The sequence below is a fragment of the Actinomadura sp. NAK00032 genome, from assembly GCF_013364275.1.
Lineage (GTDB): Bacteria > Actinomycetota > Actinomycetes > Streptosporangiales > Streptosporangiaceae > Spirillospora.
The window spans coordinates 7,643,539-7,698,989 of the sequence record NZ_CP054932.1 but is presented as its reverse complement, the minus strand read 5'-3'; the positions used below and the strand labels follow the sequence as shown (position 1 = coordinate 7,698,989).

The 55,451-nt window shown below is 71.0% G+C and carries 55 protein-coding genes (1 of these 55 running past the window's edge); 37 read left to right on the top strand and 18 right to left on the bottom strand.

Going from position 1 to position 55,451, the window contains the following annotated elements:
- Nucleotides 1-241: 241 nt before the first annotated feature.
- From HUT06_RS35210 to HUT06_RS35180, 7 genes are all read left to right on the top strand, one after another.
- Complete coding sequence (locus tag HUT06_RS35210; protein ID WP_176199664.1) at nt 242-619, top strand: hypothetical protein; 378 nt, start codon at nt 242-244, stop codon at nt 617-619.
- Entirely contained in the window at nt 616-2,166 is a 1,551-nt protein-coding gene (locus HUT06_RS35205) for a hypothetical protein (RefSeq protein ID WP_176199663.1), read from the top strand. The genes HUT06_RS35210 and HUT06_RS35205 overlap by 4 nt, the downstream gene beginning before the upstream one ends.
- Before the next feature lie 118 nt (nt 2,167-2,284).
- Nucleotides 2,285-3,199 (top strand): polyprenyl synthetase family protein, encoded by a 915-nt coding sequence (locus tag HUT06_RS35200; RefSeq protein WP_254715550.1) that lies wholly within the window; start codon nt 2,285-2,287, stop codon nt 3,197-3,199.
- Between the two features lie 724 nt (nt 3,200-3,923).
- Complete coding sequence (locus tag HUT06_RS35195; RefSeq protein WP_176199661.1) at nt 3,924-5,243, top strand: hypothetical protein; 1,320 nt, start codon at nt 3,924-3,926, stop codon at nt 5,241-5,243.
- A 62-nt stretch (nt 5,244-5,305) separates the two neighbouring features.
- Entirely contained in the window at nt 5,306-5,926 is a 621-nt protein-coding gene (locus HUT06_RS35190) for a hypothetical protein (protein ID WP_176199660.1), read from the top strand.
- A gap of 243 nt (nt 5,927-6,169) precedes the next feature.
- Nucleotides 6,170-6,910, top strand: a complete 741-nt coding sequence (locus tag HUT06_RS35185) for a hypothetical protein (RefSeq protein WP_176199659.1) — start codon at nt 6,170-6,172, stop codon at nt 6,908-6,910.
- 64 nt (nt 6,911-6,974) lie between these two features.
- Entirely contained in the window at nt 6,975-8,360 is a 1,386-nt protein-coding gene (locus tag HUT06_RS35180) for a hypothetical protein (RefSeq protein ID WP_176199658.1), read from the top strand.
- Nucleotides 8,361-8,373: 13 nt separating this feature from the next.
- Here HUT06_RS35180 and HUT06_RS35175 read toward each other — a convergent pair whose 3' ends face one another.
- Together HUT06_RS35175 and HUT06_RS35170 are read right to left on the bottom strand one after the other, a co-directional pair.
- Nucleotides 8,374-8,892 (bottom strand): ATP-binding protein, encoded by a 519-nt coding sequence (locus tag HUT06_RS35175; protein WP_176199657.1) that lies wholly within the window; start codon nt 8,890-8,892, stop codon nt 8,374-8,376.
- The gene (locus tag HUT06_RS35170) at nt 8,889-9,170 is read right to left on the bottom strand and encodes a hypothetical protein (RefSeq protein ID WP_176199656.1); all 282 of its coding nucleotides are present in this window, start codon (nt 9,168-9,170) and stop codon (nt 8,889-8,891) included. The genes HUT06_RS35175 and HUT06_RS35170 overlap by 4 nt, the downstream gene beginning before the upstream one ends.
- A 192-nt stretch (nt 9,171-9,362) precedes the next feature.
- Here HUT06_RS35170 and HUT06_RS35165 point away from each other — a divergent pair, with 192 nt between their 5' ends.
- The 7 genes from HUT06_RS35165 (at nt 9,363) to HUT06_RS35135 (ending at nt 17,026) form a co-directional block, all read left to right on the top strand.
- Nucleotides 9,363-10,226 (top strand): helix-turn-helix transcriptional regulator, encoded by an 864-nt coding sequence (locus tag HUT06_RS35165; protein ID WP_302931861.1) that lies wholly within the window; start codon nt 9,363-9,365, stop codon nt 10,224-10,226.
- A 29-nt stretch (nt 10,227-10,255) separates the two neighbouring features.
- Nucleotides 10,256-10,609 carry a DUF397 domain-containing protein gene (locus HUT06_RS35160; RefSeq protein ID WP_176199654.1) on the top strand — a complete coding sequence of 118 codons (354 nt, stop codon included), beginning with the start codon at nt 10,256-10,258 and terminating at the stop codon, nt 10,607-10,609.
- Between the two features lie 165 nt (nt 10,610-10,774).
- Nucleotides 10,775-11,083, top strand: a complete 309-nt coding sequence (locus HUT06_RS35155; RefSeq protein ID WP_176199653.1) for a DUF397 domain-containing protein — start codon at nt 10,775-10,777, stop codon at nt 11,081-11,083.
- A 1,353-nt stretch (nt 11,084-12,436) separates the two neighbouring features.
- Nucleotides 12,437-13,627, top strand: a complete 1,191-nt coding sequence (locus tag HUT06_RS35150; protein ID WP_176199652.1) for a helix-turn-helix domain-containing protein — start codon at nt 12,437-12,439, stop codon at nt 13,625-13,627.
- A 256-nt stretch (nt 13,628-13,883) separates the two neighbouring features.
- Complete coding sequence (locus HUT06_RS35145; RefSeq protein WP_176199651.1) at nt 13,884-15,176, top strand: helix-turn-helix domain-containing protein; 1,293 nt, start codon at nt 13,884-13,886, stop codon at nt 15,174-15,176.
- Between the two features lie 106 nt (nt 15,177-15,282).
- Nucleotides 15,283-16,467 (top strand): hypothetical protein, encoded by a 1,185-nt coding sequence (locus HUT06_RS35140; protein WP_176199650.1) that lies wholly within the window; start codon nt 15,283-15,285, stop codon nt 16,465-16,467.
- A complete protein-coding gene (locus HUT06_RS35135) occupies nt 16,451-17,026 on the top strand; it encodes a hypothetical protein (protein WP_176199649.1) in 576 nt (191 codons plus the stop codon). Before HUT06_RS35140 ends, HUT06_RS35135 begins: the two co-directional genes overlap by 17 nt.
- Here the strand turns inward: HUT06_RS35135 and HUT06_RS35130 are convergent.
- The 3 genes from HUT06_RS35130 to HUT06_RS35120 all read right to left on the bottom strand — a co-directional run bounded on the left by HUT06_RS35130 (nt 16,983) and on the right by HUT06_RS35120 (nt 19,215).
- On the bottom strand, nt 16,983-17,648 hold the full coding sequence (locus tag HUT06_RS35130; protein ID WP_176199648.1) for a TetR/AcrR family transcriptional regulator: 666 nt from the start codon (nt 17,646-17,648) through the stop codon (nt 16,983-16,985). The genes HUT06_RS35135 and HUT06_RS35130 overlap by 44 nt on opposite strands.
- A gap of 49 nt (nt 17,649-17,697) precedes the next feature.
- On the bottom strand, nt 17,698-18,534 hold the full coding sequence (locus HUT06_RS35125; protein ID WP_176199647.1) for a lytic transglycosylase domain-containing protein: 837 nt from the start codon (nt 18,532-18,534) through the stop codon (nt 17,698-17,700).
- A 123-nt stretch (nt 18,535-18,657) separates the two neighbouring features.
- Nucleotides 18,658-19,215, bottom strand: coding sequence for a MarR family winged helix-turn-helix transcriptional regulator (locus HUT06_RS35120; RefSeq protein ID WP_254715548.1), 558 nt, complete (start codon nt 19,213-19,215; stop codon nt 18,658-18,660).
- Between the two features lie 286 nt (nt 19,216-19,501).
- Here HUT06_RS35120 and HUT06_RS35115 point away from each other — a divergent pair, with 286 nt between their 5' ends.
- From HUT06_RS35115 to HUT06_RS35070, 10 genes are all read left to right on the top strand, one after another.
- The gene (locus HUT06_RS35115) at nt 19,502-20,305 is read left to right on the top strand and encodes an ABC transporter permease (protein WP_138634989.1); all 804 of its coding nucleotides are present in this window, start codon (nt 19,502-19,504) and stop codon (nt 20,303-20,305) included.
- A complete protein-coding gene (locus tag HUT06_RS35110; RefSeq protein WP_089326540.1) occupies nt 20,305-21,159 on the top strand; it encodes an ABC transporter permease in 855 nt (284 codons plus the stop codon). The genes HUT06_RS35115 and HUT06_RS35110 overlap by 1 nt, the downstream gene beginning before the upstream one ends.
- Nucleotides 21,156-22,262 (top strand): MlaD family protein, encoded by a 1,107-nt coding sequence (locus tag HUT06_RS35105; RefSeq protein ID WP_176199646.1) that lies wholly within the window; start codon nt 21,156-21,158, stop codon nt 22,260-22,262. Before HUT06_RS35110 ends, HUT06_RS35105 begins: the two co-directional genes overlap by 4 nt.
- Nucleotides 22,259-23,338 (top strand): MlaD family protein, encoded by a 1,080-nt coding sequence (locus HUT06_RS35100; protein ID WP_254715547.1) that lies wholly within the window; start codon nt 22,259-22,261, stop codon nt 23,336-23,338. Before HUT06_RS35105 ends, HUT06_RS35100 begins: the two co-directional genes overlap by 4 nt.
- Nucleotides 23,338-24,357 (top strand): MCE family protein, encoded by a 1,020-nt coding sequence (locus HUT06_RS35095; protein ID WP_176199645.1) that lies wholly within the window; start codon nt 23,338-23,340, stop codon nt 24,355-24,357. Before HUT06_RS35100 ends, HUT06_RS35095 begins: the two co-directional genes overlap by 1 nt.
- On the top strand, nt 24,357-25,382 hold the full coding sequence (locus HUT06_RS35090) for an MCE family protein (RefSeq protein ID WP_176199644.1): 1,026 nt from the start codon (nt 24,357-24,359) through the stop codon (nt 25,380-25,382). Before HUT06_RS35095 ends, HUT06_RS35090 begins: the two co-directional genes overlap by 1 nt.
- Nucleotides 25,382-26,485, top strand: a complete 1,104-nt coding sequence (locus HUT06_RS35085) for an MlaD family protein (RefSeq protein WP_176199643.1) — start codon at nt 25,382-25,384, stop codon at nt 26,483-26,485. The genes HUT06_RS35090 and HUT06_RS35085 overlap by 1 nt, the downstream gene beginning before the upstream one ends.
- On the top strand, nt 26,482-27,777 hold the full coding sequence (locus tag HUT06_RS35080; protein ID WP_176199642.1) for an MCE family protein: 1,296 nt from the start codon (nt 26,482-26,484) through the stop codon (nt 27,775-27,777). The genes HUT06_RS35085 and HUT06_RS35080 overlap by 4 nt, the downstream gene beginning before the upstream one ends.
- 24 nt (nt 27,778-27,801) lie before the next feature.
- Nucleotides 27,802-28,812, top strand: coding sequence for a hypothetical protein (locus tag HUT06_RS45385; protein WP_176199641.1), 1,011 nt, complete (start codon nt 27,802-27,804; stop codon nt 28,810-28,812).
- A gap of 82 nt (nt 28,813-28,894) precedes the next feature.
- The gene (locus HUT06_RS35070) at nt 28,895-29,392 is read left to right on the top strand and encodes a MarR family winged helix-turn-helix transcriptional regulator (RefSeq protein ID WP_176199640.1); all 498 of its coding nucleotides are present in this window, start codon (nt 28,895-28,897) and stop codon (nt 29,390-29,392) included.
- Between the two features lie 11 nt (nt 29,393-29,403).
- Here HUT06_RS35070 and rpsD read toward each other — a convergent pair whose 3' ends face one another.
- Nucleotides 29,404-30,009 (bottom strand): 30S ribosomal protein S4, encoded by a 606-nt coding sequence (gene rpsD / locus HUT06_RS35065; protein ID WP_176199639.1) that lies wholly within the window; start codon nt 30,007-30,009, stop codon nt 29,404-29,406.
- A gap of 67 nt (nt 30,010-30,076) precedes the next feature.
- On the opposite strand from rpsD, the gene HUT06_RS35060 reads away from it, so the two are divergent.
- Together HUT06_RS35060 and HUT06_RS35055 are read left to right on the top strand one after the other, a co-directional pair.
- On the top strand, nt 30,077-30,844 hold the full coding sequence (locus tag HUT06_RS35060) for a DUF2470 domain-containing protein (RefSeq protein WP_254715546.1): 768 nt from the start codon (nt 30,077-30,079) through the stop codon (nt 30,842-30,844).
- Between the two features lie 318 nt (nt 30,845-31,162).
- On the top strand, nt 31,163-32,347 hold the full coding sequence (locus tag HUT06_RS35055) for a PLP-dependent aspartate aminotransferase family protein (RefSeq protein ID WP_176199638.1): 1,185 nt from the start codon (nt 31,163-31,165) through the stop codon (nt 32,345-32,347).
- 29 nt (nt 32,348-32,376) lie between these two features.
- Here the strand turns inward: HUT06_RS35055 and HUT06_RS35050 are convergent, their stop codons facing one another.
- Nucleotides 32,377-33,540 (bottom strand): DUF5925 domain-containing protein, encoded by a 1,164-nt coding sequence (locus HUT06_RS35050; protein WP_254715545.1) that lies wholly within the window; start codon nt 33,538-33,540, stop codon nt 32,377-32,379.
- 66 nt (nt 33,541-33,606) lie between these two features.
- Nucleotides 33,607-34,371, bottom strand: coding sequence for a 1-acyl-sn-glycerol-3-phosphate acyltransferase (locus HUT06_RS35045; RefSeq protein ID WP_176199637.1), 765 nt, complete (start codon nt 34,369-34,371; stop codon nt 33,607-33,609).
- Nucleotides 34,372-34,506: 135 nt separating this feature from the next.
- Between HUT06_RS35045 and HUT06_RS35040 the strand changes: the two genes are divergently transcribed.
- Nucleotides 34,507-35,367, top strand: coding sequence for a hypothetical protein (locus HUT06_RS35040; RefSeq protein WP_176199636.1), 861 nt, complete (start codon nt 34,507-34,509; stop codon nt 35,365-35,367).
- Between the two features lie 176 nt (nt 35,368-35,543).
- Here the strand turns inward: HUT06_RS35040 and HUT06_RS35035 are convergent, their stop codons facing one another.
- A complete protein-coding gene (locus HUT06_RS35035) occupies nt 35,544-36,221 on the bottom strand; it encodes a uracil-DNA glycosylase (RefSeq protein WP_176199635.1) in 678 nt (225 codons plus the stop codon).
- Between the two features lie 258 nt (nt 36,222-36,479).
- On the opposite strand from HUT06_RS35035, the gene HUT06_RS35030 reads away from it, so the two are divergent.
- A complete protein-coding gene (locus tag HUT06_RS35030; protein ID WP_176199634.1) occupies nt 36,480-37,925 on the top strand; it encodes a wax ester/triacylglycerol synthase family O-acyltransferase in 1,446 nt (481 codons plus the stop codon).
- Here HUT06_RS35030 and HUT06_RS35025 read toward each other — a convergent pair.
- Nucleotides 37,912-38,931, bottom strand: coding sequence for a transcriptional regulator (locus HUT06_RS35025; RefSeq protein ID WP_176199633.1), 1,020 nt, complete (start codon nt 38,929-38,931; stop codon nt 37,912-37,914). The two genes, HUT06_RS35030 and HUT06_RS35025, sit on opposite strands and share 14 nt — an antisense overlap.
- Nucleotides 38,932-38,941: 10 nt before the next feature.
- On the bottom strand, nt 38,942-39,862 hold the full coding sequence (locus tag HUT06_RS35020) for an NAD(P)/FAD-dependent oxidoreductase (RefSeq protein WP_176199632.1): 921 nt from the start codon (nt 39,860-39,862) through the stop codon (nt 38,942-38,944).
- Nucleotides 39,863-39,925: 63 nt separating this feature from the next.
- Between HUT06_RS35020 and HUT06_RS35015 the strand changes: the two genes are divergently transcribed.
- Together HUT06_RS35015 and HUT06_RS35010 are read left to right on the top strand one after the other, a co-directional pair.
- Nucleotides 39,926-40,498 (top strand): helix-turn-helix domain-containing protein, encoded by a 573-nt coding sequence (locus tag HUT06_RS35015; RefSeq protein WP_176199631.1) that lies wholly within the window; start codon nt 39,926-39,928, stop codon nt 40,496-40,498.
- Between the two features lie 70 nt (nt 40,499-40,568).
- Complete coding sequence (locus HUT06_RS35010; RefSeq protein WP_176199630.1) at nt 40,569-41,831, top strand: nitrate/nitrite transporter; 1,263 nt, start codon at nt 40,569-40,571, stop codon at nt 41,829-41,831.
- On the opposite strand, the gene ddaH is transcribed toward HUT06_RS35010, so the two are convergent.
- Nucleotides 41,828-42,667, bottom strand: a complete 840-nt coding sequence (gene ddaH / locus HUT06_RS35005) for a dimethylargininase (RefSeq protein ID WP_254715544.1) — start codon at nt 42,665-42,667, stop codon at nt 41,828-41,830. The two genes, HUT06_RS35010 and ddaH, sit on opposite strands and share 4 nt — an antisense overlap.
- A gap of 246 nt (nt 42,668-42,913) precedes the next feature.
- On the opposite strand from ddaH, the gene HUT06_RS35000 reads away from it, so the two are divergent.
- A complete protein-coding gene (locus tag HUT06_RS35000) occupies nt 42,914-43,288 on the top strand; it encodes a winged helix-turn-helix domain-containing protein (RefSeq protein ID WP_368406997.1) in 375 nt (124 codons plus the stop codon).
- Between the two features lie 519 nt (nt 43,289-43,807).
- Here HUT06_RS35000 and HUT06_RS34995 read toward each other — a convergent pair.
- Complete coding sequence (locus tag HUT06_RS34995; RefSeq protein WP_176199629.1) at nt 43,808-44,296, bottom strand: hypothetical protein; 489 nt, start codon at nt 44,294-44,296, stop codon at nt 43,808-43,810.
- 674 nt (nt 44,297-44,970) lie between these two features.
- Here HUT06_RS34995 and HUT06_RS34990 point away from each other — a divergent pair.
- Nucleotides 44,971-46,212 (top strand): IS256 family transposase, encoded by a 1,242-nt coding sequence (locus HUT06_RS34990; RefSeq protein ID WP_176199628.1) that lies wholly within the window; start codon nt 44,971-44,973, stop codon nt 46,210-46,212.
- 83 nt (nt 46,213-46,295) lie between these two features.
- Here HUT06_RS34990 and HUT06_RS34985 read toward each other — a convergent pair whose 3' ends face one another.
- Together HUT06_RS34985 and HUT06_RS34980 are read right to left on the bottom strand one after the other, a co-directional pair.
- Nucleotides 46,296-47,543: an HNH endonuclease signature motif containing protein gene (locus HUT06_RS34985; RefSeq protein WP_176199627.1), complete on the bottom strand. Its 1,248-nt coding sequence runs from the start codon at nt 47,541-47,543 to the stop codon at nt 46,296-46,298.
- A 648-nt stretch (nt 47,544-48,191) separates the two neighbouring features.
- A complete protein-coding gene (locus HUT06_RS34980) occupies nt 48,192-48,500 on the bottom strand; it encodes a hypothetical protein (RefSeq protein WP_176199626.1) in 309 nt (102 codons plus the stop codon).
- Between the two features lie 284 nt (nt 48,501-48,784).
- Between HUT06_RS34980 and HUT06_RS34975 the strand changes: the two genes are divergently transcribed.
- Complete coding sequence (locus HUT06_RS34975) at nt 48,785-49,390, top strand: DedA family protein (protein ID WP_176199625.1); 606 nt, start codon at nt 48,785-48,787, stop codon at nt 49,388-49,390.
- Here HUT06_RS34975 and HUT06_RS34970 read toward each other — a convergent pair.
- The gene (locus tag HUT06_RS34970) at nt 49,387-49,980 is read right to left on the bottom strand and encodes a TetR/AcrR family transcriptional regulator (RefSeq protein WP_176199624.1); all 594 of its coding nucleotides are present in this window, start codon (nt 49,978-49,980) and stop codon (nt 49,387-49,389) included. The two genes, HUT06_RS34975 and HUT06_RS34970, sit on opposite strands and share 4 nt — an antisense overlap.
- 93 nt (nt 49,981-50,073) lie before the next feature.
- On the opposite strand from HUT06_RS34970, the gene HUT06_RS34965 reads away from it, so the two are divergent.
- A complete protein-coding gene (locus HUT06_RS34965; RefSeq protein ID WP_176199623.1) occupies nt 50,074-50,511 on the top strand; it encodes a VOC family protein in 438 nt (145 codons plus the stop codon).
- Nucleotide 50,512: 1 nt separating this feature from the next.
- Here HUT06_RS34965 and HUT06_RS34960 read toward each other — a convergent pair whose 3' ends face one another.
- Nucleotides 50,513-52,027: a helix-turn-helix domain-containing protein gene (locus tag HUT06_RS34960; RefSeq protein WP_176199622.1), complete on the bottom strand. Its 1,515-nt coding sequence runs from the start codon at nt 52,025-52,027 to the stop codon at nt 50,513-50,515.
- Between the two features lie 121 nt (nt 52,028-52,148).
- On the opposite strand from HUT06_RS34960, the gene HUT06_RS34955 reads away from it, so the two are divergent.
- From HUT06_RS34955 to HUT06_RS34945, 3 genes are all read left to right on the top strand, one after another.
- The gene (locus tag HUT06_RS34955; protein WP_176199621.1) at nt 52,149-53,402 is read left to right on the top strand and encodes an FAD-binding oxidoreductase; all 1,254 of its coding nucleotides are present in this window, start codon (nt 52,149-52,151) and stop codon (nt 53,400-53,402) included.
- 85 nt (nt 53,403-53,487) lie between these two features.
- Entirely contained in the window at nt 53,488-54,399 is a 912-nt protein-coding gene (locus tag HUT06_RS34950; protein WP_176199620.1) for a DUF2637 domain-containing protein, read from the top strand.
- Between the two features lie 53 nt (nt 54,400-54,452).
- Nucleotides 54,453-55,061: a hemerythrin domain-containing protein gene (locus HUT06_RS34945; protein WP_176199619.1), complete on the top strand. Its 609-nt coding sequence runs from the start codon at nt 54,453-54,455 to the stop codon at nt 55,059-55,061.
- Here HUT06_RS34945 and HUT06_RS34940 read toward each other — a convergent pair.
- A protein-coding gene (locus HUT06_RS34940; RefSeq protein ID WP_176199618.1) for a serine/threonine-protein kinase crosses the window boundary here: on the bottom strand, nt 55,058-55,451 show its final stretch. Its footprint extends 1,064 nt past the window's final position; 394 of the gene's 1,458 nt are visible here — the last part of the coding sequence; its start codon lies off the right edge, out of view; the stop codon is at nt 55,058-55,060. The genes HUT06_RS34945 and HUT06_RS34940 overlap by 4 nt on opposite strands.

The following is a 55,451-nucleotide window of genomic DNA, read 5'->3' as shown; positions in this document are numbered from 1 at the left end:
ATTCGCGGCCTCCCATCACCTGACACCCCGCAGGAAGGAAACGGCCGACGTGTCAGAACAGGAAACGGCGCGATATCCGGTCCTCTCCCGGCGAAGGGCGATCGGCGCCGCGGGCGCCGGCGTGGTGCTCGGCGGAGCGCTCGCCCCGGCCGCTGCTGCGAGCCCGACCACGAGCCCGCAGGCAGGACTGACTGCTCGGCAGCGGGCCGTTGTGCTTCGGGTGGCCAGGGCCGGGGCGAACGTGCCGGTCAGATTTCCGAGTTTCGGAGAGGCGGGAACCGCTGAGGCCCGCGCGACGGCGGCTCGGCTGGACGCGGCCCTCGCACGGCTGGACCCCCGCCGGGCCGAGCGGGTCGCCGCGGCGGCTGACGCGCTGGCCGGACGCAGCGCGGCCCAGCGGGGGCGGGCACGGCTGCTCGCCGCCCTGGGACGTCTCGCCGACGATCCGGAGCACGCCGACGGCGCGCGCATGCTCGCCGCGCTCGCCATCGCGACCATCTCCCGGCATTTCGACCCGAACAGCGACTACCCCGCTTCGCTGTGGATCGGCGGGCTGCGCCACCTCAGCCGGCGGGGCAGGCCCGCTCACCCGATCCCGCACCTGGAGGCCCGGCGATGAAGTTCAGGCCGGACACCCAGGCGGCCCTCGAACGCGGCCGGGACGAGATCATCGAGCGTTACCTGCGGAGCGGCGACCCCAACATCGTCGGAGTCGGGATCAGCTTCCGGGTACGCGGCGGCAAGCGCACCGACGAACCGGTCGTCATGGTCCTCGTAGAGAAGAAGCGCCCGGCGGCGCTCGTCTCACTGCGGCGGCTGCTTCCCGAGAACGTCGAGATCGATGGCGTCCGATGGGGCATCGACGTGGTCGAGTCCGGTCCCGCGCCGTCGGTCGGCGTCGCCCAGAGTCCCGTCGCGCCGACGCTGGTGGCTGGGCCGATCAGCGAGGAGATGCGGCCGCCCCGGCAGGGATGCAGCATCTCCAACCAGGTCGCGGGTGACGGCACCGGCACCTACGGCGCGACCGTCGTCGACCTCACCGACAACACCAACGGCCTGCTGACCTGCAACCACGTGATCGGACGGATGAACGCGGGCCAGCCGGGCGAGGCGATCATCCAGCCCGGCTTCGCCGACACCTCCAACCGGAACGCGATCGCGACGCTGAAACGCCTGATCCCGATCGACCCGGTGACCGGCACCGACACCGACGCCGCCCTCGCTCAACTCGCCGGTGGCGTCGGAGCGACCGATCTGGTCGCCCGCGACCTGATGACGCCGATCGGACCGAGCCACCCGGCGGTCGGCCTCATCGTCGCCGGAAACCAGACCGGCGGCTGCTACATGACGGTCATGGACACCGTCTTGACCGGGTTGAACGTCAAACTGCTCGGCGCTACGTCCAGTTCGGCCGCGACCAAGGCCCCGCAGGTCGGCATGCACCTGGAAAAGGTCGGCCGTACCACCGCCTACTCGTCCTCCACCGTGATGAGCATCGGGAACACGGTGCGTGTCGACACCCGGAGCCCGCTCGGCGTCGTCGAGTATCGGAACCTGATCTACGCGCCGAGGTTCTGCCTCGCCGGGGACTCGGGCTCTGTGGCTTGCGAGGGCGGCGACGGGAAGACGTTCGTCGAGGTCCCGGACTCGCCCTGCCCCTTCCTCACCGAAGTCGGCACCTACTACGACCTCGACCTCGTCAGTGAGAACGACCTCGCGGACCAGGCCAGGGACGAGTTCTTCGCCCAGAGCGTCACCGGGAACCTGCTGATCCAGGCGACCTACCTCAACGCCGAGGTCGTGAAGAATCGGGTCGCCGACAAGACCGCGACCGAGGACGAGCTCTACTACGCGCAGGAGTTCCACCAGCGCAGCCGCGACTTCGTCGCCGAGGTCATCGCCGACCCGACGTCGACGGCGACGGTCACGCAGGCCCAGTTGGACGACACGACGTTCATCGTCGACGGCCTGACGCAGACGCTGATGACTCCCGAGGAGGCCGATGCCGCCTGGGTGCTGAACGACGAGGTGCTGTCCCAGACCCTCGGGATGAACCGCACCCAGATGATCGCCTACATGAACGATCAGGCCGTCGCCAAGAAGGTCTACGACACGATCGCGGCCGTGCCCACCATGGAACTGCATCCGCAGATCCCGCTCGACTGAGCGGAACGCCGTGGCATCTCTCGGCAAGCCAGGAGAGAGGGGCGTGCCGGCCGCCGGGCATGAGGCCGGCGCGCTCCTCCGGCCGCACTCCGCCGGTCGTACCGGCTATCCGGAACGGGTGGCCGGTCGGCTGACGGAACTCGCGCGGAGTCTTCCGCCCGCCGTCCGCCCGTCGGCCCTGGGACTCGTCCGGCGGCCCGGCAAACGCCTCCGGTCGACTCTGCTGGCCGCCTGCGCCGCATTCGGCGACCCCGACCCGAACCGGCTCGTCCGGCTGGGCGCGGTCGTCGAGCTGCTGCACATGGCGTCGCTCCTGCACGACGACGTGATCGACCGGGCCGCGACGCGGCGCGGTGCCCCGGCCGCCCACACGGTGATCGGCGCGGAGCCGGCCTCGCTCGCCGGGCTGGCCTGCTTCGCGCTCGCGGGCACCGAGGCCGCCGTCCTCGGCGACGGCGTCAGCCGGGCCGTGGCCGACACCGCGGCGGCGCTCGCCGCGGGCGAGATGCTCGACGTCGAGCGGGCCTTCGACGTCGAACTGTCGCTCGCCGACTACCTCGAACTCGTCCAGCGCAAGACCGGCGACCTGTTCCGGCTGACCTGCCTGCTCGGGGCCGCCGAAGCGGGCGTGCCCGCGAAACACGCCGGACGTCTGGCGCGGATCGGCACCGCCCACGGCGCGGCGTTCCAGATCCTGGACGACTGCCTCGACTTCGACCCGGCCGCCGGCGCCGCCGGGAAGCCGACCGGCAACGACCACCTGCTCGGGTTGTTCGGCGCCCCGATCGTCCTCGCTCTCCCGCAGGACGAGACCGGCGACCTCGCCCGCCTGCTGCTCCGCCCCGAACTCGATACCGCCGAGCTGGCGCGGATCCGCGCGCTGGTCATCGACCTCGGCGGGCTCGCCGCCGCGAAGGAGACCGCCCGCGACCTTCACCGGCAGACCATGGACGCCCTCACGGAACTGCCCGCCGGGAACGCCAGAGACCGGTTGGCGGACGTCGTCCGGCTCCCCCGGTGGGCCGAGTCGTGAGCGGCATGAGCGCGGTGGACGTGCTGGTCGTCGGGGCGGGCGTGGCGGGAGCCGTCACGGCGATCGCGCTGCGACGCAGGGGCGTCGGCACGCTCCTCGTCGGCCCGAACCGTGCCGCCGACGAGCCGGAGTACGACGTCCTGCTGAGTGGCCCCGCCATCGCGGGCCTGTCCTCCATCGGCGCGCTCGACCTCATCGCCCTCGAAGAGATCGGCGGAGTCGTGCTCCAGTGCGGGGAGGGCAGGCCACGCCCGTTCCCGGCGATGGGCAGTGCGGTCAGCACCGCGGAAAGGCTTCGCACGGGCCTCATCGAAGCGGTAGTGAACGCGGGCGCCACGCACGTGCGCGGGCGGGTCCTGCGGATCGACCGCACAGATGATGGGCGGCACCGGGCGGTCGTCCAGCCGGACGACGGCGCCCCGCGGGACGTCACCGCTCGGCACGTCGTCATCGCACACGGCGTCACCGGCGACGCGACCGGTGTCGCCGCCGTCCGGCGGTACTCAGGCGTGTCGCTGCGGTCGAAGGCCGTCACCATGCTCGCCGCGCCCTCGACCATCGACCCGCGCGAGCATCCGACGTACATCTGGGCCCTGCCGAGTGCCGCCGGTGATGCCGGGACGTGCACGGTCGGTGCCGCACGGCTGGGCGAGATCCGTCCCGAGGACGCGGGAGAGTTCCTCGACCGGGCGTGGCGAGAACTCTCCGGTGCAGACTCCGCGCTATGGGGCGGGACGCCGTGCGGCTCGACCGTCTCCGGTCCGCTCACAGCGGATTCACCCCGGACAACGCGGTCGTCGACGGGCGCCTCCGGGTGGGCGACGCGGCCGGGCTGGTCAACCCGTTCACCGGCGAGGGCCTCGGATACGCGGTCGAGAGCGGAGTGGCCGCCGCGCGCTGCATCACCGCCAATCTCCACGACCCCGAGCGCGCCGGGAAGGACTACCGGCGGCGCCTCGCCGCCTCCTACGTCGGCTACTTCGAGACGGCGCGGCACGCGGCCCGGCGCTACCACCTGACGTGGCGGGTCCTCGCGTCCACCGCCGACAGCGACCGCCCGTTCTTCGCGAAGGCGCGCCGAGCAGTGCTCTTCCCCGACGGCCTCGCCGGGCTGACGGCGGCCGAGCGGATGCTGCTGCCGGACGCGGAGGCGGCATCGCTGAAACCGTTCCTGGTCGCCTGCGACGAGGTCGCGGTGAGCGCGGTGCGCCGCGACTGGCCGTTCCTCGCCCGGCTGGTCGTCACGGCGGAGACGGCGTCCCACCAGCGGCTCCGCCCGGCCGTCCCGTTCTTCGCCGCGCTCGGGGCGGGAGGCCGCCCGCCCGACGTCGCGTGGGCGACCGTCGGCGCGGCGATCGAACTCGCCACGCTCGGCGCGCTGGCCTTCCTCGGGCCTTCCGCGCCCGCCCGGCGGGACGGCGGCCGGGCGGTCGACTGGGGGACCACCTCGGTGATCCTCGCCGGGGACTTCCTGCTCGCCCAGGCCGCACGGCTCGTCGCCACGTACGCCCCGGAGATCTCGTGGTCGTTCGCCGACTGGCTCTCCGACCTGACGGCGCTGCGCCTCGAACGCGTCACCGGACCTCCCGGCCCGGCGAACGTACCGGCGACCGCGCTGTTCGCCGCCCTGCTGGAGTTTCCCGCCCGGATCGGCGGCCAACTCGGCGGGGCCGCGCCACCGGTGGTGGACGCTTTGCGTGATTACGGGCGGCAATGCGGGCACGCGTTCCTGCACACCGAGGACGTGCTGGCACTCAGCGGCCGGACCGGACGGCTCGACTCAACCCTGGCGGCCATGCTCGAAGGCCGCATCTCAGCGATCACGGACCACCTCGCCGCCGACCAGGAGATCACGGCCGACCTGCTGAACCGAGACACCGGACTACGACTCCGCGCGATCAAAGCGGCGACCGCGGAGAGCGAGGCGGCGGAGCAGCGCGCCCTCACCGCCGCGGAGGCGGTGCCCGATCCCCGCGCGGCACGGATGCTCCGGGAGTTCGTCACCACCCTCACTCGGACGGACGGAGGTGAAAAGTCCCGCTGACAGCATCGACCGCATCATTCAGCCACCGCATAGGAGTTGTCATGCGTACTCTCTCGAACCGAGTGCTTCTGCTCTTCGCCTCCGCCGTACTCGCGGTATTCCAGTTCGGTGCGGTCGCCGCATCGGCCGACGAGTCCACCTGGACCGTAACCGACGGCGGGCGTACCAACGCCTATGGCAGCTTCGCGGCCCAGGATATGACGACCGGCGCGAGTGTGAGCTGTGGCAGTTCCGACATGATCGTGCGCTTTCGCGACGGAACGGGACTCAGCGGAAACGGCCTCATCATGATCACGTACGGGAACCTCGGCAACTGCAACGGGTCCGGGGTGCCGGTCGAGATCCACCCACGCGGTCTGCCGTGGAAGATGAACGCCACCTCCTATGATGCGCAGACCGGGACGACAACGGGCACGCTGACCAGCGACGACGCCGCCGGCATCAGCGTGGTGGCGAGCGCCGACTCCGTCGGGTGCGAGGTGGCGGCCGGCGGGCCCGGAACCGCCAAGGGGGAGATCCAGGCCACCTATGAGAACCCGACGGGGCAGCTCGTCTTCTCTGACACCAACCTGGTCATCACATCCGTCGGTCTGGGCTGCGGCGGGTTGCTCAACGTGGGTGACCCGATAATGCTCTACAGCCAATACTCCGTCTGGCCCGTTCCGACAATTACGAACCCGTAGAAGTGCCCCGTCCTTTCACGTGCTGGACGAGCGGCATTCGGGCACCGGCAGGCTCGGTCCGGCTGCCGGTGCCGGAATATCGGCGCCCGTTATCGTCGCACCTTGACCGGACGTGGAGGGAGCGGGATGGTGTCGAGGGGGGAGTGCGGACACGGACATCGTCCGAGACGCGGCGGAGTCGGCCGTGGCCGCCGGTTCTCGATGCTGCTGCGACCGACGCGGCCGGCCCGGGGAGTGCTGCTCATGAGTCCCGATGACATCCCCGACGAACTCCCTGAGGGTGCGTACATCGCTCGGCAGACCTGGCGCAGCAATCTGCCGATCGTGGTCATCCTCGGCGCCGTGGACGCGTTCGTGCTCTACCAGGCCATCCGGAATCCCGGGCTCGGGGCCAGCATCGCACTCACCGGGTTCGGCGGGATGACCGCGATAGTCGGCTTTTTCGTGGCGAGGTCGGTGCGTCGCGGGGAGGTTTCGTTCGCGGTGGACGCGCGCAGCGTCTACTTCGGCTACACCGCCGAAGACGCTGAGCCGGAGCTGATTCCGTGGTCATGGATCGACTGCGTCGTGACCTTCGACCGGATCGTGCGTAGCGGCAGGCAGAGAACACGCCATCGCTATGTGGGGGTCGAGCTCAACGCCGCCGGCGTCACCGCCCGGATGAGCTGTTTGCCCAGGCCGCCGGAACTGTCTCCGCCGACCGTCGCGGAGGAGCAGTTCAAGGAGGCCGTCTTCGGTCCCTGGATGCGCCGCATGGGCGCCGAGCCGTCGCTGGCATCGCAAAGGATCCAGGGCTGGCGGCTGGACGGGGAAAGCCTGGCCGAGGCGGTCGTGCGCTACTCGCCCGATACGCCCATCGCGGAGCGGCCCACGCGCCGAGATCCTGGCATCGCGGGCGTCGCGGCCGCGGCCTGGGAGATGGGCAAGAACCTCAAACGGCTCTCTGAACAGGACGACTACAGGAACGACGACGACCGCCAGTGACGATGCCGCCGGAGTCGACAACTCAGCCTCGCCCAGCGGACGATGAGGAACCCGTAGGAGTGGCATGGCAACCGCAGCCTTGAGGGACCGGATCCCGTTCGAGACCAGCCGCCCGTGGGTCATCGGGGCCGTGCTCCTGTGCGCGGTCGGGACGCTCGGGGCGGTCGCCAATTCCGCACGCCCCAGGGGTGACGTCGGTCGGGCGGCCGGGTTCGCGGACGTCCTGCGCATCAACCCGGGTGTGGTGTCGGCCGAGCAGGCCGCCGTGGTCGCGGTGGTGACGGTCGCCGGGTTCGCGGCGATGTGGTGGTCGCTGCGCCGGAGCTGGCCGTGGCTGCTGGTCGCGGGGGTGGTGCTAACGCTCCCCACCGAGTTCGTGTACGTCGTGGCCCGGAACGAGATGCACACCGGCGCGGCCTGGTTCTACTACGGCTCGGTCACGGCCGGAGCGCAGCTGGTGTTGTTAGGGACGCTGGCCGCCGGGCTCCGGCTCGTCCACATCGGGGCGCCCGGCGCGGGCGCGATCCTGATCGGGGCGGGAGTCGGCGCGCAGGTCTTCGGCGCGTCCACTGACGTGTGGATCGCGCACATCGCGATCCTACGGCCCGGCGGCTACCCGCTCGACTTCGCCGAGGCCATCCAAATCCTGCTTCATCTGGCGTTCCTGGCCACCGCGATCGGCGGCGCGCTCTTGGCGCTGGGCCTGTACTACCGCTACGACAAACGGTCCGAGCTGGCCGCACCGTCCGACGACGCCGAGCCCGCGATGGGCGTCCGAACGGCGATCGCGGGCTCAGCGGCGGTCATCGCTTTCATCCCGGCCGCCGGCATGGAGACGATCAAGGGCGGCTTCGGCGTCGCCGCGTGCTGGCTGCTGCTGGGAGCGGGCCTCGTGGCCGCTGCGCTGGCGGGACTTCGCGCGGCGGCCGGTACCGTCGTCGCCTCGGCCGTCGTCATCGGGATCTCCGGTCCGGCGAGCGCGCTGATCCAGGGGCGGTATCCGAGCTACGTCGGAATGTGGTTCATGGTGGCCTTCGGCGTCGTGGTGGGCGCCGCCGCCGCGTTCCCGTCCTGGCGCCACTGGGCCGCCCTCACCGGATGCGCCTCGTGTGCCGCCGTCCTCGCCGTGACCATGCTTTTCCGTCCGGACGGCATCACGGTCCTCATGCTCGCCCTGCTCTCCGCCACTGTCACTGTCGCGATCGCTTCGCTCGGTGTCTGGCTGACCCAGGACGGCCTTTCCCCGGCCGTCCTGGGCCCGTTGATGTTCGCGACCGTCATCGGTGCCTGCGGCCTGCTCGGCGACTGGCAGGGAACCGGCCGCCGGGGACCGAACGCGGAGCTGTTCCGCGAACCCGGCCACCTCTGGCTCTACACCGTCCTCTTGCTTCTGGCGGGCCTCGCCGTCGTCGCCCTCGACCGCTGGCGACCACGTCCCACCGAAGACTGACGCGCCTTCGCCGTCAGCGATCGCCGGTATGCGCGGAGGTGTTCGCCTTGAGCGACGTCCCGTCGTGCGTGCCGTCTCGCGGACGCGGCGGAGTCGGAGCGCCCTCGAACGCCTTGGCGCGGCCGTCCTCGCGGTTCTCGGGACGTGCCGTATGCGGCACCTCGAACCACACACGCAGCCGACCGTCGTCGAGCTGCTCGAACCCCCACGACTTGGCGAGCATCGACAGGATGGGCAGGCCGCGCCCGTGCTCGCCGTGCGGATCGTCCCGGTGATGCGGGACGGTGTTGCCGCCCTCATCCGTGACCTCGATCCGGATGTTGGCCGTGTCCACGTAGGCGTCCACCTCCACGAGGTGGCCCGTCCCGTGGACGATCGCGTTCGTCAGCGTCTCCGACAGCAGCAGGATGCTGTCATCGCAGGCGCTGTGCGTCGCGCCGAGCAGCGGTTCGAGCCGCCCGAGCAGCCACCGCCGTCCGTTGGCCACGTTCTTTCGCGCGGACGGGATGACGCACGTCCCCAAGTGCTTCATCGGGCCCGCACCGCCCACGCGACCCGGGCCGCGGCCTCGGCCACGTCCCCGGTGATGCTCCACTGGTCGCCGAAGGCGTAGAGCCATCGTCCCCGGTGGTCGACCGCCGCGACCCCGAGCCACTTGCGCGGCCAGGCCCGCTCCGGCACCCACAGCACCGCCTCACCCCGCGACGGGTGGACGAGCATGGAGGTGCACTGCTGACGTTCTCCCAGCTTGAGACAGAGATCAGCCAGGAGGCCGAACCGCACCGCGTGCGGCCGCTGATCCGCTGACATCGTCGGACGCCCCTTCTCCAGGCACGCGAACGACCACGATTCACCCGACTTTCTTGTGTGATCGTCCATACACCGTGCGTAATTTTCGCTACGGTCAGAGCATGAAGCGGACGGCCTGAGTTTGTAAACCCATAGAAGTGAACTCGCTCAAAGAATCATGGTCCGCTCGATGGGCATATACGAAGTGGAGGTATGAACGTGGCAAGTCGGACGAGTCCCACGGTCCGCAGGCGGCGCCTCGCGTCTGAAATGCGGAGACTGCGCAGAGAGTCGGGAAAGACCCGCGAAGAGGCGGCCAGGTTCGCGGACATCGCCCCCGCCACGGTCAGCCGCATCGAGGCCGCCGTCCACGCGCCGAAGGTCGCCGACATCATGGCGCTCTGCAAGTTCTACAGCCTGGACGACGAACGCACCGAGGTTCTCATCACCCTCGCCCGTCAGAGCCGCCAACGCGGCTGGTGGCACCAGTACTCCGGTTCGATACCCGACTGGTTCGAGGTCTACGTCGGCCTCGAAGAGGAAGCGTCGGAGATCCTCACATACGAGTCTGAGCACGTACCGGGGCTGTTCCAAACTGATGACTACATCAGGGCACTGCTCAACGCCGGGCTCCGAACGTTGCCCGACGAAGAGGTAAACCGTCGAGTTGATCTGCGACTGAAAAGACAAGAACGCCTCATCGGCAAGGACGCTCCCAAAGTCTGGGCTGTCCTCAACGAAGCAGTGATCCGACGGCAGGTCGGTGGCCGGGAGACGATGCGTGATCAGCTTCAGCGACTCTGCGAGTTGGCGAAGCTCGACCACATCAACATCGTGATCCTCCCTTTCTCGGCGGGTGCACACCCCGCCATGGAAGGCTCTTGCCACGTCTTGCGGTTCCCGGAACCCGCCGATCCTGATGTCGCATATGTCCAATATCGACTGGGAAGTATCTACCTGGAAGATCCATCGGAGGTTGAGGAGTACATCAACCTCTTCGACCACCTGCGGTCCCGCGCAGTAGGGCCAGACGAGTCTCTTCAGCTGATCGCTAAGGTGGCGAACGAAGTCTCTTAGGAAACGCTAGACAGGAGTCTGGGGTCACCATGAGGTACTCAGATGTGCGGTGGCGCAAGAGTAGTCGCAGTGGCGAGCAGGGCAACTGTGTGGAGGTTGGGGCCTGGTGCAAGAGCACGCGCAGCACTGACCAAGGGCACTGTGTTGAAGTCGGTGTACACCCAGTGGATACCGGCAGTGGAGGGGGCTCCGTACGAGTTAGCCCGTGGAAGGCGAGCAGTCACAGCACTCAGCAAGGTAACTGTGTTGAGGTGGCCTCAGAGCGGGCGGTAGTGCTGGCGCGGGACTCCAAGGATCCGGACGGGCCGGTACTCGGCTTTGGTGCCGACGCCTGGGCTGCGTTCCTCAACACCGTGAAGAGCGGGCGCCTCGACCTTGCTTGACGCCATCCCGCGTCCCGTCCAATCCAGGCAGTAGCCGCTGGCCGCTACAGTCACGCCTGAGCACTGTCCTGGACGTCATTACGGCGTCCAGGACAGCTCTACCTCCCCACATGGGTACCGCGACTCAGCCGCACACTGTGCCGTAGAACCAGGTGGGGAGGCGCTATGGACAACAGCAACATCGTCTGGCGCAAAAGCAGCCGCAGCACTGATGAGGGCAACTGCCTCGAAGTGGCCCGCTGGCGCACAAGCAGCTACAGCGCACAAGAGGGTGAATGTGTCGAGGTCGGGGCGTGGCTGAAGAGTAGCCGCAGCACAGGCAATGGCGGCAACTGTGTGGAGGTTGCGGCGGAGGCGGCGGTGGTGCTGGCGCGGGACTCCAAGGATCCGGACGGGCCCGTGTTGGGGTTCGGGGCCGGCGCTTGGGCCGCCTTCCTCGACATCGTCAAGAGCGGGCGCCTTGACCTGTCCTGACGTGCGCCGCGCGTCACGCCCTCTCGGCAGATTCGCCTTGGCCGCTGCCGCCGCTCGCAAGCACCGTCCCGGACATGATCACGAGGTGGGCCGACGCCTCTCCCCGCCCCCAGCGCGCTGCCGCACGCCCGCCGACGGGGCCGGTGGTTCGTTGACTTGCGGCGTGTTGTCCTTATGGGCGGCCGTTTAAGGGCAACACGCCGCAAGTCAACGATGCGGTGTGGGGGATGTGCGCCTCCGGGACGTGGGTGTTTGTTCTTGGGGCGTGGCTTGTTGTCCGCGGCTCGGTTGGCTTGCCATTTGGCGGCGAAGGCGCGGGCGAACAGGTTGATGGTGGGTGGGGGCGGTGGACGTCCAGGCGGGGGACTGCGAGGGTCAGTGTTCCGCTTCTGTTGGGGTGGGGCCGGCTTTCAGGAGTCAGGGGATGAGCGCCGCCATTTCGAGGAATGCGGCGTCCCGGCCGGTGAACGTCCAGTTCGCTACGTGGGTGGTGTTGTCGTCGCGCCGAGCGGGGCGTTGGCGGGGGGCGGGTCGGTGTGGAGCAGTGTGTTGCTGGCCAGTGCGGATATGTCGCCCATCTACTCCCAGCGGTGCTTGACCCGCTTGCGTTCCAGCACGTGGGGGAGCGTGCGGGCGGCCAGGTCTGGTGAGCTGGGTGTAGTCGGCGTGCCGGGCCTGGACGTGTTCGAAGGGCAAGTTGAGCCAGCTGTTCGCCTCTGCCGTCCAGGGGAGGCTAGGGGTGTCGTCGGTGGCGCGGGGTTGATCGCGGCCTTCCAGTGCAGCGACCGAACCTCCGGGCCGTCGTCGGTGTCGGGGTGCGGGCTTGGGGGCGGGCTTGGAGAGCAACCGGTCGTCCGGAGTGTGGGCGGTCGCGGTGATGGCGGCGTGGTTGGGTGCGGGTGCGGGCTCGGCGCGGTGGACGGGGCCGGGGTGCGGCTCGATCGAGCGGCCGTGGCGGTGTCAGGTGTGGCGGGGCTCGCGGCCGTTCGCCATTCCAGCACGCGGACGGCTGTCCGGCGCGGCCTTCATGATCGGCAGGTCTGCGTGGACCCGGTTCTTGATCATGTCACGCGCCGGTAGCCGTTACGTGGCGTAATGACGGAATTGTGCCTAAAGATCCCACTGGGGTGGGGGCGGGGTCGTCCGCCCGGATGGGGTCGCGGGGGCGCCGGGGCCGTGCGGGTGCGCTTCGGATTGTCTCCGGGTGATCAATGAATAGGGTCGTTTTTGTTGCCGGGTGAGTGTTCCCGGCATTCGGGGTCTGAAGATCTTTCTTTAATGGTGTGCGGCGGGTGCGGGGTGGGTTACCTTTTATTTGGGGCAATTCCTTTGACCTCGTGAAGGGGAGAGCGGATGACGAAGACCCTCGCTGGGGGAGGGGGTCGTCCTGGGGCGCTGCCGCCGCAGGTCATCGCGATTCTGAGCGCCGAGCTGCCCACGCTCGCCGGGGAGATCATCGAGGAGATCCGGCGGTCGGTCCCGGAGTACTCGCGGCAGGACGGGCCGACGACTCCGGCCGGTTTCCGGGTCACCGTCGAGCAGGCCATGACCGCCTTTCTCGACCAGGTCTCCGGTGGCAGCGGCGCCCACGAGCGCCGCGACGAACTGTGCCGGGAACTCGGCCGCGGCGTGGCCTACCAGGGGCGCACCCTCGACTCGCTCCAGGCCGCCTACCGGGTCGGCGTTCAGGTCGCGTGGCGGCGGGTCGCGGCCGTCGCGCGGGAGCGGCGGCTGCCCGCCGAGGTCATGTCCCGGCTGGCCGAGGCCCTCTTCGCCTACATCGACGAGCTGGCCTCCCTGTCGGTCGAGGGCTATCTGGAGGTTCGCTCGTCCGCTGATGAGCCGCCCGGCGACCATCGGCTGCTGCGGATGGTGCTCGGGCCGGGAGCGGCGACCGGCGCGCTCGCCGGGGCCGCCGCCGCGTCCGGGTGGGACGTCCCCGACACCGTGGCGATGGTCGCGCTGCCGGCCGGGGCGCGCTGCTTCCGGGAGGCGATGGACGCCGACGTGCTGGTGAACCTCGCGGACGCCGAACCCCACCTGCTGATCCCCGGCGGATACGGGCCCGAGCGCGGGGCGATGCTGGGCCGCGCGCTGCCCGAACGCCGGTTCGCGGTGGGCCTCACCGTCCCGCTGGGGGAGGCCGCCGACTCGCTGCGGTGGGCGCGGCGGGCCCTCGCCCTCGTGGACGCGGGGCTGCTGGAGGACGGCGGGCCGACGTTGTGCGAACGTCATCTGCTGGAGCTGTGGCTGCTGTCGGACGGTCCGCTGCTCGACCAGCTCGCCCGGCGTGAATTGGCCGCACTGTCCCATCTGCCGCGGACGCGGCGTATGCGCATGACCGAAACCCTCGGGGCATGGCTGGAGGCACAGGGGAACGCGGTGGAGGCGGCCCGCCGGCTCCGGCTGCACCCGCAGACCGTCCGCTACCGGATGCGCCAGATCAGTGCGACATTCGACCGGCAGCTCACCGATCCGGCGGCGCGTTTCGTGCTCGACGCGGTGCTGCGCGCCCACCGGCTACGGGAGCGGGGCGCCCCGTGAAATGAGCGCGTCCCAATTGGACGCTGAATGTGGCCATGAGGCCACACACTGCTGATTTTACGTTTCATTTACCTTGACGCGCCCTATTTGATCTAAGTTCAATGTGCTTCAGCTCACTGATTGCGGGGGGTGTGCAGGGGTCCCCCGCTCGGCGCGCCCTCGGTGTTACGCCATACGGTCGACCGTCCGGACGGCCGGGTGCCCCCGCCCGGCGCCATGCCCCGGTCCGCGACGTCGGCGACTTGGAGGTGTGCCCATGGCACAGCAGACGTTGACGCGGGGGACGGTGAAGCGCCGGACGCGGCTGCCCCGTCGGCTCGCCCTGCTGATGCGCCCGGAACTGCCCAGCCTCGCCCAGGAGATCATCGACGAGGTGCGCCGGTCGATCCCCGAGTACGGGCGACCCCTCAAGGGCCCCTACGTGGAGGCCCTGCGGATCGGCGTCGAACGCGCGCTGACCGACTTCGTCGACCGGGTGGCCAACCCGCTCGCCCCGCGCGAGCGCCACCACGAGACCTACCGCCGCCTCGGCCGGTTCGAGGCGCAGGAGGGCCGGACGCTCGACACGCTTCAGGCCGCGCTGCGCATCGGCGCCCAGGTCGCGTGGCGCCGCATCATGAAGGTCGGGCCGCGCCGCCGGGTGTCGCCCGAGGTCATGGCCCAGCTCGCCGACGCCCTGTTCGCCTACATCGACGAACTCGCCGCGCTCGCGCTGGAGGGCTACATGGACGCCCGCCCGGACGGCGAGGTCGAGGCGCACCGGCGGCGTTTACTGGAACTCCTGCTGCGGCCCGCCGCGTCCCCGCGCGTCCTGACCGAGGCCGCCGAAAAGGCCGGGTGGACGATCCCTGACGAGGTGACCGTCGTCGTGGCCCCGCCCGGTGCCCGGTACGTGCGGGCCGCCCTCGACGAGGACGTCCTCGCCGACCTCACCGCGACCCAGCCGTTCCTCGTCATCCCAGGTAAGGCCACCTCTGAGCGGCGACGGTCCCTGCTGCGCGTCCTGCCGGACGGGCAGCTCGTCATCGGCCTCACGGTGCCGCCCACGGGCGTCGTCGACTCGCTGCGCTGGGCGCGGTGCGCCCTCGGCCTGGTGGAGGAGGGCGTCCTCGGGGACACGCCCGTCACCGACTGCGAGGACCACCTCATCACCCTGTGGCTGCTGTCCGACCAGGCGCTCATCGACCAGCTCGCGGCCCGGCACCTCGGCGACATGGACGACCTCACCTGCCGGCAGCGCGACCGCCTGCTGGAGACGCTGCGCGCCTGGCTGACGACCCGCGGCAGCGCCAACGACATCGCGGCGGAGCTCGGCATCCACCCGCAGACCGTCCGCTACCGGATGCGGCAGGTCGAGAGCACGCTCGGCGACCGGCTCACCGACTCCGACGCGCGCTTCGCGATCGAGGCGGTGCTGCGCGCCATGCGGCTGCGCGAGCGCGCCGGCGCGGCGGCGGGAGCGGCCTCCGGGCGCGACGGCGGCGGCCCGCGGAAACCCTCACCCGATGATAATCGGCCAATTACGGATCGGCGGAATATGAGCAGCTGAAACGGACCTTGACGTGCGGGGTTGATGAGACGAATCGGCGCGTGCTTCCATCCAATTCAGCGCAATTTCGGCTGGATGGTCGCGACGCGGTGGAGGTGCGTTCGGGGTGCGTTCACGATCGGCAGTCTCGGTCCTGGCCGGACTCGGCGCGGTGACGCTCATCGGCACGGTGGGCGTCCACCCCGTGTACGCGGACGAGACGACCCCGTCGCCCGAGACGACGGTGACCGACACGCCGTCCGACCCGCCGCCGGCAACGGAGACCCCGACCGACCCGCCCGCCACCGAGACGCCCACCGACCCGCCGACGTCCGACCCGCCCACGGATCCGCCGACGTCCGACCCGCCGACCGATCCGCCGACGTCGGAACCGCCGCCGACCGACCCGCCCACGGATCCGCCGACGAGTCCGCCCCCCACGACGACGCCCACCGACCCGCCGACGACGCCGCCGCCCGGGCCGGGCAAGCCGAAGACGCCGGTGCTGTCGCTCGGGCTGACGGTGTCGCAGGCGACGATGAAGCCCGGCGGCTCGATCACCGCGACCGTGCGGATCTCGTCGGCGTACGCGACCGCGACCGGTGTCGCGCTGCGGATGTCGGCCTCGGGCGCGTCGGTCAGCCCCGGCTCGCAGTCGCTCGGCAGCGTCGGCTCCGGCGGGGCCTCCGCGATCGCGACCGTGCGGGCGCCGTCCTCCGCCAAGCCCGGCGTCATCACGCTGCGCGCGTCGGTGTCGGCGGCCAAGGCGCGGAGCGTGTCGCGCACCTACAAGCTGGTCATCACCTCGGCCTCGGGCGCGCTGCCGCCCGGGATCAGCGCGGGGACGCTGCCGCCCGGCGTGCCGCCGCTGACGCCGTCCGGGTTCAACCCGCTCGCCGGGATGAAGGGGCCGCAGGTGGCGCTGCCGCCGATCGTGCCCGCCAACGCGCCGCAGATCGCGCCGGCGTCCGGGCCGCTCGTCCCGGTGTCGAACCTGCGCACGATCCCCGCCGACCCGTTCACCTACGAGGAGTTGGCCGCGCTCCAGGCGGGCTTCGTCGCCGCGCTCGGCGCCGGGGTGATCCTGCTTCTGATGCGGCTGCGGCTGATCCGCCGCAATGACGCCCGCGCCCAGCGGGTGATGCGCCGCAGGCTCCGCGCCGCCCGCCGGCACCTCGCGGGCAAGCGGCCCACCGCGGCGCGGCTGCGCACCCTTCCGCCGCAGCCCGCCCGCGCGCGGCCGGTCCGCCCGCTCCAGCCGGTCCCGCCGATCCGGCTGACGGTCGGCCAGGTCCGTGTCGTCCGCCCCTGACCGCGGCGGCCTCCGGGACGCCGCCCCCGAGCGTCCCGGCGGGCCGCCGCCCCAGGATCAGACCTGGGAGCAGCCCCACCTCGCCGTCGCCGCCGTGGCGCTGCTGTGCGCGGCGTGGGCGGCGTCGGCCGTCCTCGTCATCGGCGTCCTCGCCAGCACCGGCTCCCGCGTCTGGCTGCTGCGGATGCTGGACGGCCTCGTGCCCGGCCCGGCAGGTCCGCCGACGGCCGGGCCGGACATCGGCACCGGCATGACCCTGTGCGCGCTCCTGCTCGCCGCCGGCGTCCTGCTCACCCACACCGCGCCGGAACTGCTCACCGGGTCCCGGACGGCGCGGCTGACCGTCTGGGCCGCCGTGCCGCTCCTCACCGCCGAGCCGATGCGCCGCGCCGCCATGGCCCTCGCGGAGCCGGACGCGGACGTCACCGTCGCCGCCTGCACCCTCGCCGTCGGCGCCGCCGCGCTGGGCGCGGTGCTGCTCCTCGCCCTGCCCGCCGCCGGGTTCCGGACGCGGGTCAGCGCGCCAGCCGGATCAGGATCCGGCACACCTCGTCGATGATCTCCGCCGCCTCGGCCTCGTTCTCGGCCGTGGCGATCTCCCGTCCGGCCTCGCCGATGACGGTGGTCAGCACCAGGCTCAGCACCTGGTCGGCGCGCCCGGCGGGCTCCCCGGGCGCGGGGCCGCGCAGCAGCTTGGTGTTCTGCGCGATCCAGTGCTGGGCGCGGCTGCGCCGCATCAGCGACGACCCCGACGGGCCCTCACCGGCCAGAAACAGCCGGGCCGCCTCCCGCCGCTCCCAGCACACCAGCAGGTAGGCGCGGGCGCCCGAGGTGAACAGCGCGATCGGGTCGGACTCGCCGCTCTTGCGCGCGGCGGACACCGCCTGCGCGGCGCTCGCCTCCTGCTCGGCGGTGAGGTCCTCCCACAGCGCGACGTACAGGCCGGCCTTGCCGCCGTAGTGGTGGTAGAGGCTGCCGACGCTGATCCCGGACCGCTCGACGATCTCGGCGATCCCCGCGTCGGCGTAGCCGCGGTCGGCGAAGACCTGCTGCGCCGCGCTCAGCAGCGCATGGCGCGTCGCGTCGGCGCGGGCCCACTGCCGCCCGCCGCCCGCTGAGCCGCCGCCCGGCCCGTCGCCGTTCCCCGTGTCGTTGCCGTGGCGCGTCCTGCTCGTCCGCATCCCTTCATGGTGCCAGGTCGCGGGCCCGCAGGCGGGGAGTAGCGGACGGCTAGTACCAGTTGTGCGCCTGCCAGAACGACCAGGCGCCGCACGGGTCCTTGTAGCGGGCCTTGATGTAGCCGAGCCCCCACGCGATCTGGGTGGGGGAGCTGGTGCGCCAGTCGGCACCGGCGCTCGCCAGCTTGGAACCCGGCAGCGCCTGCGGGATGCCGTAGGCGCCGCTGGACGGGTTGACGGCCCGCTCGTTCCAGCCGCTCTCGTGGTTCCACAGCGTCAGCAGGGACGGCCAGCAGCGGCTCCAGCCCTTCATGGCGCTCATCTTCTTGCCGTACGCCTTGTTCTGCTTGGAGCTGGGGTTCATCTTGGCGAGCCGCTCGCGCTCCTGCTGCGCCTTGAGCTTCGCCCGCGCCGCCGCGTCCCGCTTGGCCTTCTCCTTGAGCCGCTTCAGCTCGCGCTGGTGCTCCTCGTAGGCGCGCTTCTTCGCAGTGGCGATGACGTCGGCGGCGACCTTGTCCATGTCGGACGCGGACGTCAGCTTCGCCAGCATGTCGTTGGTCGACAGCCCGGCCGCGGCGGCCTTCGGCGGCTTGGTGTCGTCGCCGGTGAAGGCGTTGAGGTCGACGACCGTCACCGCCGTGCCGAGCGCGGCGATCGCCGCGATGGTGATGGTCACGTTGCTGGTGAGCACCCGCCGCAGGCGCCGCTTCTTCTCCGGCGGGACGGCGGGCGGCATCGGCATCGGCCCGGTCCCGCCAGGGCCGCCCGCTCCGCCGTAGGCGCCGTACGGGTCGTACTCGTCGCCTGCCGGACGCGGTGCGGGAACCCGCTCGGAGCGGGCGCGCCTGCCCTCGGCGGAACGTCTGCGAGTGCCGTGACTCTGGGGCATGGGATGAAGACTGCCTTATCGCCCGGGGTCGTGTCGTCGAACTCAAGGTACGCGGGCGGCATCGTACGCGGTTCACCCGTCCCGCGTCTTCCCCCGCCGTCCCCCCGGTCACACGGGCGTGCGTCAGCTCCGGGCGCCGCCGGGGTTCAGCAGTTCCACGTCGCCGGCGGCGAGCCGGGCGGGCTGGAGCGCCTCGAACACTTCGCGGTGCGTCCCGGCGAAGGGGGCGAACGCGCCGCCGGGCGACTCCAGCGCCAGGCTCGCCTCGTTGGCCCGCTCCCGTCCCACCTCGGTGATCTCCACCAGCGTCGCGCGCCGGTCGCGGGGATGCCGGGTGCGGGCGACGAGGCCGACCGCCTCCAGTTGCTCGACGGTCAGCGTCACCGTCGTCGGGTGCACCATCAGGATCCGGCCGAGCGTGCTCAGCCGCGCGCTGCCGCGCGTCGTGAGGGCCAGCGTGGTCAGCAGCAGGTAGCCGCTGCGGGTCAGGCCCAGCCGTTTCAGCTCCGCTTCGAGGGCCTTCTTGAACAGCTGGTCGAGCCGTCCCACCGCGCAGATCGCCATGAACGGCCACGGGCCGCCCTGGAGCCCCTGCTCCTCCCACCGGTCCCGGACGCCCATGACCAGCGGGTCGTCGCCGCCGTCCATGTCGTCTTCCCTCTCACGCCCCGTGTCGATCATCGTGCGCCCGATCGTAGCTTCGGACAAATCCAGATGTAAGTACTCGCTTCTTAGACCTTCTTCCAATAGAGTGCCTCAGATCACAGCGGTGGTGCCCGAGTGCTTGCTTGGGTCATCCTGTGATCCCGGTCTCTGCCGAGACCACGGTGGCGCGCGACGACGAAGAGGACGTGGGCGCCGCCTGTGGCCCGGCGGGAGCCGGCGTATCGGATGGGCGCCGACGTCCGAGAACGAAGGAGGCTGGTATGTACCTTCACCCCCGCCCCACGGGGGAGGTCGCCGGCTGATGGCCCTGAGCCTCACGAAGGCCCCGGACCTGGCACGCAGACGCGTCGGGCGAGCGCTCGACGAGACGGGACTGCTGTGCGTGACCCTCCTCGAAGGGCTGCGCCGCTCCTGGGACCTGCGCCAGTGGTGGGGCGAGTTCATCGAGCAGTGCTGGTTCCTGGCACGCGTCACGAGCGTGCCGGTCATGCTCATCGCCGTGCCGCTCGGCGCCACGATCTCGCTCCAGGTGGGCGACATCGCCCGCCAGCTCGGCGCGCAGTCGGGCACCGGAGCGCTGCTCACCGCCGCGATGATCCAGCAGGTGGCGCCGCTGGCCGCGGCGCTGCTGGTCTCCGGCGTGGGCGGGTCGGCGATCACCGCCGACATGGGCGCCCGCAACATCCGCGACGAACTCGCGGCGATGGAGGTCATGGGCATCAACCCGATCCACCGCCTGGTCACCCCCAGGCTGTGGGCGGCGAGCATGGTGTCCGGGCTGCTGTGCTCGGTGGTGATCCTGGCGGGCGTCGTCGGCGGCTACTACTTCAACGTCATCCAGCAGGGCGTCAGCCCGGGCGCGTTCTTCGACGGCTCGACCACCCTGCTGCAGTTCTCAGACCTGGTGATCACCCTGTTCAAGGCGTGGGTGTTCGGCTTCATCGCCGCCGCCGTCGCCTGCTACATGGGCATGAACTGCGACTACGGTCCCGTCGGCGTCGGCCGCGCGGTGAACAAGGCCGTCGTCGTCACCTCGATCGTGGTGTTCGCGACGAACTACATCCTCACCATGATCTACCAGGTCCTGTTCCCCCCGAGGTTCTGATGGTCGCCATTTCCCCCGTCCGCAAGCTGGGCCGCGCCGTCCGCGGCCGGACCGCGGGCCTCGCCGCGTCCGCCGACCTCCCGGTCTTCCTCGGCCGGGTCCTCTACCACCTGTTCGTCGACATCATCATCAAGCGCAAGTACGGCAAGACGCTCGCCAAGCAGGTCAGCGACATCACCGTCGGCGTCGGCGCGCTCGTCATCGGCGGCGGCATGATCTTCGTGATCGCCACGATGTCGCTCGCCACCGGCGCGATGGTCGGCCTGCAGGGCTACCCCGGGCTGGAGCGCATCGGCGCCGAGGCGTTCACCGGACTGGTCGCGAGCTACTCCAACGTCCGCGAGGTCACCCCGATCATCGCGGGCGTCGCGCTGGTCGCGCAGGTCGGCACCGGGTTCACCGCCGAGATCGGCGCGATGCGGATCTCCGAGGAGATCGACGCGCTGGAGGTCATGGGCATCAACTCGCTGGCCTACCTGGTCTGCACCCGGGTCGCCGCCGGCGTCATCGCCCTCGTGCCGCTGTACCTGGTCTCGCTGTTCATGGCGTTCTTCGCCACCCGGTTCATCACGATCCAGTACTTCGGGCTCTCACCCGGCATCTACGACTACTACTTCCACCTCTACCTCCCCCCGATCGACGTCTTCTACAGCGTCATCAAGGTGGCGGTGTTCGCGTTCATCATCATGTTCATCCACTGCTACCGCGGCTACTACGCGGCGGGCGGGCCGGTCGGCGTCGGCGTCGCCGCGGGCCGCGCGATCCGGGAGTCGACCATCCTGATGATCCTCATGAACCTGGTCCTGTCGTACATCTTCTGGGGCCACGGCAGCACAGTGAAGTTGACCGGATGAGCGAAGAGAGCATCTCCCAGCGCTCCCGGACGGTGTTCGGGCTGGTCGGCGCCGGCGTCATCGCGGCCGCCGCCGCGTTCGTCGCGATCGGCTCCACACCGGACCACTCGGGCTCCACGTACTACAACGCCACGTTCGGACGGGCGGGGCAGGGCCTCGACCCGGGCAAGTCCGAGGTGAAGGTCCGCGGCATCGCGGTCGGCGCCGTCGACAGCCTCGACCTGGACGACCAGGGCCGCGTCAAGGTGCGGCTCCGGCTCGACAAGGGCGTCCGCATCGCCGACACGACGGTCGCGACGGTCGAGCCCGTCTCGGTGTTCGGCCCGAAGGACCTCAACCTCGACCTCGGCAAGAACGAGCTGACCGGCCCGTACCTGAAGGACGGGGCCACCATCACCGAGACCAACGACCCGAAGGAGCTGTCCGACACCGCCTGGCTCGCCTACGACCTCACCAAGGCGATCAACCCCGACGACGTCGCCGCGCTGCTGCACACGTTCGGCGCGGGGCTGTCGGGGCAGGGCCCCGCGCTCCGCCGGACGATCGACAACGGCGCGATCGTCGTCGACGCCACGCACAAGGACCGGGCCGCGATCAACGCGCTGCTGCGCAACATCAACGGCCTGTCGGGCACGCTGGCGTCCCGCGGCGACACGTTCGCCGCGTTCACCGGCGACTTCAACAAGCTGTCGCAGACGATCAGCGCCAAGCCCGACAAGGTCTCGCAGCTGCTGGACGAGTCCAGCAAGCTCGGCGACACCCTCGGCCGCAACCTGGAGCAGCACGGCCGCAACCTCGGCAACATCGTCGACAACGGCGCCGGGATCGTCTCGGTGTTCGACAACCAGCGCCGCAACATCCCGGTGCTGCTGGACAGCCTGAACGGGTTCTTCAACCTGCTGGCGCAGATCATCCGCATCCCCGGGCCGGAGGGCACCGTCATCGCGCAGGCGCGCGACGACCTGCCCCTCGACATCTGCCAGATCTTCATCGACGCCTGCTCGACCACGCCGCAGAAGACCGCGTTCGAGATGAAGCTGCCGGGCCAGAGCAAGACCGGGCAGAACAAGACCGGCCAGAGCAAGACCGGGGGGCGGCCATGAGCCCGCGGCAGCGCCGCAAGGCGGCGCGCGGCCCCGACTACACCACGATGCTGAAGACGCTGGTGTTCGTCGTCCTGACCGCTCTGCTCACCTTCTACATCGGCCAGCAGATCCTCGGCACCAGCTTCAACTCCCGCTACAAGCTGACCGCCACCTTCGACGACGTCACCGGCCTGCTGGAGGGCGACGGCGTGAAGGTCGCCGGCACGCCCGTCGGCCAGGTCAAGGGCATCGAGGTGGTGCGCGGCAAGGCCGTGGTCGAGATGGCCGTCGACAAGGACGTCCGGCTGCCTTCCGACTCCACCGCCGCGATCCGCTGGCGCAACGTGATGGGGCAGCGGGTCGTCTACCTGGAGCCCGGGTCGAGCGGCGGCATGCTGCGCGACGGCGACCGCGTCCCGCACACCCGGTCCGTGGTGGACCTCGGCGAGGTCGTCAACGCGCTCGGCCCGCTGACCCGCAACCTCGACCCGAACCAGCTCAACAAGATCCTCTTCTCGTTCTCGCAGGCGCTGGACGGCAACGAGCAGAACATCTCGCTGCTGACCGACAACCTCGACCTGCTGCTGCGGACCTTCGCGGCCCGCAAGAAGACGATCGAGGGGATGATCGACAACTACGAGACGGTGAGCGGCGCCGTCGCCACCCGCGACAAGCAGATCGCGGCGAGCATCGACAACCTGGAGTCGCTCACCAAGGTCTTCGCCAACAACCGCAAGCTGCTCGACGACGCCATCGTCGAGATCGGCGGCGTCACCACCAACCTCAACCAGGTGCTCGGCGGCAACGACGCGCAGCTCGCCCGGATCATCGACAACCTCGGCAAGTTCGCCACCACGTTCCGGCTGAACGTGGACCAGCTGGAGAAGATGGTGCAGCAGCTCCCGCTGACGCTGCGGCAGCTCTTCTCCACCGCGAACGGCGGCCACTACCTGCGCACCAACGCGCTCTGCCTGAACGTGATGCAGGGGCCCTGCCCGTTCCCGATGGAGCTGCCGAAGGCGCCGGGCACCGGCCAGCCGACCAAGGACGACCTCGCCAAGCTGAGGACGATGCTGCAGGGAGGTGGCGGCTGATGGCGCTGAAGTCGCTGCGCGACGTCAACCAGAAGGTCGTCGCGATCGTCACGCTCACCGCGCTCGGCGCCGCCTGCGTGTTCGCCTTCGCGATCGGCCAGCTCCACCTGTTCGACCGCGGCTACACGATGAGCGGCGAGTTCAGCGACACGGCCGGGCTGAAGAAGGGCCAGGACGTGCGGGTCGCCGGCGTGAAGTCGGGCCGCGTCACCTCCGTGGAGCCCGACTTCAAGCACGGCAAGATCATCGTGAAGTGGCACGTGAACGCCGGGATCGACCTCGGGCCGAAGACCCGCGCGGAGGTCCAGACGACGACGCTGCTCGGCGGCCGCTACCTGCGGCTGTCCGGCCCGGTGTCCAAGCCGTACATGGCGGACGTCTCCGAGTCGAAGCGGCGGATCCCGCTGGAGCGCACCAGCGTGCCGTTCACCGTCCCGGAGGCGCTGGAGGGCGCGCAGAACATCGTCGGCAAGCTGGACGAGAAGAGCATCGACAAGCTGCTCACCGAGGTCAACAAGATCCGGTCGCCGGGGGCGGCGAAGCTGAACCGGGTCCTCACCAACGTCCAGGACCTGTCCCGGATGCTCAACGACTCCTACCCGCAGATCCAGAAGCTGATCGAGAGCAGCAAGACGATCACCGGCACGCTGGCGAGCAAGGACGAGCAGCTCCGCGAGATCATCAACTCCAGCCAGGTGCTGCTCAAGGCGCTCGTGCGGCGCCGCAACGAGCTGGCCGCGACGATCGGGCAGGGCAACCGGACCGTCCAGACGCTGTCCAACGTGATCTCCAAGAACCAGAAGCAGCTCGACTCGCTGCTGGACAACCTGCACCTGCTGACCACCCGGCTCGCGCCCAACATGGACGCGCTGAACACCGACCTCTCGCTGCTCGGGCCGACGTTCCAGCAGGTCGCCAACCTCAAGGGCAACGGCCCCTGGATCGAGGGCGTGCTCACCGGCCTCGGCCCGCTGCAGCCGCCGGGCCCGATCTCCACCCGGCGCCAGGGAGGCAACTGATGGGCAGAGTGAAGGGAATCGCCATCGCCCTGGGCCTCACCCTGACGGCGTCGATGGGCGGATGCTCGCTGGCCCCCTCGGCGAGCGGTGAGCGCACGATGGTCGTCTACGTGCCGAAGGCCCGCTCCTTCTACCCCGAGTCGAAGGTCAAGGTCATGGGCGCCGACGTCGGCCTCGTCGACAAGGTCGAGAACCAGGGCGACAAGGTCAAGGTCACGTTCCACGTGCGCCGGGACGTGCCGCTGCCGAAGGGCGTGCAGGCGTCGATCGTGCCGCTGAACCTCATCGGCGAGCGCAACCTCGTCCTGCACCCGGCATGGCGGCCGGGGCAGGCGAAGGAGACCGCCGACGTCATCCCGATCGAGCGCACCCACGTGCCGGTCGAGGTGGACGACGCGCTCAGCTCCTTCACCAACCTGGCCAACGCGCTCGACCCGACCAAGATGCAGACCGCGCTCGGCACCGCCGCCGACACGGTGAAGGGCAACGGCAAGGAGTTCAACGCCACGCTCGAACAGAGCGCCCGACTCATCGAGAACGTCGCCGGGCAGGACAAGGAGCTGATCGAGGTCGCCAAGAACCTCGACCGGCTCGCCGGCGTCGTGCGGGGCCGCGAGCAGGTGCTCGGCACCATCATCCGCGACTTCGGCACCGCCAGCCAGGTGCTGAGCTCCGAGCGCGGCGAACTCCAGCAGCTCATCAGCGGCATCCTCGAACTGGCCAAGAACGGCGACCGGCTGATCCAGAAGTACAAGGGCAACCTGCCCTACGACCTCGCCGTCCTCACCCGGGCCGCGCTCGTCCTCAAGGGCAACGCCAAGCAGGTCGCGCAGCTGCTGAAGGTGCTGCCCGGCATCGGCGACGCCCTCATCGGCGGCTACAACCCGAAGAACAAGTCGCTGCAGATCCGGTTCGCCACCGACGCGTTCCTGCGGACGTGGCTGAAGGGCCTGATGAACACCGACGACGTCGGCTGCCCGCTGCCCAAGCCGAACTCCAACTGCCCCTGGGACGGAGGCAACTGATGGGCCGAGTCACTGTGGGGGGACGACCCCCCACACCCCCCGGCAGGGGCAGAAAGTTCCTCCTCGTCCTGGTCGCCGCGACCCTCGCGGTCTCCGGCTGCTCGTACAAGACGGCCGGCGCGCCGAAGGGCGACCTCACGCTGACCGCCACGTTCGACGACGCCCAGGGCCTCGTCGCCGGGCACAGCGTGCAGATGTCCGACATCAAGATCGGCACCGTCACCAAGGTCGAGCTGGTCCGCTACAAGGCGCGGGCGACGCTGTCCATCGAGGACGGCATCAAGATCCCCAAGGGCACCCACGCCGAGATCAAGGTGACCTCGCTGCTCGGTGAGAACTACGTGGACCTGCGGCTGCCGCCCGGCGGCAGCATGACCCGCGGCCCCTTCCTCGCGTCCGGCGCCGCGATCACCGACACCAGCGTCCAGCCCGCGTTCGAGCAGGTCGTCGGGCAGGCCGGGCCGCTGATCCAGGCGCTCGCCGGCGACGACGTCGCGACCGTCGTCAACGCCGGCGCGACTGCGCTGGACGGCAACGGGCAGAAGCTCAACAAGACGATCGCCCAGGCGAGCGACCTGGTGAAGATGTTCGCCGCGCAGCGCGTCGAGCTGGGCGAGACCGTCGACCGGTTCGCCAAGCTCGGCCGGTCGCTCGCCAACGGCAGCGACGCGCTGGCCCAGGCGCCCGGCCAGCTCGAGCGCACCACCCGGATGCTGAACGACGACAAACACAAGATCATCAAGGCCGTCGACCGGCTCACCAAGATGGCCCGCGAGCTGAACGACAAGGTCCTGGAAGGCCGCATCCGCCGGTTCCGGCAGCTGCTGAACGACCTCGACCCCGTCCTGCAGCAGCTCGGCAGCAACCGCAAGCGCCTCACCGCCGTCGTCGACGGCATCGTGGCGTTCTCGTACAAGATCCCGCTGGCCAGCTACGACGGCCAGCTGCTGCTCTACCCCATCGTCCGCGTCACCTGGCCGGACGGGCGGCCGCTCTTCCCCGGCCTCAGCGAGCCGCAGAAGAAGCAGGCCGCGCCGAAGATCCCGCCGAAGCTCGGGGACGCGCTGCCGGACCTGGAGAAGCTCCTGGAGGGACGCGGATGACCCGCCGGCTGACGATCAACCTGGTGGCCTTCGGCGTCCTCGCCGTGGTCATGGTGGTGTGGGCGTTCAACAACGTCGTCCGGTTCGACTTCATCGACCGGCCGTACCACATCACGGTGGAGTTCCAGTCCTCGCCGGGCCTGCACCCGAACTTCGAGGTCGACTACCTCGGGCTGCGGATCGGCAAGATCGACTCGGTGGACCTGAAGAAGAACAAGGTCGTCGTCCGGCTGGACATCGACCGCGGCGTCAAGATCCCGCAGGGCGTGACCGCCGCCGCGGCCCGCAAGTCCGCGGTCGGCGAGCCGGTCGTCGAGCTGACCCCCGGCCCCGGCAAGGCGGGCGCGCCGGCGATGAAGCCCGGCACCGTCATCCCGGTGTCGCACACGACCGTCCCGCCCAAGTACGGCGACCTGTTCGGCGCGGTCATCGACTCGCTGAAGGCGATCAACCCCGACGACGCCAAGGTCCTCACCAGCGAGCTCGCCGCCGGCTGGTCCGGCCGCGAGGAGTCGCTCCGCCAGATCATCAACGGCGGGGACGACCTGACCAAGACGTTCGCGGAGAACACCGAGCTGCTCGACGGCCTGACCAAGGACCTCGGCCGGATCACCGACGTGCTGAACCGCAACCGCGGCTCGCTCGGCGCCGGCGTCGACAACCTCGCCGCGCTGACCGCCGCGCTCAGCCAGGTCCGCGGCCAGATCGCCGAGCTGCGCGACCGCGGCCCCGGCCTGCTCGCCACGGTGAACGGGCTGCTCGACAAGACCGAGGGCGACTTCGGCTGCACCGTCGACATGCTCGGCAACTGGGGCGTCGGGAAGTACAACCCCGGCTACCTCAAGGACCTGAACAAGACGCTCGCCTCGGCGCCCGCGCTGAAGAACGTCCTCGACAACGTGATCGGGATCGACCAGGGCAAGCCCGTCCTGAACGTCGTCTTCCAGGTCACGCTGAACGCGCCCGCGACGCTGGAGTACAAGTACCCGCTCCCGCAGCCGCCGGTGGCCAAGGTGCCGTCCTGCCCCGGTGGGCGGGAGCCGGCGGCCGTCAAGCAGAAGCCCTACAGGGCGAAGAACCCGGGCGAGACGATCCCGACCCACGATCCCGCCCTCGACCAGCAGAACGTGCAGGCCAGGAAGGCCGCGAACAACGAGGACTCTTCCGGCGGGCCGCCGCTGTGGCTAATCTACGTTCCCCCGGTCATCGCCCTGCTGGTACTGATCAGGGTCATGATGGGCTCGGTGCCCGTGGTGTCCCGTCTGGGCCGGCTGCGCCGGCGCAAGGACTGACCCAACTTCCGAGGAGTTCCCCAAGTGACAGCCAAGACCGGCAAGGACCAGGCCGACGAGGTCGAGGCGGTCCCGGCCGAGGAGCGGGCGGAGGCCGGTGAGGCCGCGCAGTCCACGGCCGCCGAGTCCGCGGCCGCTCCGGCGCGTCCCGCCGCCAAGCGCAAGCGCCGCGTGCGGGTCATCGAGGTCATCGACGACGAGGACCTGGACGAGGTGCTGGAGGCCCTCGACGCCGAGGACGCCGAGAAGGCGGAGGCGGTGGAGGCCGCGGAGGCCGAGGAGGAGGCCCCGGCCCGTCCGGCCAAGGCCAAGGCCGACGCCGACGCCGAGGCCGTGTCGGTGGAGAAGGCCGCGCCGAAGGCGAAGCCGAAGCCGCGCCCGGCCCGGCTGGAACCCCCGGCGGAGGACGCGTCGGCCGAGGCGCCGGCGGCCCGGCCTGGGCTGTTCGGGCTGCCGCTCGTGCCGACCGTCGTGTTCGTGGTCCTCGTCGCGCTGCTGGCGAGCGTGGCGATCTGGAAGTGGACGAGCGCGGGCTCGATGTCGTCCGAGCAGGACGAGCGGGACGCCATCGGAAAGGTCGCCTCGTCCTACGGCGACGTCGCCTACAACTACAACCCGACGAACTACCAGACGCAGACCGACAAGGCGGTCAAGCTGCTGGCCGGCGACATGCTGGACGACTACAAGAAGAACACGGTCCCGACCGTGGCCAGCGCGTTCCAGGCCGACCCGCAGGTGGCGCTGACGTCCAAGACCAACCAGGTCTTCGTCGGCAGCGTCAACGGCAAGTTCGCCACCGCCGTGCTCATGATGGACATGGCGCTGAAGACCAAGGACGGCACGATCAACCAGCCCGCGACGCTGCTGCGGCTCTCCCTCAGCAAGATCGACGGCAAGTGGAAGATCACCCAGCAGTACCCGTCCGGCATCAACGACCAGAACCGGAACCAGCAGCAGAGCCAGATCCCCGGCGTCCCGAACGGCGGCGCGACCCAGTCGCCGAAGCCGGGCAAGACCGAGAAGCCGAAGAACTGACCTCGGCGTGAGGCGCCCCGCACGGAAGCGTGCGGGGCGCCTTCATGTTGTCGGTTGGGAGTGACGGGGAAGGCGGGGCATCATGTCGACGGTGGCGGAGCAGAGCGGGCGGGGGACGGTCGTCGCGGACGAGGTGGTGCACGAGTTCGGCGCGCTGCTCGGCGCGGCGTCCGCGCTGGAGCGGATCGCGGGCCGGGAGCTGGAGCGCCGCTGCGGCATCAAGCACGCCGTCTTCGAGGTGCTGCTGCGGCTGTCCGGCGCGGCGGGGGAGTGCCCCCGGTCGATGGGCGGCCTGGCCGGCGAGCTGATCCTGACCAGCGGCGGCATGACCCGCATCATCGACCGGATGCAGGACGCCGGCCTCGTCCGCCGCGAACCGGCCCCCGGCGACCGGCGGCGGCAGCTGGTCGGGCTCACGGAGGCGGGCCGCGCGAAGCTGGACGAGGCCCTGCGCGTCCACGCCGAGACGCTGCGCACCCACTTCACGGGCCCGCTCAGCGAGGCCCAGCGGAGTGTCCTCGTGGACGCCCTGCGCACCCTCAGCGCCTCGTCCCGCGAAGAACTCGGCGACCTCCGCTAACGGGAGCCCGCTCAGCGCGAGTAGTACTCGACGACGAGCTGCTCGTCGCAGATGACGGGGATCTCGGCGCGCTCGGGCCGCCGGACGAGCTGCGCGGCGAGCGCGTCGTGCCGGACGTCCAGGTAGGGCGGGACCTTCTCGGCGTGGCCGCCCGCGGCGGCGATCTGGAAGGCGTCCATGCTCCGGCTGCGCTCGGCGATCGTGATGACGTCGCCGGGCCGGAGCCGGTAGGACGGGCGGTCGACGCGGCGGCCGTTCACCAGCACGTGCCGGTGCACGACGAACTGCCGCGCCTGGTAGATGGTGCGGGCGAACCCGGAGCGCAGGACGAGCGCGTCCAGCCGGCACTCCAGGTCGCTGAGCAGCGCCTCGCCGGTCTTGACGCCCGCCGACGCGGCCTTGTCGAAGGCGTTGCGGAGCTGCGCCTCGCGGATGTTGTACTGCGCCCGGAGCCGCTGCTTCTCGCGGAGCCGCACCTTGTAGTCGGTCTCCTGCTTGCGCGCGCGGCCGTGCACGCCGGGCGGGTAGGGGCGGGCCTCGAAGTACTTCACGCTCTTGGGCGTCAGCGGGATCCCGAGGGCCCGCGAGAGCCGCACCTTCGGACGGGGGTTGTTCATCACGCTCCTTAGTGGTTAGGTGATCCTAAGTTAGGTAAGCCTAACCTCATACGTCAAGGAGGCAGCGGTGCGGCGAGCGGAGACCACGGTGGAGGGCGGGCCGGCGCCCGCCGAGCGGGCCCGGACCCTCTCCTACGGCATCGCGGGCGGCGTCCTGGCGATGCCGCGGGTTCCGGACACGCCCGTCCCCGCGCACACCACCGACCGCGGCGGGCGGCCGCTGCTGCTCGTCCCCGCCGCCGCGCCGGTCGTCGCCGCGCTCGCCGCCGAACCCGACGACGTGCCCGCCACGCTCCGGATCTGCGACGTCGCGCCGGTCGCGTTCCCCGACCGGGTGCGCGGCCGGGCCTGGCTGCACGGCTGGCTCAGCGAGCTCCCGGCCGGCGAGCGGCGCGCCGCCGCGCTGCGGCTGTCCCACGTGCACCCGCGTCCGGAACTGCTCGACCTCGGCGGCGATGGCCGGGAGTGGACGGTCCTCGCGCTGGAGGTCGCGCAGGTCGAGATCGAGGACGCGTGGGGCAGCGCCACCCTCGAACCCGAGGAGTACGCCGCCGCCGCGCCGGACCCGTTCGTCGCGGTCGAGGCCGGCGTCCTCACCCATCTGGACTCCGTGCACCGCGGCGAGCTGGCCGGGCTGCTGCCGGAATCCGTCCCGTCCGGGCAGGTCCGGCCGCTGGCGCTCGACCGGCACGGCATGTGGGTGCGCGTCTCGCCGGACGCGCCGCACGTGCCGCCGACGTTCGACGTGCGGCTGGCGTTCGCCGGGCCTGTCAGTGATATCCACGGCCTCCGCCGCGTCTACCGGCGGCTTTTCGCCCGCGCGGCACGCGGCTGACCCGCACTACGTAGGGGCCGCGCGCCGCGAAGTGGCGGTGATCTCCCGGATGGCGCCGGGGGGCTCTCCCGGGTGATGCTCGGGTCTCCGGCCGGGAGACGCCCAGAAAGGCGCTTTTGTCCGGGACGATCCCGATCGCCGGCCGGCCCTCGCGGGGTGGGCGGGTCCGGCGGCGGGAACCGTACCGGTCCAGGGGCGCCGGGCGTCCCCGGCCGGGCCGGTGGTCCGGCGCCGCGAGAGCACGCCGGGGGGCGTGGTCCGGGCCACTGGTCGGAATTGGCCGTTCCGGCGGGCCGAATCCGGACGCAGGCTGGAGGCATGACCGGACACCACCCGCAGACCCGCGCCGTCCACCCGCCCGTGATCCAGCCGGAGGGCAGCCGGCCGCTCGCCGTCCCGATCTACCAGGGCCACCTGTTCTCCTTCGACTCCGCCGGCGACCTGGCCGCCGCCTTCGCCGGGCCGGACGAGGCGTTCTTCTACGCCCGGATGGGCAACCCGACCGTCCGCTCCCTCGAACACGCCGTCGCCGAGATCGAAGGCGGCTCCGGGGCGCTCGCCACCGCGTCCGGGATGGGCGCGGTCAACGCGGTGCTGATGAGCCTGCTCCGCAGCGGCGACCACGTCATCGCCCAGACCGCCCTCTACGGCGGCACCTACGCGCTCCTGCACGACCTTGCCGAGCGCTGGGGCGTGGACGTCACCTTCATCCCCGGCGACGACCCCGCTGAAGTGCGTGACGCCCTGCGGCCCGAGACCCGGCTCCTCTATCTGGAGACGGTCGCCAACCCCACCACGCATGTGACGGACCTGCCCGCCTTCACCGCCGCCGTTGAAGGCACCGACGTGCTGACCGTCGTTGACAACACCTTCGCGCCGCTGCTGTGCAAGCCCCTCGCGCACGGTGCCGACATCGTCATCCACTCGGCGACCAAGTACCTGAGCGGGCACGGCGACATCATCGGCGGCGTCGCCGTCTTCGCCGACCCGTCCGTCCACCAGCGGGTGTGGAACCACGCCATCGAACTCGGCTCCACCGCCGACGCGCACGCCGCCTGGCTGACCGTCCGCGGCATCGCCACCATGCCGATGCGCGTCGCGCGGCAGAGCGCCTCCGCGCTGGACCTCGCGGGCCGCCTGGCTGCGCACCCGTCCGTCACCCGCGTCCACTACCCGGGGCTGCCGGACCACCCGCAGCACGAGGTGGCCCGGCGCCTCCTGCCGGACGGTGCCGGCGGCGTCCTGTCCTTCGAACTCGCAGGCGGCCGCGACGCGGGCCGCGTGTTCTCCGAGGCCGTCGAACTGATCTCGCTGGGCCCGTCCCTCGGCAACATCGCGACGCTGGTCATGCACCCGGCGAGCACGTCCCACCGCCAGATGGACGCGCCGTCCCTCGCCGCCGCCGGCATCGCCGAGGGACTGGTGCGGCTGGCGGTCGGCCTGGAGCACCCCGACGACCTCTGGGCCGACATCACCCAGGCCCTGGAGAAGGCCGGAGCCTAGGAGGCCGGAGCCTAGAGGCCGGCCGGAGCCTAGAGGTAGAAGCCGGTGGCGGCGCCCGGGGCCTGCTGGTTCTCCGGGCGCTTCTCGCCCTTGCGCAGGGCCGCCAGTTCGGCGAGGGTCGCGCCGTCGGCGCCGATCTCGGCGGGATCGGCGTCGGAGCCGTCCAGCCAGGTGAGGCTCTCGGCGCGGGTGAGGCGGCCCACCTCGATCTGGGCGAGGCAGCGGCCCGGCCGGACGACGGCCGGGTGCAGCATCGCCAGGTCCTCGTTGGTGGTGATCGCGACGAGGACGTCCCGGCCCTGCCCGAGCATCCCGTCGGTGAGGTTGAGCAGGCGCGACAGGCCCTGGCCCGTCGACTGCTTGGCCTCGCCGCGGATCAGCTCGTCGCAGTCCTCCAGGATGAGCAGCCGCCAGCGGCGGTTCTCGTCCTCGTCGTCGCCGACCGCGACCTCCATCAGGTAGCTCGGCGTGCCGAACAGCGCCTCCGGGTCGAGGACGCAGTCGGCCTGGCACCAGTCGCCCCACGCGCGGGCGAGGGCGCGCAGCGCCGTCGTCTTGCCGGTGCCGGGCGGGCCGTGCAGGAGCAGCAGGCGGCCCGCGACGTCGTCGCGGGTGAGGTCCATCACCGCGTCGAGCGCCTCGGCGACCGGCGCGGTGTAGTTGCCGCGGATGTCGGCCCACGCGTCCGCCGTGATGGCGCGCTCGCTGCGGACCGGGCCGTGCGAGCCCATGTGCCAGAAGCCCATCTCGACACTGGTGTCGTCGGTCTTCGGCGGCTCGGTCGCGTCCTTCACGGACGCGTCCAGGATCGCCTCGGCCAGCTCGTCGGTGACCGCCGAGACCGCCACGTAGGCGATGCCGCTCTTCCAGCGGTTCGTCAGCAGCGTCCAGCCGTCGCCCTCGGCGAGGACCGACTCCTTGCCCTTCTCGTGCGCGACGCGGACCAGCCGGGCGCCGTCCGGGCGCAGCGGAGCGTCCGCCTTGACGTGCTCCAGCCGCGTCGACCGCGACCACGGCTGCTCACCGGACGCGAACGGGCGCAGCGACAGCACGTCCATGACGTCGGCCGGCGAGTTGTTGTCGGAGAGGTTGAAGACCACGGGCGGCGCGGACTCCGCCCCGGGGTCGATGGGGTTCTCCAGGGGCTCGATCAGATGCAGGACCTCCTGCGGCCTCTCCTGCGACATGGTCATGCAGAGATGATCAGGCCGCGCGGTGCGCCGCGTCCAACGAATTAGGGCGGGTCGGGCGCCGCCGGCCTACTCCTCGTCCTTGCGGGCCGCCTTGCGCGCCTCGGCCTCCTCGAGGTCGAGCTTCTCGGCCTCCTCCGGCGTCGGCGCCGACCCGCCGAGGTAGGCGGGCTGCCACCAGGTCTCGTCCGAGCGCGGGACGTCGGGGTACTCGCGCTGCGCCTTCTCCAGCAGCTCCGACATGCGGCGGTGCAGCTCCTGCGTGACCGCGTCGTAGTCGTCGCCGCGCTTGGGGTACATCGGCTCGCCGACGAGGATCGTCACCGGGATGTTGCGCTGGAACAGGCGGCGCTTGCGGCCCTTCGTCCACATGCGCTGCGGGCCCCACAGCGCGACGGGGATGAGCGGCACCTTGGACGCGACCGCCATCCGCACCGCGCCGCTCTTGATCTCCTTCACCGTGAACGACCGGCTGATCGTCGCCTCCGCGAAGACGCCGACGATCTCGCCGCTTTTCAGCGCCTTCAGCGCGGCGGCGTAGGAGGACGCGCCCGCGTTCCGGTCGACCGGGATGTGGTGCATGCCGCGCATGAGCGGCCCCCCGACGCGGTTGTCGAAGATCTCCTTCTTCGCCATGAACCGCACCAGCCGCCTCTTCGGGTGGGCGGCGAGGCCGGCGAAGATGAAGTCGAGGTAGCTCACGTGGTTGCTGACGAGCACGGCGCCGCCGGTGCTGGGGATCTGGTCGGTCCCCTCCAGACGGAACTTGATGTTCAGGGCTTTGAACACACCGACAGCCGTCTTGATCACCGGTGGGTACACGAGTTCGCGCATGTAGGCACCGTACTTGAGCAGCCCATGATCAGCGAGTGGACGGCGGTCATCGCGATGGATCACACAACGGGGCCGAACTCTGAGAAGGTTGGGGGGAGACGTGATCCGCCGACGGCTGAGGGAGGATGAGCTTTCATGGAACCGTTGGACGCGGCGGCGGACGTGCACGCGCTCATCCGCGACGTGCTGCCCGCCCTGGCGCCCAGCGCCTGGTTCGACCCCGGCACCTCCGAGGTGGTGCTCCCCGTCGGCCGCTCCGAGGCACGGGCCTCCAGCTGGACGGTCCTGGAGCGGTGCGCCCGCGCGCCGCGCTCGGCGTGGCCCCGGGTCGTGGACGAGTGGGTCCGGGAGGTCGGCGACCGCGCGTTCCTGGCGATCGGCGAGATGGAGCTGTTCGGCGACGTCCGCGAGCTGCTGCGGCTGCGCATCGTGCCGAAGCTCGCGCCGAGCGACCGGGAGGGCCTCGTCGTCGTCCCCGCCGGCGACCACTTCGACGCGGTCGTGATGATAGAGCACCCGCGCTACGGCGGCCCGCTCACCAAGGCCCGCGCCGGGCTGCTCGGCCTGCACAAGCTCGGCTACGTGATGACGAACACCCACGACCGGGAGCTGGCGGACGTCTCCGTCCACGACCAGCCGCTGCTGCCCGGCCGCGACGTCCGCGTGGTCACCAAGCCCGGCAGCCGCTACGTGTCGGCGCTGCTCAGCGAGGTCGACCAGTTCCTGCCGTGGCCGAACGAGCACGGCGCCCTGGTCGGCGTCCCGTGCCACAGCACGCTGCTGCTGTACCCGATCACGTCCACGGCCGTCCGCGACGTGCTCCCGGTGTTCGCCGACGTCGTCCGCGAGATGCACCACGGCGCCGAAGACCCGTGCGCGCCCGGCGTCTACTGGAGCCACGGCGAACGCCGCCTCACCCCCCTGGCCGCCGACGCCCCCACCGAGGGCACCGGCGAATTCGCCACCCTCCTCCGCCACCTCCCCGACGAGTCCTGAGCCACCCGCCACGGGCAGGCACGCGGAGCGAGCGCCAGCGAGCGCAGCGGGCATGCCCGCCGACGCGGGCGACCGCAGCGACGCCGCGCATACCCGCACGGGCACGACAGACCGCAACGGCGGCGTGAGGATCGCCTGCGTCGTGACGGGGGTTCCAGGGGGTCGCCCCCTGGGAGTTAGGGCAGTTTCCAGTCGAGGGGCTGGGCGCCCTGTTGCTCCAGGAGCTGGTTGGCTCGGGAGAAGGGGCGGGAGCCGAAGAAGCCGCGGTCGGCGGAGTAGGGGCTCGGGTGCGGTGACTCGATGCAGGGGACGTTGCCGAGCATCGGCTTGAGGTTGCGGGCGTCGCGGCCCCACAGGATGGCGACGAGCGGGCGGTCGCGTGCGGCGAGGGCGCGGATGGCCTGCTCGGTCACCTGCTCCCAGCCCTTGTCGCGGTGCGAGCCAGGCTTGCGCGGCATCACGGTCAGCGACCTGTTGAGCAGGCAGACGCCGCGCTCCGCCCACGGGCTGAGATCGCCGGTGGACGGCTCGGGGTGGCCGAGGTCGTCGCAGTACTCGCGGTAGATGTTGACGAGGCTCGCGGGCAGCGGCCGGACGTCCGGCGCGACCGAGAAGCTCAGCCCGACCGGGTGGCCGGGCGTCGGGTAGGGGTCCTGCCCGACGATGAGGACGCGGACGTCGTCGAACGGCTGGGTGAACGCGCGCAGGATGAGGTTCCCGGCGGGCAGGTACCTGCGGCCGGCGGCGACCTCGCCGCGCAGCCAGTCGCCGGCGGCGGCGATCGTCCCGGCGACCGGCTGCAGCGCGGTCGCCCATCCCGCTTCGACGATCTCCGTGAGTGGTCGTGCCGTCATGGCCGTCCAGCCTAGTGCGCTGATCACCCCGCCGTAGCTGGATCACCTGGTTAGGGACCTTTGTGAAGTTTTCTGACCGCAAGAGGTCGGAGACGGGGAAAATCTTGTCCAGGCCACCCCAAAAATGGCGGATGAACTGGGTGAAACGCCCCGTTAAATCCCTGTTGCTTCCTTCCGGACCACGTTGACCTGGCGTCTGGGAGCGCATAACTCCTAGAGAGGCAGGCAGGCGCACGACGAGCGGACGGAACCCCAGCAATGAGCCAGTTGACCACCGTGGACGCCACCTTCCTCCACGCCGAGAACGACACCACGCACGCGCACATCGCCGGGCTGGGCATCGTCGACCCGGCGGCGTGCCCCGGCGGCCGGCTCGGCGTACCGCTCGTCGCGGAGCTGATCCGGGGCCGCGCGCACCTCGCGGCCCGGCCGCTGCGGCAGCGGCTCGTCCAGGTCCCGTTCGGGCTGGACAACCCGTACTGGGAGGACGACCCCGACTTCGACCCCGAACGGCACATCACCGAGATCGGGCTCCCGGCACCCGGCACCGCGCGGCAACTCGCCGACATCGTCGGGATGCTGCACGAGCAGCCGCTCGACCGCACCCGCCCGCTGTGGGAGCTGGTGCTGATCCAGGGGCTGCAAGGCGGGCTGACCGCCGTCTACGTGAAGGTGCACCACGCCGCGATCGACGGCGTGATGGCCGCCGAGACGCTCGCCGCGCTCCTCGACCTGTCGCCCGAGCCGCGCGACGTGCCCGCCGACGAGGCGCCGCCCACCCGCGCGCCCGGGATGTTCGACATGGTCGGCACCGGGCTGCTGAAGGCCGCGATGCAGCCCGTCCGGGCGGCGGTGTCGGTCGCGCGCACCGCGCCGCACATCGACGACATACCGGGCCTGTCGTCCGTCCCGGGGGTGGGGCTGGTGGCGTCGGCGCTGCAGGGCGCACTGCGCCGTCCCGAGATGCCGGACGCGCCCCGGATCAGCGCGCCGCCGACCCCGTTCAACCAGCCGATCGGCCGCCGCCGCTCCGTCGCCTGCGGCATCCTCCCGCTGGACGAGATCAAGGAGGTCAGGCGCGGGCTCGGCGGCAGCGTCAACGACGTGGTCATGGCCCTGTGCGCGACCGCGCTGCGGCAGTGGCTCGACAAGCACGGCGACCTGCCCGACCGTCCGCTCGTCGCCGCCGTCCCGGTCTCGCTGCGCCGCCGCGGGGCCGTCGCCGAACCGGGCAACCAGGTCTCGATCATGACGGCGCCGCTGGCCACCCACGTCCCGGACCCGGCGGAGCGGTACACCGCCGTCCGGCGGGACCTGGACGTCGCCAAGCGGCGGTTCACCCGCACGTCCGGCGGCTGGGTGCGGGAGATGAGCGGCCTGCTGCCCGCGCCGCTCGCCGGCGCCGTGACCAAGCTCGCGCTCCAGGCCGCGCCCGCGCTGTCGCTGCGCCCGGTCAACCTGATGATCTCGAACGTGCCGGGCCCGCAGTTCCCGCTGTACCTGTGCGGGGCGAAGGTGCTCGGCTACTACCCGATCTCCGTCGTCACCGACGTCAGCGGCGGGCTGAACATCACCGTGTTCTCCTACGACGGGAAGGTCAACGTCGGCATCGTCGCCTGCCGCGACCTCATCCCGGACCCGTCCGAGATCGTGGACCACCTGGTGGACGCGCTGGACGAGCTGAAGGCCCTCAGCCGCGAGTGAGGCCGAGCGCCTCCCGGTGCCGCCGGGCGAGCGCCAGCGCGGCGGCACCGGCGGGCTGCATAGCCCGGGGGGCCGTCCCGTCGAACGGCGCCATCGAGACCGTGCCCTCGTCGTTGACGCCGACCAGGCCGCCGAAGAGGTCGCCGAACAGGCCGGCGTCGATGACGACGACCGTGAGCAGGTCGAGCGCGAACGTCAGCGGGTCGACGCCGAGGCCGAGGAAGTACGGCCGCAGCCGCCCCGCGTCGCGGGCGGCGGTCATCGCCCGGTGGAAGGGCCACTCCTCCTGGACGAAGCCGTCGCCGTAGTCCTCGGCCGTCCCGAGGAGTTCCTCGGAGTACTCGCGGACCATGCACTTCCACAGGTCGGGCGCCTCGTCGCGGAGCGGCTGGAAGACCCCGACCGGCATCACCTGGTGCAGCCCGCCCGCATGCGCCACCTTCGCCGGGTCGCGCCAGTGCAGCACGTAGGCGTTGGACGTCGTCACGGTCAGCGTGGTGATCGCGCAGAGGGCGGGGCGGCGGGTGAGGTCGCACGGGTCGCCGATGCGGGTGCGGAGCGGGAGGCCGTCCGTCCCGGCGTCCGCCCCGGCGTCCGTCCCGGCGGCCAGCTCGTGCGCGACGGACTCGCCCACGTTCACGCCGTCGAAGTAGCGGGCGGGCCCGAAGCGCAGCGTGGGGAGGCGGACGTCGAGCAGCCGGTAGGACGGACGGTCCTCGAAGACCTTCGGCGGGGCGAGCGCGGCCATGGCCTCGGCGTACGTCCGGAAGCCGGCGGGCAGCCCATCAGACGGATCGGCGACGGCCGGCGGTTCAGGCCTCGCTTCCCACTCCAACCGGACATCGCCCAGCGGAACAGGCATGTCGGGCACCCACCCGTCCGAGCAGAGCAGCGCCGTATCGGCGACGCGCGGCACGTCCGGGTAGAGGCTGCTCGCGACCTTGCCGAACCGTGCCCGCGCGGCGTCCAACGAGCCCCGCTGCTCGCCCCACACCCGCTCGTCCACCCGCCACACCCTAGGCGGCTAGCCTGCGCGCCACGTCGGCCTCGATGAGGTCGGCGTTGATCATCGCGGCGGCCATCGAGCCGGCGGACGCGGCGATGATCACCTGGCCGGCCGGGAAGACGACGTTGCCCGCCGCCCAGACGCCGGGGACGCTGGTCCGGCCGGTGGTGTCCACCTTCACGAAGCCGTCGTCGCCGATCTCGCAGCCGAGGTCGGTCAGCGGGCCGTCCTTGGCGACCCACGTCGGCGCGAGGAACACGGCGTCGGCGCCGAGCACGGAACCGTCCGCCAGCTCGAACCCGGTCACGCGGTCGTTCTCGACGACGAGCCGCCGCGCCTCGCCCTCCACGACGCGGATGCCGCGCGCGTCGAGTCGGGCCGCGTCGTCGCCGGTCGGGGCCTCGGCGGCGAGGAACGTCACGTCCGGCGACCACTGCCGCAGCAGCGACGCCTGGTGGACGGAGTTCGGCGACGTCGCCAGCACCACGATGCGCTTGTCGCGGACCTCCCAGCCGTGGCAGTACGGGCACATCTGCACCTCGCGCCCCCACCGCTCTTGCAGGCCGGGGACGTCCGGCAGGACGTCGGTGACGCCGGTGGTGACCAGCAGGCGGCGGCCCCGCAGGCTCGTCCCGTCCGCCAGGGTCAGGACGAAGCCGTCGGCCGCGTTCCCGGCGGCGTGCTCGACGGACCCGGACATGATCTCGCCGCCGTAGCCGCGCACCTCGGTGCGGCCGATCTCCAGCAACTGCGCGGGCGGCATGCCGTCCCGGGTGAAGAACCCCTGCATGTGCTCGGCCCGCGCGTTGCGCGGCTCGCCCGCGTCGATCACGGTGACGTCCCGGCGTGCGCGCGACAGCACGAGCGCGGCGCTCAGCCCCGCCGGGCCGCCCCCGATGACCAGTACTTCTCGTTCCCTGTTCTCAGCCATACCGCGAGCATGCGCGACGGTCCCCGGATTGACAAACATCTTTGCCGATTCTGCAATAGAGCCATGGAGACGACCGAGGACGTCCTCGCCGGAGTCGGGCCGCGGCTGCGCAGGCTGCGGCAGGAACGCGACATCACGCTGACCGCGCTCGCCGAGGCCACCGGCATCTCGGTGAGCACGCTGTCGCGGCTGGAGTCGGGCAAGCGGCGGCCGAGCCTGGAGCTGCTGCTGCCACTCGCGCAGGCGCACGGGGTCCCGCTGGACGAGCTGGTCGGCGCGCCCGCCGTCGGCGACCCGCGGATCAGGCCGCGCCCGAAGAAGATGGGCGACATGACCGTGCTGCCGCTGACCCGGCGGCCCGGCGGGGTGCAGGCGTTCAAGATGATCGTCCCGGAGCGCCGGTGGACGGGCGAGCCGCAGACGCACGAGGGCTACGACTGGCTGTACGTGCTGAACGGGCGGCTGCGCCTCTACCTCGCGGGCCGGGAGATGATCCTGGAGCCGGGCGAGGCCGCCGAGTTCGACACCCGGCTGCCGCACTGGTTCGCCGGCGCGGACGGCCCGGCCGAGATCCTCAGCCTGTTCGGGCCGCAGGGCGAGCGCATGCACCTGCGGGCGAGACCTCGACAGAAGTGACATAAATTGGGTATCCGTGCAGACCGCCCAACCTCCCCAGGAATGCCCAGATCGCCCTAAGGCCGCCCCCATGGCGTGGGTGCTGTGGAGCATCGGCGTACTCGCCTACGCGGTCGCGGTCCTGCACCGCACATCGTTCGGCGTCGTCGGCCTCGACGCAGTCCACCGGTTCGACGCGTCCGCCGGGATCCTCGCGTCCTTCACCGTCTTGCAGTTGCTCGTCTACGCGGGCCTACAGGTTCCCGTGGGCCTGCTCCTCGACCGTGTTGGCCCGCGCCAGATGGTCGCCGGCGGCGCGCTGCTCATGGCCGGCGGGCAGGCGCTCATGGCCGTGTCCACCGGCATCGGCACGGCCGTCGCCGCCCGCGTCATGGTCGGCGCGGGCGACGCGATGACGTTCATCAGCGTCCTCGGCATCGTCGCGACCTGGTTCCCCGGACGGTACGTCCCCGTCGTGACGCAGCTCACCGGGCAACTCGGTCAGCTCGGCCAGGTGCTCAGCGCCATCCCGCTCGTCGCGCTCCTGCACGGCCCCGGCTGGGGCACCGCCTTCGGGTCGGCCGCCGCGCTCGGCGTCCTCATGGCGGTGCTGTCCATCGCCTTCCTGCGGGACGGACCGGGCCGCGCCGACGTCCCCACCCTCCGCGAGACCGGCACCAACCTCGTGGAGGCCTGGCGCCACCCCGGCACCCGCCTCGGCCTGTGGTCGCACTTCGTGACGCAGTTCTCGTCCAACACCTTCGCGCTCATGTGGGGCTACCCGTACCTGGTGTCGGGCCAGGGCATGAAGCCGGCCGCCGCGTCCACCCTCCTGACGTTGTTCGTGCTGGTCAACGTCATCTCCGGGCCGTTCATCGGACGGCTCGTCGCCCGCTATCCGCTGCGCCGCTCCTGGCTCGTGCTCGGCATCGTCGGGATGAACGTCGCGGCCTGGGCGGCCGTCCTCGCCTGGCCGCCGCCCGCCCCCGCCTGGCTGCTCGTCCTGCTCGTCCTGTGCGTCGCGCCCGGCGGCCCGGGCTCGATGATCGGCTTCGACTACGCCCGCACGTTCAACCCGCCCGGCCGGCAGGGCACCGCCACCGGCATCGTCAACGTGGGCGGCTTTGTCGCGTCCCTCGTCACGATCCTGCTGATCGGCATCGTCCTGGACGCCCTGTCACCGGACGGCGAGTTCACGCCCGAGGCGTTCCGGGCCGCGTGGACCGTCCAGATCGGCATCTGGGCGATCGGCATCGCCGGCGTCCTACGCACCCGAACCCTGGCCCGCCGACACCTCGGCCTGCCGACGCGCCGCCGGCCCCGGAGCCGCCCTCCGGGGCCGCCGCCCGCTTAGCCGCGCAGCTCCAGCGTGCAGCACTTGGGCCCGCCGCCCGCCTTGCGCAACTCGGACAGGTCAACCGGAACGGGTTCGTACCCGTACGTCTCCAGCGTCCGGATCAGTCCGGTCGCCTCGGCGTTGATGACGACGTTGCGCCCGTCGCACACCGCGTTCAGCCCGAGCACGGCCGCGTCGTCCTCACCCGCGATGATCGCGTCCGGGAACAGCCGCTCCAGCACCGCCCGGCTGCCCGGCGAGAACGCGCCGGGGAAGTAGGCGACGTTGCCGCCGCCGAGCGGGAACAGCGCCGTGTCCAGGTGGTAGAAGCGCGGGTCGACGAGCCGGAGCGTCACCACGGGCCGCCCGAGGAACTCCTGCGCCTCCTGGTGGGCGGCGATGTCCGTCCGGAACCCCGTCCCCGCGAGGATCACGTCGTCGAGCGTGAGGAAGTCGCCCTCGCCCTCGTTGGTGTGCTGGGCCTCCAGCACCTCCGCGAACCCGTTCTCCCGCATCCACTTCACATACGCGGGCCCCTCCGCATGCCGCTCCCGATGCGTGAACTTCGCCCCGTACACGCGTCCTCCGACGACCAGCGCGCCGTTCGCCGCGAACACCATGTCCGGCAGCCCGGCGACCGGATCGATCAGGCTGACCTCATGCCCGAGCGCGAGATACGCGGCCCGCAGGCCCTCCCACTGCTCGACGGCCCGCGCCGCGTCGGCCCCGGCCACCGGGTCCATCCAGGGGTTGATCGCGTAGGTCACGGCGAAGTGCTCGGGCCGGCACATCAGGAAGTGCCGCCGCAGCGCGGTCCGGACGGTGCTCGGCTCCATTGCCGGCAGGACGGTCATACGTGTCTCCAAGGACGTCCGAAGGGGGATCACTCAACCGGAAGCCTAGGAAGCAAAGCCGCGCGATCCAATGCGCCAACATTGCGATGACCTGCCACTTCGTTGCGTCTTCACCCCGTCCTGCGGCACTTCGTTGCGCGCCCCCGTCCAGCCCCGCGAACGTCGAGAACCTGCGTCCACCAAACGGCCCTGCCGTCCGCCACCGGATACCACCCCCACGCGTCAGCGCACCCCGCGACGATCGCCATGCCCCGGTGCCCTTCATCGGTGTCGGACGCGTCCATGACCCGGGGCAGCCCCGGCTCGGGGTCGGTCACGTCCACCCGCAACCGCCCGTCCATCACCCGAACCCGCACCTTGACGACCCCGCCCTTACCCCGCCCATGCCGCGAGCCGCTGTATCGGCAGGTGGCCGCTGAAATAGAGCGACGCATCGACGAAGGCGTCTACCAACCTGGACGGTGCCTGCCGAGTTCGGCCGCCCTTTCCGACGAGTTCGGAGTATCGCGTCGGACGGCGGTCGAAGCATTGGGCGTCCTGCGTGAGAAAGGCGTCGTCCGAGGCGTGGTCGGTCGCGGGACATTCGTCGTGGACCCGGCAGAACGTCCTCGAACGGGGTAAGGGAAGTACGACCTGAAGTCCCTGCTCCGTGCGGCGCGGAAAGGGCCTTCGGTCATCCCGGGCGGGTACTCGTACCCCCCCGAGCCCTCTTCCGGACGATGGGGACGATGACGGTGAAGCGTCGCGCCGCACTCCAGTTGATGGCCGCCCTGGGCGCCGGGGCCGCCGTCCCCCATCGGGAGCCTTGGAGGAGATCCTCTCCGGCATCGACCGCGTGACCGATCATGACGTGGACGTGGCCGTGGATGTGGGCGAGTGGGAACAAGCCGTCCACGATTACGGTCAGCAGCTCATGGTTCGCCCGGCTGGTGCGTTGATCGGCGGCCTGACGGCCGACATCATCGCCGTCGGGCGGCTGCTCGAAACAAGCACGAGAGCTACCGGCAGCGCGACAACTACGAGCCTTGACGTCCGCCTGAGCCTGTCCAAGCGCCGCACCGCCGAGCCAAGAAGGCATGCCGGGCGGCCTCCGGCGATCCGGTTTGCGGGCCGCTCTATCGCTCCCGAGTGCGCACCGGCTCACGAATGGTCAGGATCGATCTTCTCCCGGCATTCTTTCGGCATGCCGGTCTGCTCGGTGCACTCCTCGATCTGTTCTTCCTTGGACGGCACCTCCTGGTCGCTTCGAGTCGGTTCCGGCTCCTCCGTCGGCTCCTCCGGTTCCACGTCCTCGGGCGGCTCCGGCTCCTCCACGGAGTCGTCGATGCCGTCGTTGTCCCGATCCCGCTCCGGCGGGACCGGGGCCACCGTGCCCACACCGTCCGGCCCGTACTCCTCGATACAGCTCTGCCGGACGCTCCCGCCCGCGGGATGCTTGCACTCTTCCGGAAGCGGCCGGTCATCGGTGTCCTGCGGCGTAGGGGGAGGCGCCTGAGTCGTCGGCTTCTGTGACTTCGGCGAATCCGGCTTCGTTGAACTCTTCACTGGCGTCCTGGACGGCTTGGACGGGGCATCGGGGTCCTCCGACCCGCACGCCCCTGCACCGCTCGCGATAAGCGCGACGGTCACCGCGATCGCCGCAACCCGATTACTTCTCATCTCGCCCCCGAACGATCGTGCTGCCCACTCGACGCTGTCGAGCGGGACGCGCGGTCACGGACGCTCGACCCGCCTGACACCACCAGCGCCTGCGGTCTTCTAGCGGCTCCGGTTCAGGCGCCCGAGGTATGCGCTGGCCGTGTCCGGCCTGGTCGAAGGCTCTCTGCCAGGAGGAACTACCCAATAATGAGGTCTTTCTGGGGCCGTAGCGGAGTTTGGTGGCCGGGTGCGGGCGCGGGGGGCTTGTTGGTGGCTTGGGCCGGTGTGGTGCCGACCGGGTTCGGAAGGCAAGGGATGGGCCTGGCACGTGCGCTGGCGGATGCATCGGACGTGGGTGTGCTTGCTGAAGCACGTGGTCATGGGCCGTCAGGGCGGGGACGCACAGGTGGGGGCCGCGCCCGTGTCGGCGGAGCGACTGGGGGCGGTGTGTCGAGCAGGCAGCCGTGAACCAAAGCCGGCGCGGCAGGTCACCAGGTGTGTGCAGCCGGGCCCGGCCCGCGCCGCTGGGGCGGGTCGGGCGGGGCGTGGTTGCGTCCACGGAGGTGGTGTATGAGTTTGACCTGGTCAGAGGGCGTGGCGTCGTGACGTGAGACGGCCATCGCGTGATCCTTCGAATCGACCAAGATCAGAAGGAGAGGAACGCGATGGCCGCCGACAACAGTGTGGACCCCGTGAGCTGGTTTGCCGAGCAGATCGGGGCGTGTGAGCCGGATCTGCTGCGGTCGATGGTCAAGACGATGGCCGAGGCGCTCATGAGCGCGGAGGCCGATGCGGTGTGCGGCGCCGACTACGGGCAACGCTCGGACGAGCGGGTCAATCGCCGCAACGGCTACCGGGTCCGGGACTGGGACACCCGCGCCGGCACCGTGGAGTTGGCGATCCCCAAGCTGCGGTCGGGGTCCTACTTCCCCGAGTGGCTGCTGGAGCGGCGTCGCCGGGCCGAGCAGGCCCTGGTGTCGGTGGTCGCCACCTCCTATCTCCTGGGGGTGTCGACGCGGCGGGTGGACAAGCTGGTGGAGCAGATGGGCATCAAGGGCATCTCCAAAAGCCAGGTCTCGGAGATGTCGAAGGTGCTGGACGCGCAGGTCGCGGCGTTCCGCAACCGTCCTTTGGAGGGCGGGCCGTATGCGTTCGTGTGGGTGGACGCCCTGACGCAGAAGGTCCGCGAGGGCGGCCGGATCGTGAACGTGCACGTGCTGGTGGCCACCGGGGTCAACGCCGACGGGCACCGCGAGATCCTGGGGATCGAGGTGACCTCGGCCGAGGACGGAGCCGGCTGGCTGGCGTTCCTGCGCGGGCTGGTCGCCCGCGGCCTGTCGGGGGTGCAGTTGGTGATCTCCGACGCCCACGCCGGCCTGGTCGAGGCCATCGGCTCCACCTTGCCCGGGGCGTGCTGGCAGCGGTGCCGGACGCACTACCTGCGCAACCTGCTGACCCGCGTCCCCAAGTCGGCGCAGCCGTGGGTGGCCACGCTGGTGCGGACCATCTTCGACCAGCCCGCCGCCGAGGAGGTCCATGCCCAGCACGCACGGGTCGTCGCCTCGCTGGAGGCCAAGCATCCCGAGGCGGCCGAGCACCTGGACGCCGCCCGCGAGGATCTGCTGGCCTTCACCGGCTTCCCGCGCCAGCTCTGGCGGCAGATCTGGTCGAATAATCCCCAGGAGCGGCTGAACAAGGAGATTCGCCGGCGCACTGATGTGGTCGGGATCTTTCCCGACCGTGCCGCGATCGTCCGCCTCGTCGGCGCCGTGCTGATGGAGCAGACCGACGAGTGGGCCGAGGCCCGCCGCTACATGGGCCTGGAGTTCCTGGCCAAAGCCCGCCTTCGAGTAGTCGAGGGCAACACACCCGACCCCGAGATCGACCAGCGAGAACTCACCGCTTAACCTGCAGAAACAGGATCACGCGAAGATCAACTCATACACCACTCCGCTGGACGTGACCTCGGGCGTGGGCGTCGGTCTGTTGATCAGGCGGCCTGGGGCCATGTGGGTGGTGGGCGTCTCAGCTTGTGGAGAGGCCCGGCCCCGGGTGGGTGGAGGCGGTAGGTGTAGCGGCCGTCCTGCGCCTTGGTGATATGGAGCCGATCGGGGTTGCTGTGTTTGTACCGGTTGTGCCACCCGCAAGCCAGTGCAAGCTTGTCGATGTCGGTGGGGCTGTGGCCGAGGGCCCAGCCGTGGACGTGGTCGACCTCGCACAGCGTCCCGGGCACCTCGCACCCCTGCACCGCACACGTCGCATACAGGGTTTCCAGGACTTGGCGTTGGGCGCCGGTGGCGAATCGCACCCGGTGACCGAGGTAGAGCGGGGTGTTCCCCTGGCCGAGGAGGAGGGGTGAGACTCCGGCCGCTAGTGCGATACGGCGGGCTTGGGCGGCGGGGATGGGGGTGCCGTCGGTGAGGCGGGCGGGGGTGGTGGCGCCGGTGAGGGTGTCCAGGTCGCAGATCACGGTGACGCGGGTGGCCTTGTGCCCGCCGGACAGGACCGAGGTCAGTGCGGCGGCGGTGCGTTCGGACAGGTCGCGGTGGTCGTCGGTCCCGGCGGGCTTGGCCAGCGGCCCCAGGGTGCCGTCCCAGATCGCGGCGTCCTCAGCGTTCAGCCAGCCCTTGATGTAGCGGCCACCATCCAACGACCGGGTCGAGTCGATCCACGACCGCTCATACCCACGCGCCACATCCTCCGGAATCTGCTCACGCCCGTCGCGTTCGGCGATCACCTCACGGATCCGCTTGCCGAAGGAGGCGACCTTCCCGGCCGAGAATCCTTGGTCGACCATGCCCAGCAGGATGTTCTCAGCGACCGGGCAGTCATGGTCGTCCAGGCGGGCGGTGGCTTCGGCGATGGTGGCGGCGTACCCGGTCGACAGTTCACCTGCGGTCCACCGGTCGGTGACCTCCGTGAGGCGGTGCCGCTGGCGGGCCAGCGTGAGGCGTTCTTTGGCGCGGGTTTCGCGCATGCCCATACGGGACCGCAGCCAGGAGCGGGTTGAGGGGAAACCCCACCGCTGGACCTCCCGGGCGCCGTCCACCACGCCGACGTATCCGGCCAGCGCGGCCTCTTGCAGATCGGTGGCGGCGGCGAGTCCTTCGGCCAGTTCCAGGCAGGTGGCCGGGGAGTCGGGGGCGGTGCGGGAGGCGAGTTCAGCGGCGATCACAGAGGCCGCGTTCACCAATTCAATGGTGGACGCGGCATCAAGATCGACCGGAATTGAACTCATGCTCCTATGATATCCGGCCGGGCGCTGGTTTGTGCTTCGAGCCGGAATTCGACCACGATTCTTTTCGTGATTCATGATCGCCGTCCGGGGTTACCTTGTATGCCTCATTTCGGGCATTTTGATTGCATCTGTCTTGTGGATTGTGGAGCGCGTGTTGTGCGTTCCCGCAGGGGGGGATCGGGCAAAGGGCGGCCGGAGCGGGCGGTGACTCGACAAAGCGCCGCTGTCATTGGATGGACGTGCAGGTCATCGCCGGATTCTGGCGGGTCGGACCTCTGGACATCGGGGGCGATGCTCGCTCGCGCGTCAGGCTCCGAGGCGGCGAACGCAAACGCCCAGCTCAAGGATGCTTAAGAACTGGCGAGTTCTCCGCAACTCTGCGGCAGCCCCAGCCAGGCCGGCCAATTCGGCAAGGCCATCGCCGTCCAACAGCACTACGAGGCCACCCCCGAATGATATGCAACCCCGCTGATCTGCGGCTGTTCGGGCTGACGTCCGGGGAACGCTCGCCGGAGTCGGCGTAGAAGCCCGGAACGAACCGGTGCCGAGGCACGGCCTCCACCGCCTCGTGCCAGGCCCGGTCGTCGAGTGCGAGCCGTCCGGCAAGCTGCGGCTCGCAGCCGTACGGGATCTCGGGGCGTCATGACCTCACCCATTCTGCAGAAGTTCCGCGAAGGCGTCCGCGGTGGAGTCGGATGCGGGCAGGAATCCCCACTGGCCATTGGGATTGCATTCAATGAAGACCGGGTCCTCGGTGTCGTCAACCGCGAAGTCGAAACAGCCGAACGCCAGGCCGAAGCGGTCGAGGTAGGCGTGGAGACGGGCCACGAACCGCGCGGGCAGGTCGATCGGCGTGTAAGCCAGTTGGGCCCAGTCGCCGGTCCGCCAGTCGAGGAGCGGGGCCGCTGTCTCGATGCGGGAGGCGAAGACGCGGCGGCCGACCGCGGTGATCCGCACGTCGCCAGTCTTCTCCCCCCGCCTTGGGGAGACGGGCGCTCATTCGCGTCCACTCCTCACGGGGCCTGGCTCGGGCTTCGTGTCATCAGTTCTCCTTTGTGCCGCTGGCGATCGTTGCTACTCATCGAAGCCGGGCGGTCACGTGCAGGCAAGGTGGCAATGGGGACACGGTGAGGGCTCTAGGGCGGACGCGGGATTGGGGTGTGTGCGCAGGGTAGGCAGAGGAACACCGGCGGGCGGGATTCGCGCGTGCGGTGCCGTGGGGACTTCGGGATGGGGGAGAGGTGCTCGACTCGGTCACGTCGTGGTTGGGCGGTCTGTCCGGGCCGGTCGTGTACGGGGTCGTCGGCGGGCTGGTGTTCTGCGAGGACGCCCTGTTCTTCGGCTTCGTGCTGCCCGGCGAGACCGCCGTCGTCCTCGGCGGGGTCATCGCCGGCCAGCACCGGGTCTCGATCGTCTGGCTGTGCGCGGTGGTGGTCGTCGCGGCGATCGTCGGGGACTTCGTCGGCTACATGATCGGCCGCCGGGTCGGCCCGGCGATCCTGGACACGCGCATGCTCCGCCCCCACCGCGACCATGTGGACAAGGCCCGCGACCTGATCCAGCGCCGGGGCGGCGTGGCCGTGTTCCTCGGGCGGTTCATCGCGTTCTTCCGCGCGATCATGCCCGCGCTGGCGGGGATGTCGCGGATGCCCCGCCACGTGTTCCTGCTGTTCAACGCCGCCGGCGGCCTCCTGTGGGGGGTGGGCTTCACGCTGCTCGGCTACTTCGCCGGCAACGCCTACACCCGCATCGAGCATGAGGCCGGACGCGTCGTCGCGATCGTGGTCGCGTGTGTGGTCGTCGCAGGCGTCATCGTCTGGCGCGTCCGCCGGAGGCGCGGGCGTTAGGTGTCTTGCGAGCGCAGGCCGTTCAGTAGGCGGTCCAATGCTTGTTCTGTTTGCGCCTGTGCCTGCGGGGACGGTGAGCGGGCCAGCCATAGGGCTGCCTCGTTCATGGCGCCTGACAGCAATCTGGCCAGTGGCTCCACTGGCTGGTCGGTGATGATTCCGGCTTTTGCGAGGCCCTCAAGGGCCTCGGTGAGGTGGCGGGCTGAGGAGTCTTCGTCCATGGCTCGCCATTCGTCCCAGCCGAGGACGGCCGGCGCGTCCATCAGCACGATGCGGCGCACCACTGGGTCGCGTCCGGCGGCCAGGAAGGCTCGGCAGCCTGCCCGCAACTGCTCCCAGGGGTCGGCGTGCTGGTCGGCGGCGGCCGCGACGCGTTCGCCGAGTTCCTGCTGCACCTCGGCGACCACGGCCCGGAAGAGGCCCGCCTTGCTGTCGAAGTGGTGGTAGGCCGCGCCCTTGGTGACGCCTACCGCCTGCGCCACCTCGGCCAGGACCACGTCGTGGTAGCCGTCGGCGGCGAACCTGCGGCGTCCCTCGGCCAGCAGCGCTCGTCGTGTCGCGGCTCGCTGTTCGGCCCTCGTGACGGGCATCGTCGGTCCATCCCCTCTTTCGCATACCCGGGGTATGTTACCGTCCATCTTGCATACCCTGGGTATGTGAAATCGACCTACGGATGGAGACCGATGAACGTCCAGCTCGGGAGCTTCTACCCCGTGATCGCCACCCGCGATGTCGCCGCGTCGCGGCGGTTCTACGTGCAGCATTTCGGGTTCGAGGTGACCTTCGAGGCCGACTGGTACGTCAGCCTCCGCCGCCCGGACGCCCCGCACTACGAACTCGCCCTGCTCGACCACACCCACCCGACCATCCCCGAGGGGCACCGCACGCCCCTCCAGGGTGGGCTTCTGCTCAACTTCGAGGTCGATGACGTCGATGCCGAGCACCGCAGGCTGGTGGGAGGAGAGGGGCTGGTCGAGCTTCTCTCCCTGCGGACGGAGGAGTTCGGGCAGCGCCACTTCATCGTCGCGGCGCCCGACGGCGTCATGATCGATGTGATCACCGTCGTCCCGGCGACCGGGGAGTATGCCGAGCAGTACGTGCAGGGCGGCGCGGGAACCTAGGCTACGGGCCTGTTCCGAGGGCGGTCAGTTGCAGGCGCAGGGCCAGGCGCGTTTGGCGGGACGACAGGTCGAGCGGCGTCACCTCGGCCATGCGGCGCAGGCGGTAGCGCAGGGTGTTCGGGTGGACGGACAGGGCCTCCGCCGTCCCCTTCGGGTCGCCGTAGTGGTCCAGCCAGGCGGCGAGGGTCGCGAGCAAGGCGGTGCCGTGCTTCTCGTCGTGGCGGAGCAGGGCGGGCAGGGGGCTGCCCAGGAGGCCCTCCTCGACGCGGGTCGCCTTGCGGGCGCGTTCGACGACGACCGCGTCCCAGACGTCCTCCAGGAGGAGCAGGCCGGGGGTGAGGCGGCCGGACGTGATGAGGGCGTCGAGTTCGGCGGCCTCGGCGCGGGAGCGGGGGAGGTCGACGGAGGAGCGGGCCGGGCCGCCCGCCGCCGCGTACAGGGTGCGGTCGTGGGCTCGGACCTCGGTGAGGACGTCGCGCAGCCACGGCGTCGACCCCGCCTCGCCCCGGGCGCGGGGCGGGTCGGTGAGGAGGGCGTACAGGGCGCCGTCCACGTCGGCGAGGAGGGGGCGGTGCCAGCCGAAGCGGTGGGTGATGGCCTCCCACAGGTCGAGGCGGCGGCGGAGGTCCTCGCCGCCGCCCAGGATCACGGCCCGGTACGGCAGGTCCGCCGGGACGGGGGCGCCGTCGCGGAGCGCGGTGCGCAGCTGGTCGGCGGACACGCGGCGCGCCACGCCCGCCTCGGCGCGCAGGCGCAGGAGGTGCAGGGCCACGACGGACGCCAGGTCGGTGAGGCGCCGGACGCGGTCCTGCGGGACGGGCGTGCGCGCGACCACCCAGATCGAGCCGAGCCACTCGCCTCCGGCGCGCACCGGGATGACGAGGCGGGGCAGCATGTCGTCCGGCCCGGCGGGGACGAGGATCGGGTCGGCGGAGCGGGCCAGTTTCCGGAACACCCCGCAGGCGCGGAGGTGGGCGATGACCTGCGCCGGGACGCGGCGTCCGACGATCGTGGAGACGCGGGCCGGGTCGGTGGTGTCCTGGCGGCCGGAGTAGGCGAGGACGCGGGACTGGGCGTCCTCCAGGGTGACGGGCGCGTCGGCGATCTCGGCGGCGGTGTCGGCCAGGGCGAACAGGTCGTCGGGGATGCCGGACGGCTGCGGCGCGTAGGCGCGGTCGATGGCGCCGCGCACCAGCCAGATGACGTGCGTCCAGGACGTGTCGGGCTGGAGTTCGATCAGGGCGGGCTTCAGGCCGGCGGCGGCTTCGACGATCTCCGGTGCGGCGGGTGCCTTGAGGACGACGCCCTCCGCGCCGGCGGCGTCCGCCCGTTCGAGGAGCGCCACGGCCTCGGCCGGGTCGGACACGCCCACGGCGAGGACGATCTCGCCGGGCTGCCCCGCCGGCTCGCCCGGCTCCGCCAGCACCACGTCGTGGACCTGCCCGCCGCGCCCCGGCGTCAGCAGCCGGAGCAGCCCCAGCGAGTCGACGAGGTCGGCCACGTCGAGCTTCACCATGCGTCCATTGTGCCGTTCGCACGGTGAGCCCTGACGGGATTGGCCGATCGCGACAGAGACGACGGCTTCAGCGCGGCGCACTATCGAAGTGTCACGCGTATGAGCGAGGAGAGGAGTCGCCATGGCTCTCGACGCACCGCCGCGCCGAGTCGCCGTCGTGGGCGCCGGCATGGTCGGGCTGTCCACCGCCTGGTTCCTTCAGGAGCACGGCGCCGATGTCACCGTGTTCGACCGCCGGGACGTCGCCGCGGGCGCGTCCTGGGGCAACGCCGGCTGGCTGACGCCCGGCCTGGCGACCCCGCTGCCGGAGCCGGCCGTCCTCTCCTACGGTGTGCGGGCGGTGCTCAGCCCGTCCTCACCGGTCTACGTCCCGCCGAGCGCGAACCCGCGCCTGCTGCGCTTCCTCGCCGGGTTCGCCCGCAACAGCACGGCCGCCCGGTGGCGCCGCGCGATGGAGTCGCTCGTGCCGATCAACGGCCGGGCGCTGCCGAGCTTCGACGCGCTGCTGGACGGCGGCGTCAAGGCGCGGACGAACGAGGCCGGGTCCTTCCTCGCCGCGTACCGGACGGCGGCCGAGCGCCGCGTCCTGCTGGAGGAGATCGAGCACATCCGCGCGGCCGGCCAGGAACTGGAGTACGAGGCCGTGACCGGCGACCAGGCCCGCGCCCTGGAACCCGCCCTGTCGGACGAGATCGGCGCCGCGATCGTGCTGCGCGGCCAGCGGTTCATCAACCCGGGCGCGTTCGTGCACGCGCTCGCCGACTCCGTCCGCGACCGGGGCGGCAAGATCCGCACCGGCGCGGCCGTCACGGAGATCGGGCACCAGCGGGGCAGCGTCTCCGTCCGCACCACGGGCAGCGACTCCGAGCGGTTCGACACGGTGGTGCTCGCGAGCGGCGTGTGGCTCGGCGACCTCGCCCGGCAGTTCGGCGTGCGGTCCCTCGTCCAGGCGGGCCGCGGCTACAGCTTCAGCGTGCCGATGGACCGCGTCCCGGACGGCCCCGTCTACTTCCCCGCCCAGCGCGTCGCCTGCACGCCGCTCGGCGACCGGCTCCGCGTCGCCGGGATGATGGAGTTCCGCACCCCGGAGGCGCCGCTCGACCAGCGCCGGATCAAGGCGATCGTCGAGGCCGCCCGCCCCCTCCTGCGCGGCGCCGACCTCGGCGACCGGCAGGACGAGTGGGTCGGCTCCCGCCCCTGCACCCGCGACGGCCTCCCGCTGATCGGCGCGACCCGCTCGCCGCGCGTCTTCGCCGCCGGCGGACACGGCATGTGGGGCATCACGCTCGGCCCGGCGACCGGCCGCCTGCTCGCCGAGCAGATCACCACAGGTCGGCGGCCGGTCGAGCTGGACCCGTTCGACCCGCTCCGCTGACGACTGGGGGATATTGCCGGTTTCGTCCGGGACGGCACGCTACCGTCACGGGGTGATCTAGACACCCCGTGACGGGAGGGACGCGATGGACCGGACGACGATGCCGCTGACCCGCGCCCAGCGCGTCCTGGCCGCCGTCGGCGGCGTCTTCTTCGCGGGCCTCGCCGGACTCGGCGGATACGGCTCGTTCGCGTCCGTCCGGGACGTGGCCGAGCCCTGGTTCGGCGACGAGGCGTGGATCGTCCCGGCCGGAGTCGACCTGGGCATCCTCGCCCTGGTCTCCGTCGCGCTGCTCCTGGAGTGGCTGGCCATGCCCATGCCGGCCCTGCGCTGGATGGCGTTCGCGTTCACCGCCGCGACCGTCTGGCTCAACGTCTCCGCCGCGCACGGCGACGTCACGGGCATGGTCATGCACGCCGCCATGCCCGTCCTGTTCATCACGTTCATCGAGGCCGTCCGGCACGCCATCCGCCGCCGCGCCGGGATCGCCGCGGGCACCGTCCGCGAAGGCGTGCCCGTCGCCCGCTGGCTGCTGGCGCCGTTCTCCACGTTCCGCCTGTGGCGCCGCATGGTTTTGTGGCAGATCACGTCCTACCCCGACGCCCTCCAGGCCGAGCAGCGCCGCCGCCACGCCCACGCCTTGCTGGACGACCACTACGGCCGCAAGTGGAAGTCGAAGGCCCCGGCGGACGTCGTCTGGATGCTCAAGGACGGCGTCATGCTCGACCAGGCCCTCACCCGCGTCACCACCCTCACGGCCCCACCGGAGCCTGAGCCCGAGCCGACGCCGGCACCGACACCGACGCCGGCGCCGCCGAAGCAGAAGAAGGCGAGCGTCCCGCGCAGCGTGGCGACCGACAACGAGGCCCGCGCCCTCGCCATCATCGACGCCGAACCCGGCATCACCGGCGCCGAACTCGGCCGCCGCCTCAACATCAGCTCCCGCCAGGGCCAACGCCTCCTGAGCCGCCTCTCCAGCCCGGCCCCCACGTCCTGACGAGTCACACTTCCCTCCCGAAATCCGTCTATGGGGAAACGGAAGGGGAAACCATGGCCACCTACGACTGGACCGCCATGTACGTCATGCACGACGCGCTGCGCCGGGAGCTGGAGCAGCTCACCAAGGTCGCCGCCCGGCCGGACGACGAGGCGCGCCGCATCCTCGCAGAAGCACCGGGCTGGGACTTGTTCAAGACGGCCCTGCACGTCCACCACACCGCCGAAGACGAAGCCCTGTGGCCGCCCATGCGCGAAGCCCTCGCCGACCGTCCGGAGGGTCTCGCCCTGATGGACGCGATGGAGGCCGAACACGCCACCATCGACCCCGTCATCGACGCGATCGACACCGGCACCGAACCCCTGGGCCCCCTCGCCGACCGCCTGGCGACCGCCCTCACCGCCCACCTGAGGCACGAGGAGGAGGCGGCACTCCCGCTGATCGACGAGACCCTGCCGCCCGAGCACTACGCGAACTTCGGCCAGGTGCACGGCGCGAAACTCGGCCCCAACGGCCCCCGCGTCATCCCGTGGCTCCTGGACGGCGCGGACCCGGACCTCGCCGCCAAGATGCTGGCCTTCCTCCCGGACCAGGCCCGCACCGCCTACGAAACCGTCTGGCGCCCCGCCCACGCCGCCCTCGACCTCTGGAACGTCACCTAGTTCTGCGACTTGCAGGTGGTGCCGTCGGCCTTGACGTTGGAGTGGTTCGGATACTTCCAGCGGCAGAGGGCGGTGAGGGTGACCGTCGTGCGTCCGGGGGCGCCGTAGCAGGAGTAGTCGCCGCCGTACTCGCGTACCGCACCGGCGTATCCCCGGGACCGGCAGTACCCGGTGCCGTCGCTCGCCGAGATGGTCCCCAGCGTCTTCGGCCCGGCAGGCGCCTTCTCCTCACCACCGCCTGACGGCTCGGACGGCTTGCCGGACGGCCGAGGCGTACGACTGCCCGAGCCTGTCGAAGGCGCCGCGCCGCTCTCCGGCGCCTTCGACGTCGCGGACGACGGCCCGGCTTCACGGCTCGCGGACTCGCTCGGGCTCGCCGGAGGCCCGGTC

Coding starts and splice junctions, on each gene's coding strand:
- HUT06_RS35050 (WP_254715545.1), bottom strand. CDS start 33,540: ATGACCATGTCGCAGGAGAGGCCGCAGGAGGTCCTGCATCTGATCGAG.
- rpsD (WP_176199639.1), bottom strand. CDS start 30,009: ATGAACAACCCCCGTCCGAAGGTGCGGCTCTCGCGGGCCCTCGGGATC.
- HUT06_RS35020 (WP_176199632.1), bottom strand. CDS start 39,862: ATGGCTGAGAACAGGGAACGAGAAGTACTGGTCATCGGGGGCGGCCCG.
- HUT06_RS35040 (WP_176199636.1), top strand. CDS start 34,507: ATGGAACCGTTGGACGCGGCGGCGGACGTGCACGCGCTCATCCGCGAC.
- HUT06_RS35090 (WP_176199644.1), top strand. CDS start 24,357: ATGGGCAGAGTGAAGGGAATCGCCATCGCCCTGGGCCTCACCCTGACG.
- HUT06_RS35115 (WP_138634989.1), top strand. CDS start 19,502: ATGGCCCTGAGCCTCACGAAGGCCCCGGACCTGGCACGCAGACGCGTC.
- HUT06_RS35080 (WP_176199642.1), top strand. CDS start 26,482: ATGACCCGCCGGCTGACGATCAACCTGGTGGCCTTCGGCGTCCTCGCC.
- HUT06_RS35120 (WP_254715548.1), bottom strand. CDS start 19,215: ATGATCGACACGGGGCGTGAGAGGGAAGACGACATGGACGGCGGCGAC.
- HUT06_RS34970 (WP_176199624.1), bottom strand. CDS start 49,980: ATGCCCGTCACGAGGGCCGAACAGCGAGCCGCGACACGACGAGCGCTG.
- HUT06_RS35170 (WP_176199656.1), bottom strand. CDS start 9,170: ATGTCAGCGGATCAGCGGCCGCACGCGGTGCGGTTCGGCCTCCTGGCT.
- HUT06_RS35130 (WP_176199648.1), bottom strand. CDS start 17,648: ATGCGGACGAGCAGGACGCGCCACGGCAACGACACGGGGAACGGCGAC.
- HUT06_RS35100 (WP_254715547.1), top strand. CDS start 22,259: ATGAGCCCGCGGCAGCGCCGCAAGGCGGCGCGCGGCCCCGACTACACC.
- ddaH (WP_254715544.1), bottom strand. CDS start 42,667: ATGACCGTCCTGCCGGCAATGGAGCCGAGCACCGTCCGGACCGCGCTG.
- HUT06_RS35105 (WP_176199646.1), top strand. CDS start 21,156: ATGAGCGAAGAGAGCATCTCCCAGCGCTCCCGGACGGTGTTCGGGCTG.
- HUT06_RS35085 (WP_176199643.1), top strand. CDS start 25,382: ATGGGCCGAGTCACTGTGGGGGGACGACCCCCCACACCCCCCGGCAGG.
- HUT06_RS35165 (WP_302931861.1), top strand. CDS start 9,363: ATGAACGTGGCAAGTCGGACGAGTCCCACGGTCCGCAGGCGGCGCCTC.
- HUT06_RS35145 (WP_176199651.1), top strand. CDS start 13,884: ATGGCACAGCAGACGTTGACGCGGGGGACGGTGAAGCGCCGGACGCGG.
- HUT06_RS35010 (WP_176199630.1), top strand. CDS start 40,569: ATGGCGTGGGTGCTGTGGAGCATCGGCGTACTCGCCTACGCGGTCGCG.
- HUT06_RS34985 (WP_176199627.1), bottom strand. CDS start 47,543: ATGAGTTCAATTCCGGTCGATCTTGATGCCGCGTCCACCATTGAATTG.
- HUT06_RS35055 (WP_176199638.1), top strand. CDS start 31,163: ATGACCGGACACCACCCGCAGACCCGCGCCGTCCACCCGCCCGTGATC.
- HUT06_RS35180 (WP_176199658.1), top strand. CDS start 6,975: ATGGCAACCGCAGCCTTGAGGGACCGGATCCCGTTCGAGACCAGCCGC.
- HUT06_RS35000 (WP_368406997.1), top strand. CDS start 42,914: ATGCCCCGGTGCCCTTCATCGGTGTCGGACGCGTCCATGACCCGGGGC.
- HUT06_RS35030 (WP_176199634.1), top strand. CDS start 36,480: ATGAGCCAGTTGACCACCGTGGACGCCACCTTCCTCCACGCCGAGAAC.
- HUT06_RS34965 (WP_176199623.1), top strand. CDS start 50,074: ATGAACGTCCAGCTCGGGAGCTTCTACCCCGTGATCGCCACCCGCGAT.
- HUT06_RS34960 (WP_176199622.1), bottom strand. CDS start 52,027: ATGGTGAAGCTCGACGTGGCCGACCTCGTCGACTCGCTGGGGCTGCTC.
- HUT06_RS35150 (WP_176199652.1), top strand. CDS start 12,437: ATGACGAAGACCCTCGCTGGGGGAGGGGGTCGTCCTGGGGCGCTGCCG.
- HUT06_RS35110 (WP_089326540.1), top strand. CDS start 20,305: ATGGTCGCCATTTCCCCCGTCCGCAAGCTGGGCCGCGCCGTCCGCGGC.
- HUT06_RS35125 (WP_176199647.1), bottom strand. CDS start 18,534: ATGCCCCAGAGTCACGGCACTCGCAGACGTTCCGCCGAGGGCAGGCGC.
- HUT06_RS35045 (WP_176199637.1), bottom strand. CDS start 34,371: ATGCGCGAACTCGTGTACCCACCGGTGATCAAGACGGCTGTCGGTGTG.
- HUT06_RS35195 (WP_176199661.1), top strand. CDS start 3,924: ATGGGGCGGGACGCCGTGCGGCTCGACCGTCTCCGGTCCGCTCACAGC.
- HUT06_RS35155 (WP_176199653.1), top strand. CDS start 10,775: ATGGACAACAGCAACATCGTCTGGCGCAAAAGCAGCCGCAGCACTGAT.
- HUT06_RS35205 (WP_176199663.1), top strand. CDS start 616: ATGAAGTTCAGGCCGGACACCCAGGCGGCCCTCGAACGCGGCCGGGAC.
- HUT06_RS34955 (WP_176199621.1), top strand. CDS start 52,149: ATGGCTCTCGACGCACCGCCGCGCCGAGTCGCCGTCGTGGGCGCCGGC.
- HUT06_RS35015 (WP_176199631.1), top strand. CDS start 39,926: ATGGAGACGACCGAGGACGTCCTCGCCGGAGTCGGGCCGCGGCTGCGC.
- HUT06_RS34950 (WP_176199620.1), top strand. CDS start 53,488: ATGGACCGGACGACGATGCCGCTGACCCGCGCCCAGCGCGTCCTGGCC.
- HUT06_RS35070 (WP_176199640.1), top strand. CDS start 28,895: ATGTCGACGGTGGCGGAGCAGAGCGGGCGGGGGACGGTCGTCGCGGAC.
- HUT06_RS34945 (WP_176199619.1), top strand. CDS start 54,453: ATGGCCACCTACGACTGGACCGCCATGTACGTCATGCACGACGCGCTG.
- HUT06_RS35095 (WP_176199645.1), top strand. CDS start 23,338: ATGGCGCTGAAGTCGCTGCGCGACGTCAACCAGAAGGTCGTCGCGATC.
- HUT06_RS35175 (WP_176199657.1), bottom strand. CDS start 8,892: ATGAAGCACTTGGGGACGTGCGTCATCCCGTCCGCGCGAAAGAACGTG.
- HUT06_RS35160 (WP_176199654.1), top strand. CDS start 10,256: ATGAGGTACTCAGATGTGCGGTGGCGCAAGAGTAGTCGCAGTGGCGAG.
- HUT06_RS34990 (WP_176199628.1), top strand. CDS start 44,971: ATGGCCGCCGACAACAGTGTGGACCCCGTGAGCTGGTTTGCCGAGCAG.
- HUT06_RS35035 (WP_176199635.1), bottom strand. CDS start 36,221: ATGACGGCACGACCACTCACGGAGATCGTCGAAGCGGGATGGGCGACC.
- HUT06_RS35185 (WP_176199659.1), top strand. CDS start 6,170: ATGAGTCCCGATGACATCCCCGACGAACTCCCTGAGGGTGCGTACATC.